At 64.1% G+C, this 56,649-nt stretch carries 51 protein-coding genes, 1 tRNA gene and 2 rRNA genes (2 of these 54 running past the window's edge); 30 read left to right on the top strand and 24 right to left on the bottom strand.

What is annotated here, in order from left to right:
- From EJ069_RS30665 to EJ069_RS30640, 6 genes are all read right to left on the bottom strand, one after another.
- A protein-coding gene (locus EJ069_RS30665) for an ABC transporter ATP-binding protein (RefSeq protein WP_126064304.1) crosses the window boundary here: on the bottom strand, positions 1 to 1,071 show its 5' portion. It extends 33 nt beyond the left edge of the window; only the first 1,071 of its 1,104 coding nucleotides appear in the window; its start codon is at positions 1,069 to 1,071; its stop codon lies off the left edge, out of view.
- Positions 1,068 to 1,289, bottom strand: a complete 222-nt coding sequence (locus EJ069_RS30660) for a hypothetical protein (protein WP_112126300.1) — start codon at positions 1,287 to 1,289, stop codon at positions 1,068 to 1,070. Before EJ069_RS30660 ends, EJ069_RS30665 begins: the two co-directional genes overlap by 4 nt.
- A complete protein-coding gene (locus EJ069_RS30655) occupies positions 1,286 to 2,242 on the bottom strand; it encodes a carbohydrate ABC transporter permease (RefSeq protein ID WP_042640685.1) in 957 nt (318 codons plus the stop codon). Before EJ069_RS30655 ends, EJ069_RS30660 begins: the two co-directional genes overlap by 4 nt.
- A 1-nt stretch (position 2,243) precedes the next feature.
- Positions 2,244 to 3,149: a sugar ABC transporter permease gene (locus EJ069_RS30650; protein WP_042640683.1), complete on the bottom strand. Its 906-nt coding sequence runs from the start codon at positions 3,147 to 3,149 to the stop codon at positions 2,244 to 2,246.
- Positions 3,150 to 3,215: 66 nt separating this feature from the next.
- Complete coding sequence (locus EJ069_RS30645) at positions 3,216 to 4,532, bottom strand: extracellular solute-binding protein (RefSeq protein WP_126064303.1); 1,317 nt, start codon at positions 4,530 to 4,532, stop codon at positions 3,216 to 3,218.
- Between the two features lie 390 nt (positions 4,533 to 4,922).
- On the bottom strand, positions 4,923 to 5,579 hold the full coding sequence (locus tag EJ069_RS30640; RefSeq protein WP_126064302.1) for a TetR/AcrR family transcriptional regulator: 657 nt from the start codon (positions 5,577 to 5,579) through the stop codon (positions 4,923 to 4,925).
- Positions 5,580 to 5,792: 213 nt separating this feature from the next.
- On the opposite strand from EJ069_RS30640, the gene EJ069_RS30635 reads away from it, so the two are divergent.
- The 3 genes from EJ069_RS30635 to EJ069_RS30625 are packed head-to-tail and all read left to right on the top strand — an operon-like array spanning position 5,793 to position 8,256.
- Positions 5,793 to 6,989 (top strand): Tm-1-like ATP-binding domain-containing protein, encoded by a 1,197-nt coding sequence (locus EJ069_RS30635; protein WP_126064301.1) that lies wholly within the window; start codon positions 5,793 to 5,795, stop codon positions 6,987 to 6,989.
- Positions 6,990 to 6,995: 6 nt separating this feature from the next.
- Positions 6,996 to 7,835, top strand: coding sequence for a phosphoenolpyruvate hydrolase family protein (locus EJ069_RS30630; protein ID WP_126064300.1), 840 nt, complete (start codon positions 6,996 to 6,998; stop codon positions 7,833 to 7,835).
- Between the two features lie 4 nt (positions 7,836 to 7,839).
- Entirely contained in the window at positions 7,840 to 8,256 is a 417-nt protein-coding gene (locus tag EJ069_RS30625; protein WP_126064299.1) for a cupin domain-containing protein, read from the top strand.
- A gap of 176 nt (positions 8,257 to 8,432) precedes the next feature.
- On the opposite strand, the gene EJ069_RS30620 is transcribed toward EJ069_RS30625, so the two are convergent.
- Positions 8,433 to 9,626: a Xaa-Pro peptidase family protein gene (locus tag EJ069_RS30620; protein WP_126064298.1), complete on the bottom strand. Its 1,194-nt coding sequence runs from the start codon at positions 9,624 to 9,626 to the stop codon at positions 8,433 to 8,435.
- 335 nt (positions 9,627 to 9,961) lie between these two features.
- On the opposite strand from EJ069_RS30620, the gene EJ069_RS30615 reads away from it, so the two are divergent.
- From EJ069_RS30615 to EJ069_RS30585, 6 genes are all read left to right on the top strand, one after another.
- Positions 9,962 to 11,572, top strand: a complete 1,611-nt coding sequence (locus EJ069_RS30615) for an ABC transporter substrate-binding protein (protein WP_126064297.1) — start codon at positions 9,962 to 9,964, stop codon at positions 11,570 to 11,572.
- Positions 11,573 to 11,833: 261 nt separating this feature from the next.
- Positions 11,834 to 12,820: an ABC transporter permease gene (locus EJ069_RS30605; RefSeq protein ID WP_126064296.1), complete on the top strand. Its 987-nt coding sequence runs from the start codon at positions 11,834 to 11,836 to the stop codon at positions 12,818 to 12,820.
- Positions 12,817 to 13,647 (top strand): ABC transporter permease, encoded by an 831-nt coding sequence (locus tag EJ069_RS30600; RefSeq protein ID WP_126064295.1) that lies wholly within the window; start codon positions 12,817 to 12,819, stop codon positions 13,645 to 13,647. The genes EJ069_RS30605 and EJ069_RS30600 overlap by 4 nt, the downstream gene beginning before the upstream one ends.
- On the top strand, positions 13,644 to 14,654 hold the full coding sequence (locus EJ069_RS30595) for an ABC transporter ATP-binding protein (RefSeq protein ID WP_145965062.1): 1,011 nt from the start codon (positions 13,644 to 13,646) through the stop codon (positions 14,652 to 14,654). The genes EJ069_RS30600 and EJ069_RS30595 overlap by 4 nt, the downstream gene beginning before the upstream one ends.
- Positions 14,651 to 15,427, top strand: a complete 777-nt coding sequence (locus EJ069_RS30590) for an ATP-binding cassette domain-containing protein (RefSeq protein WP_126064294.1) — start codon at positions 14,651 to 14,653, stop codon at positions 15,425 to 15,427. Before EJ069_RS30595 ends, EJ069_RS30590 begins: the two co-directional genes overlap by 4 nt.
- Before the next feature lie 64 nt (positions 15,428 to 15,491).
- Positions 15,492 to 15,995 carry an L-2-amino-thiazoline-4-carboxylic acid hydrolase gene (locus EJ069_RS30585; protein WP_126064293.1) on the top strand — a complete coding sequence of 168 codons (504 nt, stop codon included), beginning with the start codon at positions 15,492 to 15,494 and terminating at the stop codon, positions 15,993 to 15,995.
- Between the two features lie 75 nt (positions 15,996 to 16,070).
- On the opposite strand, the gene EJ069_RS30580 is transcribed toward EJ069_RS30585, so the two are convergent.
- The 4 genes from EJ069_RS30580 to EJ069_RS30565 form a co-directional block, all read right to left on the bottom strand.
- Positions 16,071 to 16,859, bottom strand: a complete 789-nt coding sequence (locus tag EJ069_RS30580; RefSeq protein WP_245456367.1) for a DeoR/GlpR family DNA-binding transcription regulator — start codon at positions 16,857 to 16,859, stop codon at positions 16,071 to 16,073.
- A 70-nt stretch (positions 16,860 to 16,929) separates the two neighbouring features.
- Positions 16,930 to 18,228, bottom strand: coding sequence for an FAD-binding oxidoreductase (locus EJ069_RS30575; protein ID WP_126064292.1), 1,299 nt, complete (start codon positions 18,226 to 18,228; stop codon positions 16,930 to 16,932).
- Between the two features lie 2 nt (positions 18,229 to 18,230).
- A complete protein-coding gene (locus tag EJ069_RS30570; RefSeq protein WP_126064291.1) occupies positions 18,231 to 19,601 on the bottom strand; it encodes a glutamine synthetase family protein in 1,371 nt (456 codons plus the stop codon).
- 432 nt (positions 19,602 to 20,033) lie between these two features.
- A complete protein-coding gene (locus EJ069_RS30565; RefSeq protein ID WP_245456728.1) occupies positions 20,034 to 20,687 on the bottom strand; it encodes a GntR family transcriptional regulator in 654 nt (217 codons plus the stop codon).
- Positions 20,688 to 21,023: 336 nt separating this feature from the next.
- Between EJ069_RS30565 and EJ069_RS30560 the strand changes: the two genes are divergently transcribed.
- The 8 genes from EJ069_RS30560 (at position 21,024) to atzF (ending at position 29,438) form a co-directional block, all read left to right on the top strand.
- On the top strand, positions 21,024 to 22,151 hold the full coding sequence (locus EJ069_RS30560; RefSeq protein ID WP_126064290.1) for a BMP family ABC transporter substrate-binding protein: 1,128 nt from the start codon (positions 21,024 to 21,026) through the stop codon (positions 22,149 to 22,151).
- Between the two features lie 102 nt (positions 22,152 to 22,253).
- A complete protein-coding gene (locus EJ069_RS30555) occupies positions 22,254 to 23,378 on the top strand; it encodes an ABC transporter permease (RefSeq protein WP_126064289.1) in 1,125 nt (374 codons plus the stop codon).
- Complete coding sequence (locus EJ069_RS30550; protein ID WP_126064288.1) at positions 23,378 to 24,304, top strand: ABC transporter permease; 927 nt, start codon at positions 23,378 to 23,380, stop codon at positions 24,302 to 24,304. The genes EJ069_RS30555 and EJ069_RS30550 overlap by 1 nt, the downstream gene beginning before the upstream one ends.
- Positions 24,305 to 24,356: 52 nt before the next feature.
- On the top strand, positions 24,357 to 25,058 hold the full coding sequence (locus EJ069_RS30545) for an isochorismatase family cysteine hydrolase (RefSeq protein WP_126064287.1): 702 nt from the start codon (positions 24,357 to 24,359) through the stop codon (positions 25,056 to 25,058).
- Positions 25,059 to 25,068: 10 nt separating this feature from the next.
- Positions 25,069 to 26,598: an ABC transporter ATP-binding protein gene (locus EJ069_RS30540; protein WP_126064286.1), complete on the top strand. Its 1,530-nt coding sequence runs from the start codon at positions 25,069 to 25,071 to the stop codon at positions 26,596 to 26,598.
- Positions 26,598 to 27,266 carry an isochorismatase family cysteine hydrolase gene (locus EJ069_RS30535; RefSeq protein WP_042640635.1) on the top strand — a complete coding sequence of 223 codons (669 nt, stop codon included), beginning with the start codon at positions 26,598 to 26,600 and terminating at the stop codon, positions 27,264 to 27,266. The genes EJ069_RS30540 and EJ069_RS30535 overlap by 1 nt, the downstream gene beginning before the upstream one ends.
- A complete protein-coding gene (locus EJ069_RS30530; protein WP_126064285.1) occupies positions 27,259 to 27,609 on the top strand; it encodes a cupin domain-containing protein in 351 nt (116 codons plus the stop codon). Before EJ069_RS30535 ends, EJ069_RS30530 begins: the two co-directional genes overlap by 8 nt.
- Entirely contained in the window at positions 27,606 to 29,438 is a 1,833-nt protein-coding gene (gene atzF / locus EJ069_RS30525; protein WP_126064284.1) for an allophanate hydrolase, read from the top strand. The genes EJ069_RS30530 and atzF overlap by 4 nt, the downstream gene beginning before the upstream one ends.
- Positions 29,439 to 29,507: 69 nt before the next feature.
- On the opposite strand, the gene uxuA is transcribed toward atzF, so the two are convergent.
- Entirely contained in the window at positions 29,508 to 30,692 is a 1,185-nt protein-coding gene (gene uxuA / locus EJ069_RS30520) for a mannonate dehydratase (protein WP_126064283.1), read from the bottom strand.
- 228 nt (positions 30,693 to 30,920) lie between these two features.
- On the opposite strand from uxuA, the gene EJ069_RS30515 reads away from it, so the two are divergent.
- The gene (locus EJ069_RS30515) at positions 30,921 to 31,703 is read left to right on the top strand and encodes an SDR family oxidoreductase (protein ID WP_126064282.1); all 783 of its coding nucleotides are present in this window, start codon (positions 30,921 to 30,923) and stop codon (positions 31,701 to 31,703) included.
- Positions 31,704 to 31,859: 156 nt separating this feature from the next.
- Positions 31,860 to 32,558, top strand: coding sequence for a GntR family transcriptional regulator (locus EJ069_RS30510; RefSeq protein ID WP_126064281.1), 699 nt, complete (start codon positions 31,860 to 31,862; stop codon positions 32,556 to 32,558).
- Positions 32,559 to 32,597: 39 nt separating this feature from the next.
- Here the strand turns inward: EJ069_RS30510 and EJ069_RS30505 are convergent, their stop codons facing one another.
- A complete protein-coding gene (locus tag EJ069_RS30505) occupies positions 32,598 to 33,590 on the bottom strand; it encodes a DUF4238 domain-containing protein (RefSeq protein ID WP_189476053.1) in 993 nt (330 codons plus the stop codon).
- A 416-nt stretch (positions 33,591 to 34,006) separates the two neighbouring features.
- Here EJ069_RS30505 and EJ069_RS30500 point away from each other — a divergent pair, with 416 nt between their 5' ends.
- Positions 34,007 to 35,362, top strand: coding sequence for a glutamine synthetase family protein (locus tag EJ069_RS30500; RefSeq protein WP_126064279.1), 1,356 nt, complete (start codon positions 34,007 to 34,009; stop codon positions 35,360 to 35,362).
- A gap of 145 nt (positions 35,363 to 35,507) precedes the next feature.
- On the opposite strand, the gene EJ069_RS33965 is transcribed toward EJ069_RS30500, so the two are convergent.
- From EJ069_RS33965 to EJ069_RS30490, 3 genes are read right to left on the bottom strand one after another with little or no spacing between them, the layout of a single operon-like run.
- Positions 35,508 to 35,846, bottom strand: coding sequence for an FAD-binding protein (locus EJ069_RS33965; RefSeq protein ID WP_348639350.1), 339 nt, complete (start codon positions 35,844 to 35,846; stop codon positions 35,508 to 35,510).
- Complete coding sequence (locus EJ069_RS32950) at positions 35,762 to 36,028, bottom strand: hypothetical protein (RefSeq protein WP_189476046.1); 267 nt, start codon at positions 36,026 to 36,028, stop codon at positions 35,762 to 35,764. The genes EJ069_RS33965 and EJ069_RS32950 overlap by 85 nt, the downstream gene beginning before the upstream one ends.
- Before the next feature lie 47 nt (positions 36,029 to 36,075).
- Positions 36,076 to 36,786 carry a TetR/AcrR family transcriptional regulator gene (locus tag EJ069_RS30490; RefSeq protein ID WP_126064277.1) on the bottom strand — a complete coding sequence of 237 codons (711 nt, stop codon included), beginning with the start codon at positions 36,784 to 36,786 and terminating at the stop codon, positions 36,076 to 36,078.
- A gap of 191 nt (positions 36,787 to 36,977) precedes the next feature.
- Between EJ069_RS30490 and EJ069_RS30485 the strand changes: the two genes are divergently transcribed.
- The 7 genes from EJ069_RS30485 (at position 36,978) to EJ069_RS30455 (ending at position 45,783) form a co-directional block, all read left to right on the top strand.
- A complete protein-coding gene (locus tag EJ069_RS30485; RefSeq protein WP_126064276.1) occupies positions 36,978 to 38,090 on the top strand; it encodes a sugar ABC transporter substrate-binding protein in 1,113 nt (370 codons plus the stop codon).
- A 72-nt stretch (positions 38,091 to 38,162) separates the two neighbouring features.
- On the top strand, positions 38,163 to 39,128 hold the full coding sequence (locus tag EJ069_RS30480; RefSeq protein ID WP_126064275.1) for an ABC transporter permease: 966 nt from the start codon (positions 38,163 to 38,165) through the stop codon (positions 39,126 to 39,128).
- 7 nt (positions 39,129 to 39,135) lie between these two features.
- The gene (locus EJ069_RS30475; protein ID WP_126064274.1) at positions 39,136 to 40,641 is read left to right on the top strand and encodes a sugar ABC transporter ATP-binding protein; all 1,506 of its coding nucleotides are present in this window, start codon (positions 39,136 to 39,138) and stop codon (positions 40,639 to 40,641) included.
- Positions 40,642 to 40,650: 9 nt separating this feature from the next.
- Positions 40,651 to 41,592, top strand: coding sequence for an ABC transporter permease (locus EJ069_RS30470; protein WP_112126082.1), 942 nt, complete (start codon positions 40,651 to 40,653; stop codon positions 41,590 to 41,592).
- A gap of 10 nt (positions 41,593 to 41,602) precedes the next feature.
- Positions 41,603 to 42,625 carry an alcohol dehydrogenase catalytic domain-containing protein gene (locus EJ069_RS30465; RefSeq protein ID WP_245456365.1) on the top strand — a complete coding sequence of 341 codons (1,023 nt, stop codon included), beginning with the start codon at positions 41,603 to 41,605 and terminating at the stop codon, positions 42,623 to 42,625.
- A 57-nt stretch (positions 42,626 to 42,682) separates the two neighbouring features.
- Positions 42,683 to 44,179 (top strand): aldehyde dehydrogenase family protein, encoded by a 1,497-nt coding sequence (locus EJ069_RS30460; RefSeq protein WP_126064272.1) that lies wholly within the window; start codon positions 42,683 to 42,685, stop codon positions 44,177 to 44,179.
- Positions 44,179 to 45,783, top strand: coding sequence for a GMC family oxidoreductase N-terminal domain-containing protein (locus tag EJ069_RS30455; protein WP_126064271.1), 1,605 nt, complete (start codon positions 44,179 to 44,181; stop codon positions 45,781 to 45,783). Before EJ069_RS30460 ends, EJ069_RS30455 begins: the two co-directional genes overlap by 1 nt.
- 19 nt (positions 45,784 to 45,802) lie before the next feature.
- Here EJ069_RS30455 and EJ069_RS30450 read toward each other — a convergent pair whose 3' ends face one another.
- Positions 45,803 to 46,624, bottom strand: a complete 822-nt coding sequence (locus EJ069_RS30450; RefSeq protein WP_126064270.1) for an aldo/keto reductase — start codon at positions 46,622 to 46,624, stop codon at positions 45,803 to 45,805.
- A gap of 114 nt (positions 46,625 to 46,738) precedes the next feature.
- Here EJ069_RS30450 and EJ069_RS30445 point away from each other — a divergent pair, with 114 nt between their 5' ends.
- Both EJ069_RS30445 and EJ069_RS30440 read left to right on the top strand, forming a co-directional pair.
- Positions 46,739 to 48,310, top strand: a complete 1,572-nt coding sequence (locus EJ069_RS30445; protein WP_126064269.1) for an acyl CoA:acetate/3-ketoacid CoA transferase — start codon at positions 46,739 to 46,741, stop codon at positions 48,308 to 48,310.
- Complete coding sequence (locus EJ069_RS30440; protein WP_126064268.1) at positions 48,307 to 49,077, top strand: enoyl-CoA hydratase/isomerase family protein; 771 nt, start codon at positions 48,307 to 48,309, stop codon at positions 49,075 to 49,077. The genes EJ069_RS30445 and EJ069_RS30440 overlap by 4 nt, the downstream gene beginning before the upstream one ends.
- A gap of 126 nt (positions 49,078 to 49,203) precedes the next feature.
- Here EJ069_RS30440 and EJ069_RS30435 read toward each other — a convergent pair whose 3' ends face one another.
- The 4 genes from EJ069_RS30435 to EJ069_RS30420 are packed head-to-tail and all read right to left on the bottom strand — an operon-like array spanning position 49,204 to position 53,173.
- The gene (locus EJ069_RS30435; RefSeq protein WP_126064267.1) at positions 49,204 to 50,064 is read right to left on the bottom strand and encodes a sugar phosphate isomerase/epimerase family protein; all 861 of its coding nucleotides are present in this window, start codon (positions 50,062 to 50,064) and stop codon (positions 49,204 to 49,206) included.
- 8 nt (positions 50,065 to 50,072) lie between these two features.
- Positions 50,073 to 51,221 carry a dihydrodipicolinate synthase family protein gene (locus EJ069_RS30430; protein WP_126064266.1) on the bottom strand — a complete coding sequence of 383 codons (1,149 nt, stop codon included), beginning with the start codon at positions 51,219 to 51,221 and terminating at the stop codon, positions 50,073 to 50,075.
- A 27-nt stretch (positions 51,222 to 51,248) separates the two neighbouring features.
- A complete protein-coding gene (locus tag EJ069_RS30425; protein ID WP_126064265.1) occupies positions 51,249 to 52,031 on the bottom strand; it encodes a 3-ketoacyl-ACP reductase in 783 nt (260 codons plus the stop codon).
- Complete coding sequence (locus tag EJ069_RS30420) at positions 52,028 to 53,173, bottom strand: acyl-CoA dehydrogenase family protein (protein ID WP_126064264.1); 1,146 nt, start codon at positions 53,171 to 53,173, stop codon at positions 52,028 to 52,030. Before EJ069_RS30420 ends, EJ069_RS30425 begins: the two co-directional genes overlap by 4 nt.
- Before the next feature lie 158 nt (positions 53,174 to 53,331).
- On the opposite strand from EJ069_RS30420, the gene EJ069_RS30415 reads away from it, so the two are divergent.
- Positions 53,332 to 54,348, top strand: a complete 1,017-nt coding sequence (locus tag EJ069_RS30415) for an aldo/keto reductase (RefSeq protein ID WP_126064263.1) — start codon at positions 53,332 to 53,334, stop codon at positions 54,346 to 54,348.
- A 163-nt stretch (positions 54,349 to 54,511) separates the two neighbouring features.
- Here the strand turns inward: EJ069_RS30415 and EJ069_RS30410 are convergent.
- The 3 genes from EJ069_RS30410 to EJ069_RS30400 form a co-directional block, all read right to left on the bottom strand.
- Positions 54,512 to 54,588, bottom strand: a tRNA-Met gene (locus EJ069_RS30410).
- Between the two features lie 229 nt (positions 54,589 to 54,817).
- A 5S ribosomal RNA gene (gene rrf, locus EJ069_RS30405) occupies positions 54,818 to 54,932 on the bottom strand.
- Positions 54,933 to 55,077: 145 nt separating this feature from the next.
- Positions 55,078 to 56,649, bottom strand: a 23S ribosomal RNA gene (locus EJ069_RS30400); it runs 1,252 nt beyond the window's last position.

Genomic DNA, 56,649 nt, shown 5'->3' with positions numbered 1-56,649 from the left:
CGTGTCGAAGAAATGCGCCTGCTCCGGATCGATGCGGACATGGACCTTCTCGCCGGGGCCTGAGACGTAGCCGGCCTTGGTGCGCGCGCGCAGCATCGAGGAGCCGACCTTGAGGTCGACGATGTCGAAGGATCCCAGCGGCTCGATGATGCTCGCCTCGACCGGCATGTAGCCGGGCGCCGCATCGTGCCGGACGAGCACGCCCTCCGGCCGGATGCCGAGCGTCAGGCCACCGTTGGAATGCCCGTTGAGCTTGGACAGGAGCCGGTGCGGGAACTCGAAGCCCGCCGGCGCGTCGCCTACCGTCACGGAAACGGCGCCGGGCTGGTCCGCCACGCGGGCCTCGGCGATATTCATCACCGGGCTGCCGACGAACTGCGCCACGAACAGATTAGCCGGATGCGAATAGACCTCGTCCGGCGTGCCGACCTGCTGGATGAAGCCCTCATGCATGATGACGATGCGGTCGGCGAGGCTCATCGCCTCGATCTGGTCGTGGGTGACGTAGATCGTGGTCGATCCCTGCTTGACGTGCAGGCGCTTGATCTCGGCGCGCATCTCCTCGCGCAGCTTGGCGTCCAGCGCGCCGATGGGCTCGTCCATCAGCATGGCCTTCGGCCGCCGCACGAGCGCCCGGCCAATCGCCACGCGCTGCATGTCGCCGCCCGAAAGCGCCGACGGCCGCTTGTCGAGCAGGTCGGTGATACGCAGGACCCGGGCGACCTCGCGCACGGACTTGTCGACCTCGCCGCTGCTCATGCGCGTGGCGCGCAGCGGAAAGGCGACGTTCTCGAACACCGTCATGTGCGGGTAGAGCGAGAAGGACTGGAACACCATGGCGATGTCGCGGTCGGCGGCCTTGAGGTGCTGCACCGGCTTGCCGTCGATCAGGATGTCGCCCTTGTCGATCGTCTCCAGCCCCGCGACCGCGCGCAGCGTCGTGGTCTTGCCGCAGCCGGACTGGCCGAGCAGCACGATGAACTCGTTGTCGGCGATGGCGAGGTTCAAATTGTGGATGACCTGGACGGCACCGAAGAATTTCTCGATGCCGCGAAGTTCGATCTGCGTCACTGCCGGGCTCCCTCATGCGTCGCGGCGCCGGTTTCCTCGCTCTGCTCCGGCGCGATCTTGGACGTGATGTTGAAGCCGATCAGCCCGATCAGGATGATCGTCACGCCGTAGGAATGCAGGTTGAGGCTCCATGGCTGGCAGAGCGCGACGATGCCGAGCACCATCAGGATCTGCGAAGCCGGCAAAAGGTATTTCTCGTTGACGGCGCGGAAACTCATTTGCGGATCGCTCCGAACGTCACGCCGCGAAGCAGATGGTTGCGCAGCAGGAAGGTGAAGATCGCGACCGGCAAAAGGAACAGGAAGGTGCCGGCTGCGATCGTGGTCCAATCCGGCAGGCCGGAGCCGATCTGCGACGGGATGAAGGGCGGCGCCGTCTGGGCGCGCCGGTTGGTCATGATCAGCGCGAAGGCATATTCGTTCCAGGCGGTGATGAAGCAGAACACGGCTGTCGCCGCGATGCCGGTCGCCGCTTCCGGCAGCACGATCTTGAAGAAGGCCTGCATGCGCGTGTAGCCGTCGACGAGCGCTGCCTCCTCATATTCCTTCGGGATCTCGTCCATGAAGCCTTTCATCAGCCAGACCGAGAAGGAGAGGTTGAACGCGACGTAGAGGATGATCAGCCCGATATGCGAGTCGTTGAGGCCGACCATGCGGTACATCAGGAACATCGGGATGGCGACCACCACCGGCGGCAGCATGCGCGTCGACAGGATGAAGAACAAAAGATCCGCCTCGCCCGCGATCTTGAAGCGGGAGAAGCCGTAGGCGGTGAAGGTTCCCATGCCCACCGCCAGCACCGTGCTGATAACCGCCACGATCAGGCTGTTCATGAACCGATCGGGATACTGCGAAAGCTGCACATCCTTGCCGACCTTCAGCACCCGCTCGCCGCCGTCATAGATGCGTTTTTCCCACCATGGCGCGGCTTCGTAGACTTGCGGATCGACGGGCTTCTGCATCTGCACGCGCTTGGTGAACAGACGCACGAACGGCGTCACCTCCGGCTCGAACAGCACGGTCGGCGGCACGCTGACGGCGAGTTCCTTCGGCTTGAACGCCGTCGAGGCGATCCAGTAGATCGGCGCCAGGAAGATCAGGGTCGCGACCAGCACGGCGGCGATTGCCGCGCGGTTGAAAGCGACTTCGGAAGAAGTGCGGACGGCGGCCATCTCAGCGCTCCTTCACCTTGTTGAGATACTTCACGTAGAGGTTGGTGATGGCCAGCACCATGATCAGCACGATGTAGGCCAGCGCGCAGGACTTGCCCGTATCCCACTGCTGGAAGGCCTGCTTGTAGAGCCGGATCGCGATCAGCTCGGCGGTCGGCTGGGTCGTCATCGTGTAGGCGATGTCGAAGGTCTTGAAGGCTTCCATGGTGCGGAAGATCAGCGCGATGAGAAGGATCGGCGAGACCAGCGGCAAGGTGATGCGGGTAAAGGTGTACCACCATCCGGCGCGGTCGATCGCGGCGGCCTCGTAGAGATGCTGCGGCACCGCCGACAGGCCGGCAAGCGACAAAAGCATGACGAAGGGCGACCACATCCAGATGTCGGTGATCGCGACCGCGTAGAGCGCGCTGTCGGGATTGGAGAGCCAGGCGAAATCGCCAAGGCCGAAGACATAGTTGATCGGGCCCCAGGACGGACTGTAGAGCAGTTGCCAGAACAGGCCGACGACCGCCGCCGACATCATCATCGGCAACAAAAGCAGCGTGGTGATCAGGCCCTTCATCGGAAAGGAGCGGTTGAGCAGAAGCGCAAGGCCGAAGCCGACGACCATCTGACCCGCCACCGAAACGATGACATATTTCGCCGTGATGACGAAGTTCGACCAGATGTGGTCGTCACTGAGCAGCTCGCGATAATTCTGCAGGCCGACGAACTGCCATGGCTCGCTGCGGTTCGCAGCGAAGTTCGTGAAGGAATAGCCGAGCGAATAGATCAGCGGAAAAATGTTGAAGACGATCAGGAAAACCAGCGTCGGGATGATGAACAGATTGCGGATGGTCAGGTCCGACCAGCCGCGCGCGGCGGCCCTGGAGGCCGGATCAAGATTGGTGAGGGCTACCGAAGCCAACGAATGTCTCCCTGAAAACAGGAATGCCGGAGGGGAAACCCTCCTCCGGCATTCTGACTGTGGTGCTTACTTGTAGCGGTTGTACTTGGTGAAGGTCGCCTTCCAGTCGGCGGCGGTCTTGTCGAGCGCCTCCTGGGCGGTGCCCTTGCCGCCGACCACGAACGGATAGATGTTCTGGTTCAGCTGATCGAGCACTTCGGCGTATTCAGGCGTTGCCCAGAAGTCCTTGACCATGAACATCGTGTCGTAGAACGCCTTGTTGTAGGGCGTCGCGTTCTGGAAGGCATCCGACTTCAGCACGGCCTGGCTGCAGGTGTAGCCGCCGAGGTCGGCCCATTTCTTCTGGGTCTCGTCCTTGATGAACCATTCGAGGAACTTCATCGCCTGGTCCTTGTTCTTCGAGTACGAGACGACCGAGATTCCCTGGCCGCCGAGAGCGGCGAAGCGCTTGCCGTCAGGACCTGCCGGATTGGCGAAGAAGCCGGTGACGTCGGCATAAGGGTTGGTGGCCTTGTTCACCAGCGGCGGGAAGAAGGCGAAGAAGTTCATGCTCATCGCGGCGAGACCGCCGGTGATCGCCTGATTGTCTTCCACGAAGAAGGTCTTGCCCCAGCCGGGCGGCGTGAATTTGTAGAGTTGCTTGTACATGTCGAGGCCGGCGGCGGCCTCTTTCGAATTGGTGATGCCGTCGACCTTGTAGGTGGCGTAGTCGCCGAGATCGCCGCCATAGCTGAAGATGGCGCTTTCGACGCCCATCGCCATCGCGTCATAGGAATTGTCGGTGTAGATGGCGACGCCGTAGCGCTTCTGGTCCGGACGGTGGAAGAACTCGGCGATGTCGCGCAGCTGCGCATAGGTCGTCGGCACGGCGAGATCGTAGCCATACTTCGCCTTGAAGGCTTCCTTTTCCTTCGGGTCCTCGAACCAGTCCTTGCGATATGACCAGCCGATCGCGTCGCCTTCCAGCGGGATCGCCCAGTATTTGCCGGACCCGCCGGGATATTCGGCATAGTACTTGATGGTGGCGGGCGCCATCACGTCATTGAGCTTGTGCTGGTTGAAGAAGTCGGTGAGGTCGACATAGTGGCCTTGCGTCGAACCGGCGCCGAGCCATTGCGAGTCGCCGACGACCATATCGTAGGCGTCGCCATGCGCGTTGAATTCGGTGAAGGCCTTGGTCTGGAAGTCGGGCCACGGCGTGGTCTGAACCGTGACCTTCACGCCGGTCTCGGCCGTGTAGTCGTTGACGAGTTCCTGCAGGTAGTTCGCCGGATCCCATTCCGCCCAGAAGATGGTGAGTTCCTTGTCCTGCGCGCGGACGGACGTCCCGCAGGCAAGTGCCAGCCCGATACCAGCGATCACGCTGGTCACTATCTTGCGCATAGTTTTCCTCCCTTGTGCGCATTCCACCGTGTCATGCGAGCCGGCGATGAGGCCGACCCTGGTAGTTCCTCCTGTGATGCTCCTCCCCGGTTTCAGGCCTCCTCGCCCTGCCGGAAATGGATCGCAGCCCTGACTTTTGCTCCGCGTTGTCGGTCCTAATCTGGTATTACCAATTTTCGCTTGGCGTCAAGCGCTTTCTTGAGCGGCTGACAGCAGCCGAACAAGCGGATCGTAACGATATCTGGCTGTTTTCCCTTGTTTTTCCTACTCTGCGATACGTGGAGCCCTTGTCACGGGCGGTCCATTACAATTAACATTCGAAACTGGCCCCGCAATCTGGTCGAACCAGATTTAAGCAGCTGTCGCCTTTGACGCTGCAGCCATTCCTGCTCATGTCGCTCCTGATTCCGCCATCGCGGCGCGCACCAGCGCGCTCGCCGCCCATTGCGCCACCGACATCATTTCGGCGCTGTCCAGCCCCCAGATATCCTTCAACACCGTGACCACCTCGACGCCGAACACCAGCGACAGCGCCTGCGCCAGGCGCCTGAACTGACGCGGCTTCAAGCGGCCCTTGAGCGGCGCGATCGCATCCTTCAGCAGGTCGACGCGATGGCCGCGCGTGAAGGCGGGCTCGGATCCGAGCGTGCCGGCCTGGCGCCGCGCCCATTGGTCGAGGGACAGCTTCAGAGCCGCCTTGAACGTCGCCTCGAAGGCTTCGATGCGCGGCATCGCGGTGGCAAACAGATCCGCCACGCGCCGTTCGGCATCATCGGAGGCCGACTTCCAGGTGAGGATCGGGCCGAGCCCTTCATCGACCACGGCCTGCACCAGCGCCGCCTGGCTCGGGAAATACCGGTAGGCGGTTGCGCGCGAGACCTCCGCCGCCTCCGCGATCTCGCTGACCGAGGGTGTCATGCCGGACTGCATCAGCCGTGTCGCCGTCTCCAGCATCAGCCGCCTGGTGCGGGCACGCGCCCCCTTCTCGGTCACCGGCGCCTGGGCGACCTCATCCTTGGCGACGGCTTGTTGACGTGAGACATCCATATCAATACGATACGCGCGTCTCAAAAATTTGCAATGGCGCAACGCCGGGCAAATGACGGGGTCCCCACCAGCGACGAGGCTTTTGCCGCGGAGCTTACGGGTGGGGCAAAAAATGAGATCCCCACCAGCGACGAGGCCTTTGCCGAGGAGCTTAAGGGTGGGGCAAGAAGGCAGGCGGCAAAGCCGACCATGCCGGACGACGGGGAAACGCGCATGAAGCGCATCTATGTGGTCGGCACCGCCGATACCAAAGGCGAGGAGCTTGCCTTCCTGGCCGATGCCGTCGCTGCTGCCGGCGGCGCGGTCGTGCGTGTCGATATCGGCACGCGGGGCGCGACCGTCCCGGTCGATATCCCGGCCAGCGAGGTCGCCGCGCATCATCCCAAGGGAGCCCACGCGGTTCTCGGCCTCGACGACCGCGGCGCGGCCGTCGCCGGCATGGGCGTCGCCTTCCCCGGTTTCATCCGCTCGCGCGACGACATCGCCGGTGTGATCGGCATCGGCGGCGGCGGCGGCACCTCGATCGTCACCGCCGGCATGCGCGCGCTGCCGCTCGGCCTGCCCAAGATCATGGTCTCGACGCTGGCTTCCGGCGACACCGCGCCTTACGTCGACGTGTCAGACATCATCATGATGCCGTCGGTCACCGACATGGCGGGACTGAACAGGCTCTCCCGCGTCGTGTTGCACAATGCCGCCCAGGCGATCGCCGGCATGGCGGCAAAGCCGGCCCCGGCCGCCGCCGGCAAGCCGGCGCTCGGGCTCACCATGTTCGGCGTCACCACGCCTTGCGTGACGGCGATCGTCGAGCGCCTGCGCGCCGACTATGACTGCATGGTCTTCCACGCCACTGGCACCGGCGGCCGCTCGATGGAGAAGCTCGCCGACAGCGGTCTGCTGGCCGGCGTCCTCGACATCACTACGACCGAGGTCTGCGACCTGTTGCTCGGCGGCGTGCTGCCGGCGACGGAGGATCGCTTCGGCGCCATCGCCCGCACGAAATTGCCCTATATCGGCTCGGTCGGCGCGCTCGACATGGTGAACCTCTGGGCGCCGCCGACCATCCCGGAAAAATATCGTGGGCGACTGTTCTACGAGCACAATCCCAACGTCACGCTGATGCGCACCACGGCCGACGAATGCCGCCGGATCGGTGAATGGATTGGCGGCCGCCTCGCCCGATGCGGCGGCCCGGTCCGTTTCCTGATCCCGGAAAAGGGCGTCTCGGCGCTCGATATAGAAGGCGGCGCCTTCTTCGACGCGGAGGCCGACGCGGCGCTGTTCGACGCGATCGAGCGCACGATCGAGCCTACGAAGGACCGCACCGTCACGCGCCTGCCGCTGCACATCAACGATCCCGCTTTCGCCACGGCCGCCGCCGAGGCGTTCCTAGACATCGCCAAGAAGTGAGACAGCATGGCCGCCATTCCGCGCAAAACGATCCTGGAGAAATTCGGCAAGATGATCGCCGACGGCGTGCCGATCGTCGGCGGTGGCGCCGGCACCGGCCTGTCGGCTAAGGCCGAGGAAGCCGGCGGCATCGACCTGATCATCATCTACAATTCCGGCCGCTATCGCATGGCCGGGCGCGGCTCGGCCGCCGGCCTGCTCGCCTATGGCAACGCCAACGAGATCGTCAAGGAGATGGCCTATGAGGTGCTGCCGGTGGTGAAGAAGACGCCGGTGCTGGCCGGCGTCAATGGCACCGATCCCTTCGTCATCATGCCGCTGCTGCTTTCCGAACTGAAGACGATGGGCTTTTCCGGCGTGCAGAACTTTCCGACCGTCGGCCTGTTCGACGGCACCATGCGCCAAAGCTTCGAGGAGACCGGCATGGGCTTTGGGCTCGAGGTCGACATGATCGCCGAGGCGCACAAGCTCGACTTGCTCACCACGCCCTATGTCTTCAATCCCGACGAGGCGCGCGCCATGACCAAAGCCGGCGCCGACATCGTCGTCGCCCATATGGGTGTGACGACCGGCGGCTCGATCGGCGCCACCTCGGCGAAAACGCTCGACGCCTGCGTGAAAGAAATCGACGACATCGCCGATGCCGCGCGCTCGGTGCGCAAGGATGTCATCCTGCTGTGCCATGGCGGGCCGATCTCGATGCCCGACGACGCCCGCTACATCCTCGAGCGCTGCGAGGGTCTGCACGGCTTCTATGGCGCAAGCTCGATGGAACGGCTGCCGGCCGAGGCGGCGATCGCCAAGCAGACGGCGGATTTCAAGACGGTCATGAAAAGGAAGGGATGAGGCGATGGCCGACAAGAGCAAAGTGTTCGTCTACCCGAAGGATGTCAGCGCCTTCGGCTTCGACTGGGGCAGACTGTCGCTGACCGTGGCGCCGGAAGTGAACGGCGCCGAACGCTTTTCAGGCGGCGTCGTCGACTTGCCGCCCGGCCAAGGCCACACCCGCCACAATCATCCCGGCGCGGAAGAGATCATCTTCGTCATCTCCGGCCATGGCGAGCAGATGGTGGAGGACGAGAAGGGCAATCCGGTGGTGGCGAAGGTCGGTCCCGGCTGCACCATCTACGTGCCGGAAAGCCGCTTCCACTCTACGCTCAACACCGGCGACCAGCCGATGCAGCTCTTCGTCGTCTATTCGCCGGCCGGACCGGAATTGGCGCTGCGCGACCTGCCCGACTTCAGGCTGCTGCCGGCGGGCACATAATTTTCAGCGTCGCAGCCCCCTCATCCGGCCGCTTCGCGGCCACCTTCTCCCCGGCGGGGAGAAGAGGCTGGCGGTGGCGCTTACCTGCTCCTCTCCCCTCGGGGAGAGGTCGGATTGCCCCGAATTGCTCTTCGCAACTCGGCTGGCAATCCGGGTGAGGGGGAGCGCCGTCGAAGCTAAGCTGCCGCCCCACCCCTATTCCATCCCCGCCCGCGATCGCCGAACATCACATAACCGCTGTCGGTCACGGCCACCGTGTCCTCCAACTTGATGAAACCGCGCGTCGGGTGAAGCATGGTCGTCTCGACCGAGAGCACCATGTTCTTTTCCAGCGGCTTGGCCGCATAGGTGCCTTCATAGGCGACCGGATGGTTGGTCATCAGGAACGGCGCCTCATGCGTGATCAGGCCCATGCCGTGGGCGAAGAAATCCGTATAGGCCGCGACCCTGGAGGCCTTCAGCACGCCTTCCGCATGCGCGATCATATCGCCGCCAAGCGTGCCGGCCTTGACCTTGGAAAAGGCAGCTTGCTGTACCGCTTCGACTTCGGCCAGCAGATCCTCCAACTCGGCATCCGGCTCGCCGAGCACGCCCATGCGGCAGAGGTCGCCGATATAGCCGTGATAGTTGCCGCCGGAATCGATCGACATCACCTCGCCTTTCTTCCACGCCTGGCTGGACGCCGCGCGGTTGTGGCTTGAGCCCAGCGTCAGCAGGCAATATTCGAAATGCGCGCCGCGATTGGTCTCCTCGCGCCTGAGCCGCTCGATGATGTCGGTCTTGCTCGTGTTCTCGCGCGCCCAGGCGATCGTCGCCAGCATGGAATCGGTGATCAGCTCGGAGGCGATGCGCAGCTGTTCCAGCTCCGCCTCGGTCTTGATGGCGCGCATGGTCTCGAGCATGCCGGTCGCGTCGATCAGCTTCGCGTCCGGCAGCGCCTTGCGGATCAGCATATAGGCGTCGGACGGCAGGAAGCCGGGCTCGATGCCGATGCGCGCCGCAGACTTCCCGATCTGGCGTAGATGCTCCACCGCAAGATTTGCGGCATCGAGCGTGCCCCAGCAGGCGGCATGCAAGGTCGGCGTCCAGAACGGATGGTTCTGATGCTCGCCGCCTTCCATCTTGTTGCCGATATAGGCCGCGTGTTCCGGCCCGCCCTTCTCGTAAAGCACAATCGGCAGGTAACGGCTGTGGCCGATCGCATCCATGGCGGCGAAGAAGATGAACTTGTAGCCGCCGAGCAGGTATTGCGTGTTGTGCTTGGACGTGGCGAACAGCACGTCGATGCCAGCCTCTTCCATCAGCCGGTCCACCCGCGCCTGGTCGAACGGAATGCTGCTGACCTCGGCCTTGCCCGGAGCGATGTTCATCTGCCTCTCCCTGATTTTTCATCGGCCGCAGCAGCGCCGAACATTATGATTTGTGACTGCCGGCCAAATCTGCATCATTTTGGCCACTCTGGTCCAGCCAGAACCGATCACTTTCGCGCCGAAGGCGGTTTATGTCCGACTCTCTATCCCGCCGCGCTATAATCTGGTCCTACCAGATAAAAGCATGAGAGCTTCTTTCGGCCGGCTGGTCCAGCGGACGGAAATTTCAAAGCCAAGCCATGATGCGCCAAATCCGTCTCTGGCGAAACCTTTGCCAAGGCCCATAATCACGCGATTGGCGCGCCTGCCACGGCGCGAAGAGGGGAGTTTGAACGATGTCCGAATTGACGATTTCACGCCGCGGCCTGCTGGCCGGCTCGGCGCTGCTTCTGGCTTCGACCGCGCTGCCGACCATCGGCTTTGCGCAGACGCCGAAGAAAGGCGGCCGCCTGGTGCTGGCCGCCGATTCGGAGCCGCGCAACCTCAACCCGGCGATCGTCGCCTCGAACGGCGTCTTCTTCATCTCCAGCAAGATCGTCGAGACGCTGGCCGAAGCCGCCTTCGACGGCAAGGACGGGCTTCAGCCGCGGCTGGCGCTCTCCTGGGAAGGTGCGGGCGACGGCCTGTCGGTGACCTTCAAGCTGCGCGACGGCGTCAAATGGCATGACGGCAAGCCCTTCACCTCCGCCGACGTCGCCTTCTCGGCGCTGCAGATCTGGAAGCCGCTGCAGAATCTCGGCCGCACCGTGTTCACGGATCTGGTGGCCGTCGACACGCCGGACGAGCTGACCGCAATCTTCAAATTCGCCAAGCCGACGCCGTTCCAGCTCATCCGCAACGCGCTGCCGGCGCTGTCGAGCGTCGTGCCGAAGCACGTTTACGAGGTGGGCAAGATCGAGGACAACCCGGCCAACAACGCGCCGGTCGGCACCGGTCCGTTCAAATTCGCCGAGTACAAGGCCGGCCAATATTACCGGCTGACCCGGAACGACGCCTATTGGGGCAAGGACGAGCCCTATCTCGACGAGATCGTCTACCAGGTGCTCCCCGATCGCACCTCTGCGGCGGCCGCGCTGGAAGCCGAAGAGATCCAGCTCGCCGCCTTCTCCGCCGTGCCGCTCGCCGACCTCGACCGCATCTCCAAGGTGCCGGGCCTGAAGGTCATCACCAAGGGTTATGAGGGGTTGACCTACCAGCTCGTCGTCGAGATCAACCACCGCCGCAAGGAACTGGCCGACCTCAAGGTGCGCCAGGCGATCGCCCATGCCATCGACAAGGATTTCGTTGTCAAGACGGTCTTCCTCGGCTACGCCGCGACCGCAACTGGCCCTGTGCCGAAGAACGACCCGCAATTCTACGCCGCCGACGTGCCGACCTATCCTTTCGACGTCGCCAAGGCCAACGCGCTGCTGGATGAAGCAGGCTACAAGCGCGCCGACGACGGCAAGCGCTTTGCGCTGAAGCTTTTGCCGGCGCCCTACTTCAACGAGACGAAGCAGTTCGGCGATTATTTGCGCCAGGCGCTGGCGGCGATCGGCATCGACGCCCAGATCGTCAACAACGACTCGGCAGCCCACATCAAGGCCGTCTACACCGACCATGCCTTCGACCTCGCCGTCGGCCCGCCGGTGTTCCGCGGCGACCCGGCGATCTCGACCACCATCCTTGTGCAGAGCGGCATTCCCGACGGCGTGCCCTTCTCCAACCAGGGCGGCTACAAGAACGCCGACCTCGACGCCCTGATCGTCAAGGCATCCGAGACGCTCGACACGTCGGCCCGCACCGAGCTCTACAAGGAGTTCCAGAAGAAGGTGGCTGCCGATCTGCCGCTGATCAACGTCGCCGAATGGAGCTTCATCAGCGTGGCCCGCGATACGGTGGGCAACATCGCCAACAACCCGCGCTGGGCTGTGTCGAACTGGGCGGACACTTATTTGGCGGGCTGATCCGGCACTTGCGGATCGGCAGTCGGGGTGCTCAGCTTCGAGAATGAGAGTTCCTTCGCGCCCCCCTCTGTCCTGCCGGACATCTCCCCCACTTGGGGGGAGATTGGCGGTTTCCGCGCCTCACACCTCCCTGCAACGTCGGAAATTGGGGAAAGCCGCGGCGACGGCTGATCTCCCCCCAAGTGGGGGAGATGGCCGGCAGGCCAGAGGGGGGCGCCGTAGAGTGCGACCTCGGAGGGTTGCGAGCAACATTCTTTCGCCATGACCCGCGCCCTCCGCCTCCTCCGCCGCCGTCTCATCGGCAGCGTCTTCGTGCTGCTCATCGTCGTCATCGGCAGCTTCCTCCTCCTCGAATCCGCTCCGGGCGATGCGGTCGACGCCTATATCGTCTCGACCGGCGGCGACGCCGGCATGATCGAACTGCTGCGCCATCGTTGGGGCCTCGACCAGTCGGAGCTCACCCGCCTCGCCAATTACCTCTGGGCCTTGCTGCGTCTCGACCTCGGCCAGTCCGTCACCTTCTCGCGGCCGATCCGCGAGATCATCCTCGAACGCCTGCCGACGACGCTGGTCCTGATGGGCAGCGCCACCGCGCTCTCCTTCGGCCTTGGCTCTGCGCTCGGCATCTATGCCGGCGCGCGGCCCGGCAGTTTCCGCGACCGCTTCCTGTCGATCGGCTCGCTGGCCCTCTATGCCGTGCCCGGCTTTTGGCTCGGCCTCGTGCTCATCGTCGTCTTCGCCGTCGATTTGCGCTGGCTGCCGATCGGCGGCATCGAGACCATAGCCTCCGGCAAAACCGGATTTTCCCGCGCCGCCGACATCGCCATCCATCTCGTGCTGCCGGTCTCGGCGCTCGGCTTCATGTATCTCGCGCTCTATCTGCGCATGATGCGCGCCGGCATGGCTGAGGCCTGGCGGCAGGATTTTGTCCTCGCCGCCCGCGCCAGGGGCCTGCCCCGCCGCCGCGTCGTGCTTGCCCATGTCGCCCGCAACGCCCTTCTGCCATTGGTCACCATGCTCGGCCTGCAATCGGCGCAGATGCTTGGCGGCAGCGTCGTCATCGAAAGCGTCTTCGCCGTGCCCGGCCTCGGCCGGCTGGCGCAGGAGGCCGTCGCCGGACGCGACACGCCGCTGCTGCTCGGCATCATCCTGGTGAGCGCCGTCCTGGTCGTCGTCATCAACCTTCTGATCGATCTCGCCTACGCTGTCCTCGATCCGCGCGTCGGCGCCGGCGAGGCAAGCGCATGAACCGCCTGCGCCGTTTCTTCCAAACGCCGGAAGCGATCGCCGGTGCACTTATCCTCGCCGTGCTGGCCGCGATGGCACTGGCGGCGCCGATGCTCTTTCCCGGCGATCCGCAGGCGATCGCCGGCCCGGCTCTGCTGCCGCCCTTCCAGGGCTGGTCGCTGCCGCTCGGCACCGACCGGCTCGGCCGCGACGTGCTGGCGGAGCTGTTCCATGGCGCCCGTACCTCATTGGCGGTCGGCCTGGCGGCGGCTGCCGCCGCGCTCCTGATCGGCGCCGTGGTCGGCACATTGGCCGGCTTCGCCGGAGGGCTGGTCGACGAAGTGCTGATGCGCGTCACCGACGCTTTCCAGACCGTGCCGAGCTTCCTGCTGGCGCTGGCGTTCGTAAGCATCGTCGGGCCTTCGCTGGGCGTGGTCGACGCGGCGATCGCGCTCAGCGCCTGGACCGGACCGGCGCGCGTCGCCCGCGCGGAAGTGCTGTCGATCCGTGAACGCGACTACGTCGCCGGCGCCCGCGTCATCGGCATGCACCCACTGGAGATCGCCTTTCGCGAGGTGCTGCCCAACGCACTGCCGCCGGTACTGGCGCTATCCTCGGTGATCGTCGCGGCTGCGATCCTCATCGAGGCGGCGCTTTCCTTCCTCGGCCTCGGCGACCCCAACCGCGTCACCTGGGGCGGCATGATCGCCGAAGGCCGCACGGTGCTGCGCACCGCCCCGTTCCTGTCGATCGTTCCGGGCGTGGCGCTGGTGCTGACCGTGCTCGGCGTCTACCTCGCCGGCGAGGGCGTGGTGGAAAGCACCGCGGTGCGCAGGAGCCTGTCGTGACCGCGCTGCTTTCCATTCGCGATCTGAGAGTTGCCTATCGGCGCGACGGCATAGAGGTGCCGGCGCTTAAAGGTGTGAGCCTGGACGTTCTCGAAGGCGAGCGCCTGGCAATCATCGGCGAAAGCGGCTCGGGCAAGAGCACGCTAGCGCTGGCGGTTGCGGGGTTGTTGGCGAAGAGTGTCGAGATTGGCGGGACCATCAGTTGGAAGATACCGAAATCGCAAGCGCCTCATTCCTTCGCACCCCCCTCTGTCCTGCCGGACATCTCCCCCACAAGGGGGGAGATTGGCAGCTCCGTCGCTGGCTCTCTTCTTGCAACCTCGAAAATTGGCGAAGGCGGAGATCACGAGCTAATCTCCCCCCTTGAGGGGGAGATGTCCGGCAGGACAGAGAGGGGGGCGAAGGATCGCCAACCGTCCGCACTTGCCACAAGCCACCCCCTCCTCGGCCGTGACATCGGCTTTGTCTTCCAGGACCCCTCCTCCAGTCTCGACCCGGTCATGCCAGTCGGCAAGCAGATCGCCGAGGTGGCGCGCACCCATCTCGACCTCACTTGGCGCGAAGCCATCGCCAAGGCCAAAACCCTGCTCGAACGCGTCCGCCTCCCCTATCCCGACGCCGCTCTCCACGCCTACCCCCACCAGCTCTCCGGCGGGCAGAAGCAGCGAGTGGCCATCGCTGCGGCAATCGCCGCCGGACCGAAACTCCTGATCGCCGACGAAGCGACCAGCGCGCTCGACACCATCGTCCAGGCCGAGATCGCCGCCCTGATCCGCAGGCTGGTCACGGAGGATGGCATGGCGCTCATCTTCATCAGCCACGACATCGCGCTCGCCGCCTCGCTCGCCAATCGCATCGCGGTGCTGCGCCATGGTGAACTGGTCGAGCTCGGCGAGACCAATCAAATCGTCAACGCGCCGCAGCATGCCTATACGCGCGGCTTGCTCGACGCTCATCTTGGCCTCGACGCCGAGCCGCTGCTTGACCGACAGGGCATCTCGGCATGAGCCTGCTTGCCGTCTCCAATCTCACCAAGCGCTATCATCGCGGCGGCAAGCCTTTCGCGGCAGTCGACGAGGTGTCCTTCGAAGTCGGCCCGGCGGAGACGCTGGCGCTCGCCGGCCCGTCCGGCAGCGGCAAATCGACCATTGCAAGGCTGGTGCTGCGGCTGATCGAGCCCGATGCCGGCCGCATCGACTTCGAAGGCGGCGACTTCCTCGCTTTGTCGGGCGCCGCTTTGCGCACCCGCCGTGCCCGCCTGCAAATGGTATTCCAGGATCCGCTCGCCGCCTTCAATCCCCGCGCGACCGTCGCGCGGGTGCTCGACGATCCGTTGCGCATCCACAACATCGCCCCGCGTGCCGAGCGTCCACGCCGCATCGCGGCGCTTTTGGAGCGCGTCGGCCTCGACGCCAACCTCGCCGCGCGCGCCATCCACGAGATTTCCGGCGGCCAGCGACAGCGCGTCGCGATTGCCCGCGCCATCGCCACGCGGCCGTCGCTGATCGTGCTCGACGAGGCCGTCTCGGCCCTCGACGTCTCGGTGCGCGGCAAGATCCTGGAATTGCTGCTCGACCTGCAAAGACAGGAACGGATCGCCTATCTGTTCATTTCGCATGACCTCGGCGTCATCCGCGCCGTGGCGCATCGCGTCATCATCCTCGATGCTGGCCGGATCGCCGAGAGCGGCGATGCCCGCGCCGTCATCGCCAACCCGCAATCGCCGGTCGGCAAGGCCCTTGTCGAGGCGGCACCGAGATTGAACAGGAACCGGCCATGATCCCGCAAAGTGGCAACCGGTTTGCGGACAAGATCATGGTCAAACAGCAATATCAGGACGTCTCATGACCGACCCCGCAGCCAGAGCCGAGAAACTGTCGCGCGAGCTCGATTCCGCCTTCCGCAACCGCGCCGACCTCTACCGCCTCTTCCTCGAGGAACTGACCGCCGAGCTCGGCGCCGAGCAGGCCGAGGCGGTGATGATCCGCAGCATCGAGAAGCGCGGCCGGGAAGTCGCGGCGGCGGCTTTCGCCAATTTCGGCCCCAATGACGCGCCGGCGATCGGCGAGGCGTTCCTCGCCGTCAGTCCGGATGGTGGGCGCATGTATCCGACCCATGTCGAGCGCGGTCCGGACCACATCGCCTTCAAGGTCAAGCGCTGCCCGTTGAAGGATGCGTGGGTGGAAGCAGGCGTCGGCGAGGAGAAACTCGCCACGCTCTGCCGCATCGCCGGCGCCTTCGACCGCGGCCTGTTCGAGGCCACCGGCGTGCGCTTCGACAATGTCACCTGGACGCCGGGCCACGGCTCCGGCTGCTGCCACATCGCGCTGACCAATCGCGACGCCTAAAGCAATTGCAGGAAAAGTGCGCAGCGGTTTTCCGTCCGGAATTGCGCAAAAACAAAGAGACTAGCCGGTACAGCCCTAACCTTCGGCAAAGACGTGCAGCTCGCCGCCTGCTTCGTCGATCGCGGCGCGCAGTTCCGCTGACGGCTCGCTGTCGGTGACGATGTCCGAGATCTCGCTCAGCGCGCAGACGCGCTCCAGGCCGCTGCGGCCGAACTTGTCGTTGGTGACGACCAACATCGTCGACAGTGACCGCCTCATCATCGCCCGCTTCACCGCCGCCGCGCCCGAGATCATGTCGCTCGGCCCTTCGGCGTTCAGCGCCGAGGCGCCGATGATGGCGACGTCGGCATTGTAGCGGCGCACGAATTCGACCGTGTCCTCGCCGAGCACCGCGGCCTCGCGGCTGTCATAGGTGCCGGGGCAGAGGATGACGCGGAAGCCGGGATTGGCGCCGGCCACAGAGGCGACGCCGATCGAGTTGGTGATGATCGTCAGGTCCCGGCCGTGCTGAGAGAGGCTGCGCGCCACCTCGTAGGTGGTCGATCCACCGTCGATCATCACGATCGAGCCTTTCTCGACCAGTCCCGCCGCACCACGCCCGATGCGGGCCCGCTCCTCGACCATTGTGAGGCCGCGTTCGGCGATCACCGGTTCCGACGTCACCAGCGAAATGGTGGCGCCGCCATAGGTGCGGTTGAGCAGCCCCGCCTCGCCGAGCTCGATGAGATCGCGGCGGATGGTCTCGCCGGCCACGCCGATGCGGCGCGCAAGCTTCGAGATGCGGATCGAGGCGGAGCGCCGGACCTCCGACAGGATCAGCTCATGGCGCTCCTTCTTCGTCAGTCGGCCCGGCTCGATATTCATCCGCTTTTCCTTCTCGGGATTTCCTTCCCGGCGCAGAGACATTAGCTACGCCAGGGAAAGGAAACCAGCGTCAGTGTCTGAGCCGATCGCGCATCGCATACCACAGCATGCCAAGCACATAGAGCGGGCCGCGCAGCGCCGTGCCGCCCGGGAACGGCAGCGGCGTCAGCATCGAGAACAGGTCGAGCCGCGAGGCATCGCCCGTGATCGCTGCCGCCAGGAGCTTGCCCGACAGCGTCGACAGGATGACGCCTTTGCCGGAATAGCCATGCGCGAAATAGACCTCGCCATAATGCCCGACATGCGGCAGGCGCGACGTCGTCACCGACACCAGCCCGCCCCAGGCGTGGTCGATGCGGCAGCCCTTGAGCTGCGGGAAGGTCTTTTCCATATGCGGCCGCACGAAGCCGGCAATGTCGGCCGGCGGCGACGGCGTGTAGCGCTCGCCGCCGCCGAACAGCAGGCGGCCGTCCGCCGACATGCGGTAGTAGTTGACGACAAACGGCGTGTCCGAGACCGCGACATTGGCCGGGATGACATTGCGCTCGCCCAACGGCTCGGTGGCGACGATGTAGTTGCCGACCGGCATGATGCGGCTGTTGACGCGCGGCTCCAACCCCTTGAGCAGTGCATCGCCGGCCAGCACAACATGCCTGGCACGGACCGAACCCTTGTCGGTGAACACCCGGATCGACGGCTCGCGTTCCAGCCGGACGGCAACCGAGTTCTCATGGATGACCACGCCTGCGCTGACTGCCGCACGGGCGAGCCCGAGCGTATAGTTCAGCGGATGCATGTGGCCGCCGAGCGGCTCGAACACCGCGCCCTGATAGGGCGTATCCACCATCTGCCGCGCCTGCGAAGCCGACAGGATCTCGACATCGGTGAACTTCATCACCTTGGCGAGGCATTCGGCCTCTTCCTCGAAGTCGCGCACATCCGAAGCGCTGACCGCGCCGACCAGATGGCCGGTCTGGTGCAAATCACATTCGATGCCGTGGCGCTCGATGATGTCGAGCACCAGCCCGTGTGCCTCGAAGGCCAGGTCGAACAGCGCCTTCGCCCGCTCCGGCCCAAAGGACTTGACCAGCCCCCTGGCGCCCTTGCGCAAGCCGGGGATCATCTGGCCGCCATTGCGGCCCGAGGCGCCCCAACCGATCTTGCCGCCCTCGAGCAGCACCACCTTGAGACCGCGCTCGGCCGCATGCAGCGCCGCCGAAAGACCGGTGCAGCCGCCGCCCACCACCACCAGATCGACCTCGACATCGCCGGCAAGTGCCGGATGGTCGGGCGCCGGATTGGCCGTGGCGACATAGTAGGACTTGCCGATATCGAGACCGGAATTGAAACCTGTCGAACGCGAAGCCATGGTCACACCTTGAGCAGCAGGTGGTCGCGTTCCCAGGACGTCACGACGCTCTGGAACAGGTCTAGCTCGACGCTCTTCACGCGCAGATAGGTCTGGAAGAAATCCTCGCCGAGCAGCGCCCGCACCGGCTCGCAGGCAGCGAAACGATCGAGCGCTTCCTCCATCGTCTTCGGCAGCGTGCTCTTGCTTTTATAGGCATTGCCAAAGGCCTCTTCCGAGCGTGCAAGCTTCTCCTCGATGCCGAGATAGCCGGCGATCAGTGAGCCGGCCATCGCCAGATAAGGATTGGCGTCGGCACCAGGCAGACGGTTCTCGATGCGGCGCGCGGCGCGCCCGCCCAGCGGCACGCGGAGCCCACAGGAGCGATTGTCATGCGACCACTCGAGGTTGGCCGGAGCGCTGTGGCCGGGGCGGATGCGCCGGTACGAATTCGCATGCGGCGCGAACAGCGGCATGATTTCGGGGATGTATTTCTGCAAGCCGCCGATGAAATGCGCGAACATCGCGCTGTCCTCGCCGTCTTCGCCGGCAAACAGGGGCTCGCCCTTCCGGTCGACGATCGACATGTGCAGATGCATGGCGCTGCCGGCCTGCGCGGCGACCGGCTTGGCCATGAAGGTCGCGTGCATGCCGTTCGCCTGAGCGATCTGCCGCGCCAGGCGCTTGAACAGAAGCACCTGGTCGGCGAGCGTCAGCGGATCGCCGTGCAGGAGATTGATCTCGAGCTGCGCCGTGCCGGATTCGTGGATCAGCGTCTCCACCGGCAAGCCCACGACCGCGGCGTATTCATAGAGCCGCCGCGTCACCGCTCCGAACTCCTCCATCGCCTGCATGTCGTAGGGATGCTGCACGCTTTCCGGCCGGCCGTTGCGTCCCACCGGTGCCGTGACTGGACGATCCGGGTCGGGATTTGGCGCCGTCAGGTAGAATTCGAGCTCCGGCGCCACCACCGCGCGCCAGCCGCGCTGCTCATAAAGGTCGAGCACGGATTTCAGCACATGGCGCGGCGAGGCCATCCACGGCCGGTCGTCCATGTGGAACGTATCGGCAAAAACATAGGCTCGGCCGGCGCTGCCGGGCGCAAGGCACAGGCTCGAGACATCGGGCACCATGCGCATGTCCGGATCGGAATAGGCAAAGCCTTCGTCGATGGAGCCGGAATAGCGGCCGTCGATCGCGACCAGGAAGGCGCTGCTCGGCAAATAGAGCGCGCGGTCGTCGAGCGACTTGAGGAATTTGGCGACCGGCAAGGTCTTGCCGCGCAGCACGCCGTTGATGTCCGGCACGAAGCATTCGACTTCGTTGATCGCGTGCGTCTTCAGCCAGCTTTGCGTGTCCGCGCCGGGGAATGAGGTGTTCAGATTGTCAGGCATTGGTCATGTCCGTACGAAGGAGAAATCGCTTCGGCGGGCATGTCCGTTCCCGGTAGGGCGTTATCTAAGCTGCGTTATCCGAGGACGGACGCCCGCCTGATGGCCGGCCGAAGGGCCGGGTGCAACGCGCCTTGCACCCCTTCGGTCCAGCCGTCGCGAACAACATGCGAGCCGACCTTCGTCTCCTCCGCGCGCTGCAGGTTCTCGTGGCGGCAGCAGCGCATGATCAGTGATATCCCGCGCGCGCAAAAGAAATACCGCAGGCAACAAAATGCCTGGCGCGGTATTGCTGTTTTGCAGCTTGCATGACCGATCCTGTCAAAGTGAGCTTATGGTTTGACCGATCATCGCCGCCGGCGCAAGTCCGCTTCGCTGGACCAGATCAGCCGATGCTCTCGCCGCCGTCGACCACCAGCGCCTGTCCGGTCGAGATCATCGACGCGCGGATCGGCTGAGCCTCGGCTCCATTAGATCGACTGTCGCGAACACCGCGCTCGCCTCGCTGACGATCGACACATGATCCCGGGCCGCCTTGCCCGCGGCCGCCGCGTCGCCGCGCATGATCGCGGTGACGATCACATCATGCTCCTGCCAGGACTTGGCCAGCCGGCCCGGCAGCATGAATTGCGCGCGCCGGAACGGCGCCAGCCGGCTGCGGGTCGCCACCGTCAGATCGTGGATATGCGTGTTGTGGGCGCCGCGATAAAGCCTGCTGTGGAACTCGGTGTTGAAATACTCGTAATCCTCCTCGGCGCCGAGCTGCACCATGCGCGCCGACGCCTGATGCTCCATCTCCAGCGAGCGACGCTCGGCGCCGGTCATGCGCTCGGCGGAAAAGCGGGCGCAGATCGCCTCCAGCTCGGCCATGCTCTCGAACATCGAGGCCAGATGCTCCTGCGTGACCACGGCGACGATCGCGCCCCGGTTGGGCCGTCTCTCGACCAGCCCAATGGCGCTCAACTGGCCGAGTGCCTCCCGGACCGGCGTGCGCGAAACGTCGAAGCGGGCGGCGAGCGAGCCCTCGTCGAGCTTTTCGCCAGGACGCAGATAGCCGGTGACGATGCGGTCCGCGATTGCCCGCACCATCTGATCCACGGTCGTGCCCGACCTGACCAAGCGCCTTCCCGACACGTCTCCTCCCGCCCAGTTTAATTGCGGACGGCCCGCTGGGTGGACGACCCACGGGCTGTTTCGACTCAAGATCGCATCCCTGTATGCCTAGATTTTAACCTCGATGTCAAATTGATCACTTCTAAGGCAAAAAGTGCATGCACTTGCCTTTGGTTTATGCAGACGTTCTAAATTCGTCTACTGATTTTATTACAGAAAATCCGAGAAAGGAACTGGCACAGTGATTGCATGCACTTTCTGGACGAGGCGTTAACCGACCCCACCGGGGTCCAAGAAAGGGGAGCATTCGATATGACCGGGAAATTCATGCTTAGCCGCCGCGACCTGCTCAAGACCTCCGCCGCCGGGGCGGCGCTCGGTCTGGCCTCTGCCGCCTTTCCGATTCGCGCGGCGCGCGCCGCCGCCGCGACCGTAGGCTTCATCTATGTCGGCCCGAAGGACGACTATGGCTACAACCAGGCGCATGCCGAAGGCGCTGCATCGCTGAAGGGCATCGAAGGCATCTCCATTGTCGAGGAAGAGAACGTCCCCGAGACGGTCGACGTCCAGAAGACGATGGAATCGATGATCAATCTCGACGGCGCCTCGCTGATCTTCCCTACCTCCTTCGGTTATTTCGATCCGCATATGCTGGCCATGTGCGCCAAGTTCCCCGACGTGCAGTTCCGCCATTGCGGCGGCATGTGGAACAAGGACAAGCACCCGATGAACGCCGGCTCCTATTTCGGCTATATCGGCATGGGCCAGTACCTGAACGGCGTGGTCGCCGGCCACACCACCAAGTCGAAGAAGCTTGGCTTCGTCGCCGCCAAGCCGATCCCGCAGGTCCTGCTCAACATCAACTCCTTCCTGCTCGGCGCGCGCTCGGTCGATCCGGCGATCACCTGCCAGGTGATCTTCACCGGCGAGTGGTCGCTGGCGGTGAAGGAGGCCGAGGCCACCAATGCGCTGATCGATCAAGGCGCCGATGTCGTCACCTGCCATGTCGACAGCCCCAAGGTGGTGGTCGAGACAGCCGCCGGCCGCGGCGCCTTCATCTGCGGCTACCACGCCAACCAGAGCCCGCTGGCGCCGGAAAAATACCTGACCGGCGCGGAATGGAACTGGGCCAAGGTCTACAAGATGTTCGTCGACGACCTCATCGCCGGCAAGCCGCTGCCCAATTTCACCCGCGGCGGACTGGCCGACGGCTTCGTCAAGATGAGCCCGCTCGGCCCCGCCGTCGGCGAAGCGGCGCGCAAGCAGTTCGACGCCACGCTGGCCGAAATGATGAAGGGCGGCTTCTCCGTCATCAAGGGACCGTTGAAGAGCAACAAGGGCGCCGTCGTCGCGACCGAAGGCCAGGCCTTCGTCGAGACCGCCATCGAGCTCGAAAGCATGGACTATCTCGTCGAGGGCGTCGTCGGCTCGACAGCCTGAGGCATTGCGTGTCGCCCAAAACTGTGCGGCGGTTTTGGGATGACGACATGCATCCGAGCAAGAGCTTGAGGCACGCTTCAAGCAGGCCGAGGGAGACGGGATATGGCGGACACTGTGAGCAGCCCGGACGTGCGGACCATCCTCGACGCCGGAGGATACCGGGCGGCGCTCGAATGGACCGCCAGGCGGGCGGAGGCGTTCGTCATTCCGCTTGCGGCGCTGGTCGTCGGCATGGTGCTGTTCAGCCTGTTCATCCTGGCTGTCGGCAAGTCGCCGGTGCAGCTCTATGAGACGATGTGGCGGGGCGGCTTCGGCTCCTGGTTCTCGATCCAGAACTCGCTGTCGCGCGGCGCGCCGCTCCTGCTTGCGGCGCTGTGCGTGGCGCTGCCGGCGCGCCTTGGCCTGGTCGTCATCGGCGGCGAAGGCGCGATCGTGCTGGGCGGCGTCGCCGCGGCCGCCATCGGCGTCGCGCTGAACGGCGCGCCGTCCTTCCTCGTAATCCTCCTCATGGGCGTGGGGGGCGCAGCCGCCGGCGGCATCTGGATAGGTGTCGTCGGCGCGCTCCGCCACTACCGCGCCGTCAACGAGACCATCTCCAGCCTGCTGATGGCCTATATAGCCATCGCCCTGATGAACCATCTGGTGGAAGGGCCGCTCCGCGACCCGGCCTCGCTGAACAAGCCCTCGACCCAGCCGCTGGCCGACATCTATCGCGTCGGCAACATACCGGGCATGGAGGTGCATTGGGGCCTCGTCGTCGGCATCCTCGCCTGCGTGCTCTCCTGGTTGCTGGTCGAGAAGACCCGCTGGGGTTTTGCCGCCCGCATCGCCGGCGGCAATGTCAGGGCCGCACAAGTCCAGGGGCTGGCCGTCGGTCCGCTGATTGTCGGCTTCACCGCGCTGGCGGGCGGCTTCGCCGGCCTTGCCGGCATGCTGGAAGTCGCGGCCGTGCAGGGCAGCGCCAACGGATCGCTTGCCGCCGGCTACGGCTATACCGGCATCCTCGTCGCCTTCCTCGCCCGCCACAATCCGCTTGCGATCATCCCTGTCGCCATCCTGCTTGGCGGCATCGACGCGTCCGGCGGCCTGATCCAGCGCCGCATGGACCTGCCCGACGCAACTGTCCTGGTGCTGCAGGGCATGCTTTTCATCGTCATCCTGTTCAGCGAAACCTTCTACGGCCGCTTCAAGCTCTTCAACCCGGACCTCTGGCGGAGGAGCACCTGATGGAAACGACCGACATCGGACTGTGGGGCGTGCCGCTCGCCATGCTGGGCGGGGCCATCCGCGTCTCCACCCCCTTCATCTTCGTCTCGCTCGGCGAGGCCATCACCGAGCGTTCCGGCCGCATCAATCTCGGCCTCGAAGGCACGCTGGTGTTCGGCGCCATGAGCGCCTACGCGGTCGCGGTAATGACCGGCTCGCCATGGCTCGGCCTTCTGGCCGCGGCGCTCGCCGGCCTCTGCTTCGGCCTCTTCCACGGCTGGATCTGCAAATTCCCGAAGGTCAACGACATCGCCATCGGCATCGCCCTGATGCTGTTCGGCACCGGGCTCGCCTTCTTCTTCGGCAAGCCCTTCATCCAGCCTTCGGCGCCCGACCTGCCGGCGATCCCGTTCGGCAACTGGTCCGACATCCCGCAGGTGCAGGCGGCGCTCAACGTCAACGTGCTGTTCCTGATCGGTGCCGCACTTGCCGTCTTCCTCTGGTGGGCCTTCCGCAACACGCGCATCGGCCTGATCGTGCGCGTGGTCGGCGACAGCGCCGATGCGGCGCGCGCCATGGGCCTCAACCCGAACACGGTGCGCCTTTTGGCGACGGGCGTCGGCGGCGCGCTGGCCGGCATCGGCGGCGCCTACCTGTCGCTCTACTATCCCGGCAGCTGGACCGAGCGCATCTCGTCCGGCCAAGGACTGATGGCGGTGGCGCTGGTCATCTTCGCGCGCTGGAACCCGCTCGGCTGCTTTGCCGCAGCGCTCCTGTTCGGCGGCGCCGGCGCGCTCGGCCCGGCACTGCAGTCGGTGGGCGTCACGCAGGGCTACTACCTCTTCTACGCCGCGCCCTACATCCTCACCCTCATCATCATGATCGCCACCTCGTCGCCGAGCCGCACGCTCGCCGGCGCGCCCGGCGAACTGTCGATCACCAAATGACCGCGCATCACGCACCGCCCCTGGAATCGCTTGAGAGACCGGAGTTTTCGCCATGAACGCCAGAGCCGAGATCACCCAGCGCTACATCGACGCCGATCCCTATCCCTGGCCCTACAATGGCGATCTCAGGCCCGACAACACGGCGCTCATCATCATCGACATGCAGACCGACTTCTGCGGGCCTGGCGGCTATGTCGACCATATGGGCTACGACCTGTCGCTGGTCCGCGCGCCGATCGAGCCGATCAAATCGGTGCTCTCCGCCATGCGGGCCAAGGGCTACACCATCATCCACACCCGCGAGGGCCACCGCCCCGACCTCGCCGACCTGCCGGCGAACAAGCGCTGGCGCTCGCGCCGCATCAATGCCGGCATCGGCGATCCGGGTCCGTGCGGGCGCATCCTGGTGCGCGGCGAGCCGGGCTGGGACATCATCCCCGACCTCTATCCGGCCGAGGGCGAGCCGATCATCGACAAGCCCGGCAAGGGCTCCTTCTGCGCCACCGATCTCGAGCTGATCCTCAACCAGCGCGGCATCGACAACATCGTGCTCACCGGCATCACCACCGATGTCTGCGTGCACACCACCATGCGCGAGGCCAACGACCGCGGCTTCGAATGCGTGATGCTGGAGGACTGCTGCGGGGCGACCGACTACGGCAACCATTTGGCGGCGATCAAGATGATCAAGATGCAGGGCGGCGTGTTCGGCGCGGTGTCGAATTCCGCCGCGCTCGTCGCGCAGTTGCCGTGAGGGGCCGGCGATGAGTGGAACGCAAGGAAAGGCGATCGGCGTCGAGACCATCGGCATGACCATGCGCTTCGGCGCCTTCACGGCGCTGGACGATGTCTCCATCAAGGTGCCGGCAGGCTCCTTCCATGCCCTGCTCGGCGAGAACGGCGCCGGCAAGTCGACGCTGGTCAAATGCATGATGGGTTTCTACCACCCGACATCGGGCGACATGCTGGTCGACGGACGCCAGGTCGCGATCGTCAGCCCCAGGGATGCTTCGGCGCTCGGCCTCGGCATGGTCTACCAGCATTTCACGCTGGTGCCGTCGCTGACGGGCGCCGAGAACCTGGTCATCTCGCGCGAGAAGGTGCCCGGCGTCATCGACTGGCGCAAGGAGCGCGCAGCGCTTGCCCAATTCATGGAACGCATGCCCTTCAAGCTGCCGCTCGACGTCAAGGTGGCCGAACTCGCCGCCGGCGAGAAGCAGAAGCTGGAGATCATCAAACAGCTTTATCTCGGCCGCAATTTCCTGGTGCTGGACGAGCCGACATCCGTGCTCACTCCAGGCGAGGCGCAGGAAGTGCTTGGCCTGGTGCGCGGCATGACCAAGGCCGGCAACCTCACCGTGCTGATGATCTCGCACAAATTCCACGAGGTCACCGCATTCGCCGACGACATCACCGTGCTGCGCAAGGGCAGGCTCACCGGAACCGGCAAGGTCTCGGATCTAACCCACAGAGAGATGGCCGCGATGATGATCGGCGACCAGCCGATCGCCGCGCTCGACAGCCGCGCGGCGCCGAAGCTGGACGCCGAGATCGTGCTGAAGGTGAAGGCGCTGAAGGCGCCGGACCGCACCGGGCTGAAGTCGATCGACATCGCCGATCTCGGCGTGCGTTCGGGAGAGATCGTCGGCATCGCCGGTATTTCCGGCAACGGCCAGAAGGAGTTCCTGGAGGTGCTGGCTGGCCAGCGTCCGCGCAATGGCGGCGAGGTGATGGTGCGCGGCAGCGCCTATGCGGCGACGCGCGCCGAGGCTCGCGCGCTCAATGTCCGCCTCATCCCGGAGGAGCCGCTGAAGAATGCCTGCGCGCCGAGGATGACGGTCGCCGAGAACATCGCCTTCCGCACCTTCGACGTGGACGGCAACGGCAAGCCGGTGAGTTGGATCAGCGCCGGCGCGATCAAATCCTTCAGCGCCCGTCTGGTCGAGCAGTTCAAGGTCAAGACCGCATCGCTGTCTTCGCCGATCGCCTCGCTTTCGGGCGGCAATGTGCAGCGCGCCGTTCTCGCCCGCGAGCTCACCGGCGAGGTCGACCTTTTGATCGTCTCCAACCCGTGTTTCGGCCTCGATTTCTCCGCCGTCGCCGAGATCCGCGCCCGCATCATGAAGGCGCGCAACGCCGGAGCCGCGGTGCTGCTGATGTCGGAAGACCTGGACGAGCTGCTGGAACTCTCGGACCGTATCCTCGTCATGTCCGACGGCGCGCTGGTCTATGAGACGCCGATCGCGCAGGCGAGCGTGCAGACCATCGGCGAGCACATGGCGGGGCACCACTGATGGCGGAAATCGCAGCGCAGCCCTTCGCCTTTGCCTTCAGGCCCGAAACGACGGCGCTCATCGTCATCGACATGCAGCGCGACTTCGCCGAGCCCGGCGGCTTCGGCGCCAGCCTCGGCAACGACGTCAGCCGGGTCACGGCGATCGTGCCGACGGTGAAGCGGCTGATCGAGGGCTTTCGCGCCGCGGGCCTGCCGGTGATCCATACCATGGAGTGCCACAGGCCTGACCTTTCAGACCTGCCTCCCGCCAAACGCGACCGCGGCAATCCCTCGATCCGGATCGGCGATGTCGGCCCGATGGGCCGCGTCCTGATCGCCGGCGAGCCTGGCACCGCGATCCTCGACGAGCTCGCGCCCCTGCCCGGCGAGATCGTCATCGAGAAGCCCGGCAAGGGCGCCTTCTACGCGACCGGCCTCGGCGACGACCTGAAACGACTCGGCGCGCGGCAACTGGTGTTCGCCGGCGTGACGACCGAAGTCTGCGTCCAGACGACGATGCGCGAGGCGAACGACCGCGGCTATGAGTGCCTGGTCGCCGAGGATGCGACGGAAAGCTACTTTCCCGAATTCAAGGCGGCCGCGCTCGCCATGATTAGGGCGCAGGGCGCCATCGTCGGCTGGACGGCGACCACAGATCAGGTCCTCGAGGGAATTGCGAATGCCTAATCTTGCCTTTGCCGGCCTCCTTGACGGTGGCTGGCGCGATCTGGCGTTCGAGCCTTTCCGCAACGGCGTCACCGTGCACTGGCTGCTCAAGGGCGGCCCGGTCGAACCGTCGGTCGCGCTGCTCAAATATCAGCCGGGCGCCGGCGTGCCGCGCCACCGCCATGCCGGGCTGGAAACCATCATCGTGCTGGAAGGCACCCAGAGCGACGAGAACGGCGACTATCCAGCGGGCAGCGTGATCCTCAATCCGGTCGGCAGCGAGCATTCTGTGTGGACGAAGGACGGCTGCGTCGTGCTGATCCAGTGGGACCTGCCGGTGATCATTCTGGGGGAGACGAAATGAGCGACATCCGCTTCGACATCGCCAGCCTGCGCGCCGCCTACCAAAGCGGGCTTGGCATCGCCGAGGTGATCGATGCGGTCCTTGCCCGCATCGATGCGGCCGGCGACCCCGGCATCTTCATCCACCTTGCGACGAAAGAAGAGTTGCTGGCCGAGGCCGAGGCGCTCGGTCCTTTCGATGCCGTGGCCAAGCCGCTCTGGGGCATCCCCTTCGCCGTCAAGGACAATATCGATGTCGCCGGCATGCCGACCACGGCGGCCTGCGCCGAATATGCCTACACGCCGGACAAAGATGCGACGGTCGTGGCGAGGCTCAAGGCAGCGGGCGCTTTTGTCGTCGGCAAGACCAATCTCGATCAGTTCGCCACCGGCCTTGTCGGCGTGCGTACACCCTGGCCGATCCCAAGGAACGCGATCGATCCGAAACTCGTGCCGGGCGGCTCCTCCTCCGGCTCGGCGGTTGCGACGGCGCGCGGCATCGTCTCCTTCGCGCTCGGCACCGACACCGCCGGCTCTGGCCGCATCCCGGCCGGCCTCAACAACATTGTCGGGCTGAAGCCGACGGTCGGCGCGCTGTCGACGACGGGCGTCGTGCCGGCCTGCCGGACACTCGACTGCGTCTCGGTCTTCGCGCTGACGGTCGATGACGCCAATGCCGTGTTCTCGGCCGCTGCCGCACACGACGCCGCCGATCCCTATTCGCGAGCGGTTGCTGTCCAGCCTCTCGCCGCCCGTCCACCGGTGCTGACCATCGGCATCCCGGCAAAGGCCGATCTGAAGTTCTTTGGCGACGCGTCGATGCAGGCAGGCTTCGAGACCTCGCTCGCCGCCCTGGAAACGCTCGGCGCCCGGCTTGTCGAAATCCCGTTCGGCGACTTCTACGCCACCGCCAACCTTCTCTACGAAGGCGCCTGGGTCGCCGAGCGCTATGCGGCGATCCGCGATTTCTTCGAAGCGAATGAAGCAGCCCTCCATCCGGTGACGCGCAAGATTGTCGGTGGCGCCAGGAACCTGTCCGCCGCCGACGCTTTCCGCGGGCTCTATGCCTTGCAGGCCTACAAGTCCCGCCTCGCCCCGGTCATAGCTTCCGTCGATCTCTTCTGCGTGCCGACCGCGCCTACGCACTATACCGTCGATGCCGTGCTCGCCGATCCGATCGCCACCAACAGCCGGCTGGGCACCTACACCAATTTCGTCAATCTGCTCGACATGTGCGGCATCGCCGTGCCGACCGGCACGCGCGACGACGGCCTGCCGATGAGCGTGACCCTGCTTGCCGCCGCAGGACGCGACGGCCTCGTCGCGGCGGTAGCGCGCGATCTCCATGCCGCGAGCGGCCTCGCTCTCGGCGCGACGGGATGGCCGCAGTCGAGCGCGCAGCCTGTCGGCGCGCCGGCCGATGACGGCACGATCGAGCTGGTGGTGGTCGGCGCTCATCTTTCGGGAATGCCGCTCAATAGCCAACTGAAGGAGGCCGGCGCAAGCTTCAGCAGGTCGGCGCGGACGGCGCCGTCCTACAAGCTCTATGAGCTCGCCGGCCAGACCCCGCCCAAGCCCGGGCTTGTCCGGGTCTGCCACGGCGGCACCGCCATCGAGATCGAGGTCTGGCGCCTTTGCGCCGACGCCTTCGGCCGTTTCGTCGCGGCCATTCCGCCGCCGCTCGGCATCGGCACCATCGAGCTCGACGATGGCACCTCGGCGAAGGGTTTCCTGGCCGAGAGCGTCGGCCTGGCGGCGGCGACGGACATCTCGGCCTATGGCGGCTGGCGCAGCTACGTCGCCAGGACGAACGAGATTCAACGCCGATTTGAGAGCCTTCCCTCCAACTGAGCGGCGGCCCGGCTCAGCGGCGACCTCATCGGGTCAGGCCGCCATGCCAAACGCTTCGGCGTCCGCCTCTCAGGCCAGCTCGAACCGCTCCACAGCGCGCATGATGCCGCGCAGCTCGGCAAGGCCTTTCAGCCTGCCGATCAGCGAATAGCCGGGATTGATCCTGGTCTTGCCGATATCGTCGGCGAGCAGATGACCATGGTCCGGCCGCATCGGGATGCGCCAGTCGGACCGGCCTTCCTTGCGCCGGCGCGCCTCCTCCTTCATCAGCGCCAGGATGACTTCGGCCATGTCGGTCGAGCCTTCCAGATGCTCGGCCTCGTAGAACGAGCCATCCGCCTCGCGCGTCACGTTGCGCAGATGCGCGAAATGGATCCTCGGTCCGAACTCTTCGATCATCGCGATGAGATCGTTGTCGGCGCGCACGCCGTAGGAGCCGGTGCAGAAGGTCAGTCCGTTGGACGGGCTGTCGACCCTTCCCACGATGAAGCGCGCGTCGTCCGCCGTGGAAACCACGCGCGGCAGGCCGTAGAGTGAGAACGGCGGATCGTCGGGATGGATGCACATGCGCGCGCCGACTTCCTCGGCAGCCGGAATGATCTCCTTCAGGAACCAGGCGAGGTTGGCGCGCAGTTCGGCCGGACCGATCGCGGCGTAATCGGCAAGCGCCAGACGCATCGTCTCGCGATTGTAGGTGCGCTCGGTGGCCGGCAGGCCGGCGATCAGGTTGCGTTCTATCCTGTCGATGTCCTCGGCGCTCAAAATCTTGAGCCGCGCTTCCGCTTCCTGCAACCGCACCGGGCTATAGCTCGCCTCGGCATTCGGCCGCTTCAGCACGAAGACGTCGTAGGCGGCGAAGTCGAGCGCATCGAAGCGCAGCGCATAGCCGGTGGTCGGCAGCCGGTACATGAGATCGGTGCGCGTCCAGTCCACCACCGGCATGAAATTGTAGCAGATCGTGGAGATGCCGGCCTTCGCCAGCGCCCGGATCGTGTCCCTGTACCAGCCCGCGTAACGCTGCCGTTCCGGCGTGCCGGTCTTGATGGAGTTGTGGACAGGAATGCTTTCGACCACCGACCATGTCAGCCCCGCCACCTCGATGATGCGCTTGCGTTCGAGAATGGCATCGAGCGGCCAGGCGCTGCCGTCATAGATGTCGTGCAGCGCCGTGACGATACCAGTCGCCCCGGCCTGCTTGATGTGGTCGAGCGTGACCGGGTCGTTCGGGCCGTACCAGCGCCAGCATTGTTCCATGATTGCCTCCCAAAGCATGCGTTTTCATCGATGTCGTTCCGAATGGCCGCCATGCATCAAAACAAAGACGTAAAGCCGCATCGACCGAACCCTTTTCGGCGCGAGCGCTTCAGCGTGGTTGCGATCGACCATATTGTCGGATGACAATGGCAGTCAAATAAGGTGATTTCGGCACCGCCGACGAACCATCGACTGGCGCTTTCGTCCATTATTGCAGGAGTTTTGTCCATGAACGATTTCGACGGCAAGGTCGCCCTGGTGACGGGAACGACCGGCATCGCCGAGGCAACCGCGCGCCGTCTCGCCGAGGGCGGCGCCGCGATCATCGCGCTGGGCATCGATCAAGCCGCCAACGCGATGCTGCAGGCCGAGCTCAACCGCGCGGGTGCGGCCGCGCTGGTACTGGCCACGGACGTTGCCGTGCCCGACCAGGTGGAGAAGGCGATCGCTTCCGGCGTCGAGAAATTCGGCGGGCTGGACGTCATCGTCAATTCGGCCGCTGTGCATCCCTACGGCACGGCCACGACGACGGGTTTCGAGACCTGGAACCGGGCGATGTCGGTCAATGTCGGATCGATCTATCTCACCGCCCGTTTCGGCATACCCGAGATGATCAAGCGCGGCGGCGGCGCCATCGTCAACGTCGCCTCGGTGCAAGGCACCGCCTGCCAGGAGAATGTCGCCGCCTACGCCACCACCAAGGGCGCGATCCACACGCTGACGCGCTCGCTGGCGCTCGACTATGCCCGAAAAGGCATCCGCGTGAACTCCGTCAGTCCGGGATCCGTCCGCACTCCGATCCTCGAACGCGCCGCCCGCGCCGACGATCCCAATGCGGATGTCGAAGCTGCCTTCAAACGCTTCGGCGAGGCGCATCCGCTCGGCCGCATCGGCGAGCCGGAGGAAGTGGCGGAACTGATCGCGTTCCTATGCTCGTCCAAGGCAAGCTTCTGCACCGGGGCCGATTACAGGATAGATGGCGGTCTTTTGGCGGGCATCGGGGTCCGATAACGCCGCAGTCGCAATGACGCGGTTGGGGACGGACGCGCGCTCCCTTGCGGCGGCGCGCGTTAACCGTCTATCGTGCGTCCCAATGCCATCGGAACCTGTCCCCGCGGCGGATAGAGCGACGAAGCAGCTTTCAGGACGACGAAGCAACGAGAGCCAATGGCCGACAAATCGCGAATCGGACTGACCGCTGTCGATACCGTTCCCCTGCATGAGAAAGTCTATCTGGAGCTGGTTCGGGCCCTTATGTCGGGCCAGTTGCAGCCCGGCCAGAAGCTGACCTCGCGCAAGCTCGCCAAGGAGCTTGGCACCAGCGACATGCCGGTGCGCAGCGCCTTCACCCGGCTGCAGGCGCTGAGGGCGCTGAGCCCGATGCCGAACGGCAGCGTCGAGGTGCCCCTGATCTCCGCCGATCGATTCTCGCAATTGACTGCGGTGCGCATCATCCTGGAGGGCACCGCGACCGAGCTCGCGACGAAACGCATCAACGGCAACAATCTGCGCGCGATCCGGCGCCACTGCGCCGAGCTCACTGAGGCCGCCCGCAATGGCGGGATCGAAAACTATCTGCGCAAGAACCACGACTTCAAATTCGGGGTCTACCGCCATTGCGGCAACGAACAGATGATCTTCCTCATCGAGACGGTGTGGATGCAGGTCGGGCCTTTCCTGCGAAACCTGCATATCGGTTTCGAGGATGATCTCGCCGGCATTCTGGGCATCGACTACCATGAGGAGGTCGTGGCGGCGATCGAGGCCGGCGACGGCGAGCGGGCGCGTCGTGCGATCGTGCGCGACATCGAGGAGGGCGCCACGCATATCCTCGGCCAGGTGAAGTTTCCGGAGATGCGCCACTAGAGTAAGCAGGCGGGTTGTTCGATGAGTCTCGGCACTTCCTCAACTCGGCCGATTTGCTCGACCTCGCCGTAAAGTCGTCGCAGCAAACTTCTTAGGTCCGAAGCCCTCAGTCGTCATACGTGGACGCGAGCCTTTGGTCGCGACTGCCATACGCCTGATGACCTCGTGATCGAGATGAGCATAAAGGTACTCATCCGCCTGCAATGCACGCAGTCTATTCAGCCTATCTACGCCTTGCCTACCCGCGAAGGCATTGGCGCCTTCGTCCTCCCAGCTCATTGCCAGCATGACCTTCGGTGTGAGTGGAAAGGTCACAACGGCTGTCTTGTTCAGATAGCCGTGGTCGCCGTAAATCGGGTGCCAAGTCTTAGGTTCTACCCAACGAACAACCGGGTCGTCGCTGGTGATAAAGAAACCCTGAGCGGCCCCGATGGTCCGCCAACGCATCTGGAAAAGTACGGGTGTCAGCTTGTCGGCAGCAGTGAGGTGCTGCAACGCCCACTCCTTCCCCAGTTCGAGCCGGTAGCCGCTAGGGTCAATCAGGCTCCTCCGAAGGGAAGTTCTGCTCTCTTCGGTAAGCTGCCTGCCTTCGCCCTGCTCGATCCGATGCACCAGCGAATTGAAGGCCCGGTCGTGTACACCAGTCGCATAGTTCCGAATCTGAATCATGCGGCCAACCATCTCGGCCGCGTCTTTCCTGGAACCAGGTGTACGCACCACCATCACGGCTAGGAACTGCGCCATGTCCATCTTGTCCTGGTGCTCCGGAATCTTGCCGTTGATCAGCCGCATGTAGATTGGAGCGGCCGTGCTTTCGATCCGAGCCAGCATTTCTTCGATGCGAAGGTCATAACTGCCATCCGGCGCTTCAACGGAATAGAAATGAGTTTGCTTGGCCGTCTCTTCGGGCATGCGGGAAAATTTCTTGCCGTCGGCCTTCGTATATGTCCAGACGTGACCTTTCGGCTGCACCCCAGCAAAGTGCTGGAGATGCAAGCGCGGAATAAAGTGTTGACCTTTTGGGTTACTCATTGTGAACGAAATCACGCGAGGCCGAATCATTATTTCAGACCGAGTATACCATGAGCGCTCTATTAACCAGCGATCAAGACTAGACCCAGGTGCTCACGGGGACCCGGGGGCAGTGGAATATTGAGCCAATTTGCTCGATAGCATGAGGTCGCTGCTATCAGCGTAACTGCGCGATCAATCGCGGGTAGCTAAGATGACGACACGCCGCATCGGGCTTGGCTTTCACCGGCCATGTCGCTATGCTGCGATCGCAGATCGCGATAATGGACCTGAAATGCCGCCCGATATCCCAGCTAGTGACTTGAAAAAATGAAGAAAAGCCATTCGGCGCCAGCCGATGCGGCCTTCATAAACTCACAAGCTGAAAATTGGATATCGTAGCCTGAAAGGGCTACAGCGCCTAAAGGGGCTGGAAATTGAGCGACGCGATCACGGACGTTTTGAACTGGCTTGAAAGCAGGAAGGACATCCAGAGCCTGAGGGCGGCGGTGTGCGACCTGAACGGCATCATGCGCGGCAAGCGCATTCCGGTCGAGCAGGCGCGCAAGGCGCTCGAAGGCAAGCTGCGCATGCCCTATTCGGCCATCGGCCTCGACATCTGGGGCGAGGACATCGAGGGCAATGCCCAGGTGTTCTCGACCGGCGACGCCGACGGGCTTTGCCACTGGACCGGGCGGGGCATACTGCCCGTCAACTGGACGGCCCATCCGACCGCGCTGCTGCCGCTCTGGCTGGCGGACGACAGCGGCGCGCCCTATCTCGGCGATCCGCGCCGCGCGCTCGCCCGCATCCTCGACCGCTACGCCGCGCTCGGCCTGACGCCCGTCACCGCGACCGAGCTCGAATTCTACCTCGTCGACCCGACCTCGCAGCGCCCTGTCGGCCCCGTCTCGCCGGTCACCGGCCGGCGTCTCGATTCCGACGCGGCGCTCTCGATCGACGAGGTCGACGATTTCGAGGCCTTCATCCACGATATCTACGAAGCCTGCCGCATGCAGGACATTCCGGTCGACACCGCGATCGCCGAGAACGGCGTCGGCCAGTTCGAGATCAATTTGAACCATGTGCCCGATGCCTTGCGCGCCGCCGACGATGCGGTGCTTTTCAAGCGTACCGTGAAGGGCATCGCCCGCAAGCATGGCTTCGCCGCCTGCTTCATGGCCAAGCCTTATGGCGAACGCGCCGGCAACGGTTTCCATGTCCATTTCAGCGTGCTCGACAGGCAAGGCCGCAACATCTTCGACGACGGTTCCGACCAGGGCTCCGACACCATGCGCCACGCCGTCGGCGGCCTGCTTGCCGCGATGGCGCAAAGCACGCTGGTGTTCGCCCCGCATTTCAATTCCTACCGCCGGCTGCGGCCGAGATCCTACGCGCCGACCGCCGTCGCCTGGGGCTACGAGAACCGCATGGTGGCGATCCGCATTCCGGGCGGACCTTCGGCTGCGCGCCGCATCGAGCATCGCGTCTCCGGCGCCGACGCCAATCCCTATCTGGTGCTGGCGGCGATCCTCGGCGCGGCGTTGATCGGCATCGAGCGCCAGCTCTCGCCCGGCGAGCCGACCGGCGGCGAAGGCCTGGGGCTGACGCTCGCCAAGCTGCCGCCGGACTGGGCCTCGGCCATCGCCGCCTTCGAGTCCGGTCCGCGCGTCGCCGAGATCTTCCCGGACGTGCTGCGCGACGCCTTTGTCGCCTGCAAGCGCCAGGAGTTGAACACTTTCGCGCTGAATGTCAGCGACTTCGAGATCGAGACCTATCTCGAGAGCGTTTGAGGTCGGCGACGCTGAAGTGGGAGCAGGAGAGCGGCCGGGCTCGACTGCACCGGTCATGAACCACTCGCGAGGAATCGGCTTTCCCGAGCCGGCCGTCGACCGGAACGCTCTCAGGCCGGCCGTATGCGTATTCGCCCTGGAGAGATCATCGGTTCTGGTGAAGGATGGTTTCGGCGGCGATGAAGCCCCAGGTCATGTTCGGACCGAGGGTCGTGCCGGCTCCCACGGCGCGCGTGCCGATCGGATTGGCCATGGCCAGCCCCGCCGCGTAGAGCCCGGGAATGATCGAACCGTCCGGCCTCAGCACCTGCGCCCGCTCGTTGGTGCGGGCGCCGCCCTTGGTGCCGAGGACCGAGCGGTTCATCGTCATGCCGATGTAGGGCGGCTTGTCGATCGGCTTCAGGCGGTTCCCGGACCGTGCGCCTTGTAATCCTCCCAGCCGTTCTCGCCGCGGCGGAAATCCTCGTCGCGTCCCTTGGCACAAAAGCCGTTCCAGCGGGCGATCGTGTCTTCGAGCGCCGCCGCCGGCAGTCCGAGCTTTGCGGCGAGGCCACCGATTGTATCGGCCTTCTTGAGCCATTGACGTTCGTAGGAGGCATACCAGCGGAACGGCAGCGACGTTTTCAGGAAACGGTGGTCGCCGAAAAGGATGACGCGGTCGGCCAAAATGCAGGTGACACACCCGTGGGGACCTCAGCATTCCGAGGCAAGCATCATGCGCTCACAAGCCTCATAATGGTGTCGATATTGAATTCCAGACGCTCATTTAGAGCGTCTTTCTCCATGAGGTCGCGCTCGAAAATAATCGAGCCTGTGAACCTGTTGGTCAGATAGTAGTATCCGATTGCGGCGATCGTGATGTTGAGCTGCACAGGGTCGATACCGGCGCGGAAGTCGCCGCTGCTGACGCCCCGCTCAAGTATGCCCGACACCATGGCGACGAATTTGCGGCTGGCGGTCTTGATCAGCTCGGACTTCTTCACATGCTTGCCGCGGTGAAGGTTCTCGCTGTTGACCAGGGTAATGAACTCCGGATTCTTCAGATAATACTGCCATGTAAACCGCACGAGGCGTTCAAGGGCATCCCTCGGTTCCAGGTCGTCGAGATGAAGTTTCTGCTCGGCCGTGCGGATGTCCAGATAGGCATTTTCCACCACAGTCTGGAAGAGACCGTCCTTACTGCCGAAGTAATGATAAATCATACGCTTGTTGGCGTTGGCCTTGGCCGCGATAACATCGACACGCGCGCCGCCGAGGCCGTTCTTGGCGAAATCGCTCTTCGCCGCTTCCAGAATACGAAGCTTGGTCGCTTCGGCATCCCGAAGCCGCTTCTTCTTGGCGACATTGCCTGATTTTCCGGACGTTGCGTCCACCTTGGCCGCTCCCTTGGTTCCAGTTCCAGCGTGCTGTCGACGATCGGTCATGCGCTGAAAGTCATTTCAATTGTCCAAGAAGTCAACAGGCCGCGCACCGTGCCGCCGCTTGACTCTCGCACATTCAGGAAGTAACTAGATGGTGCATTCAGCGACCAAGAGAGCGGTTTGGACGGCCTGGCTTCTCGAGGTTGCTCAATAGACGGCCCGCCCTTGCGGGCTGTCGCCAAATGGGAGGTAACATGTCGACTTTCATCAAGGATTTCATCGAGCGCGAGACCGTCAATCGGCGCAATTTCCTGCTCGCCACGGCTACCGGCATGGGGGCGATGGCCGTGCCATTCGCCTTCGGCGGCAGCGCTGCCCGGGCGGCGATCAGCGACCCGGCGATCGCCTGGTCGTACCGCGACCGCGCCTCGGCTTACTGGAACTCGATCGTGTCGGGCGGCGAGGCATTCGTGGAATCCCTGGGCAAGCCCAAGGATTCCCTCGTCTCGCTGATCAACGAAGGCTCCTCCGAAAAGTCGCTGGCCGACATCAAGGCGTTCCTGGCCAAGACCGGGGGCAAGTGCGCTATCGCCTGCGACGCCAATGACAGCCCGAACGCGCGTCCGGTGGTCGAGGCTGTGCGTGAGGCCGGCGCCTACATTTCCACCATCTGGAACAAGACCGACGACCTGCACCCGTGGGACATCGGCGACAATTACGTCTCGCACATGACCTGGTCGGACGAGAAGCCGGCCGAGCAGACGGCGCGGATCCTGTTCGACGCCATGGGCGGCAAGGGCGGCGTCGTGCATCTGGGTGGCATTGCCGCCAACAACCCGGCAATCGAGCGTCTGAACGGCTTGAAGAACGCCTTGAAGGACTTTCCCGATATCGAGCTTCTGGATGCTCAGCCCGCCGACTGGGACACGACCAAGGGCACGGAGCTGATGGCGTCTTTCCTGACGCGCTTCGGCGACAAGATCACCGGCGTGCATTGCGCCAACGACAACATCGCCTATGGCGTGATCGAGGCGCTACGCGCCGAGGGAATCGAGAATATGCCGATCGTCGCCTATGACGGAAATCCGGAAGCCGTGAAGCTGGTGATGGAGGGCAAGCTCCTGGCAACCGTCTTCACCAATCCGCACTGGGGCGGCGGCATCACGGCGGCGCTCGCCTATTACGCCGCGACCGGCGCCTTCAAGCCTTCGGAAGAACCGAAGGAGCACCGCGAATTCTACGGCCCGACGGTCCTCGTCACCAAGAAGGACGCCGCGGATTTCAAGGCCAAATATCTCGACGCCGTTCCTTCCTACAATTGGAAGGATTTCTGGGGACCGAGCAACGGCCAGATCAAGTACAAGTGATACGAAGCTCGATCGAGCGGCCCTGAAACGGGCCGCTCCCCCTACACGGCACGCTTGGACGGGAGGCCGGAGTTGCCACGCATCCTCACGCGGGAGAACGCGATCCGCTGGGCGCCCTTCATGGTGCTTCTCGCGCTCATAGTGCTGTTCACGGCGATAAACCCCTCATTCCTGTCGCAACGCAACTTCGCGCGCATCGCGATCGCGGCGGCGCCCGCGCTCATGGTGGCGGTCGGGGTGACTTTCATCATCGTGATGGGTTCCATCGACCTTTCCATGGAGGGCGTCGTTTCCCTGACCGCCGTTCTTTTTTGCTTCCTGATGCTGGCGCTCGGCGGAACCCTCGCGTCGGGCGGCTGGATCGCAATCCCGCTCATTCTCGCCGTCGGGGCCGCGATCGGCCTGGTGAACGGTTTCATCCACGTCAAGCTGAAGATACCATCCTTCATGGCGAGCCTCGCGCTCGGATTCGTCGGCACGGGCGCCGCGATCCTGCTGACCGGCGGCGACATCGTCAAATTCAACGATCCGACGTTCCGCGCCCTGCTGACCTGGCGCATTCTCGGCTTTCCGCTGATGATCTATGTCGCGGGGCTCTGCCTCGTCCTCGCCTGGTTCATCCAGTCCCAGACCCGCCTTGGGCGTTACTTTTATGCGGTCGGCGGCGGCGAGGAACTCGCCCATGCCTCGGGCGTGCGGGTGCAGCATGTCAGGATGGCCGGCTTCTCGCTTGCCGGCTTCTTTTACGCGATCGCGGCGATCCTGCAGGTGGCGAAGCTCGGCCAAGCGGAATCCGTTACCGGATCCAACTTCATGTTCATGTCCATCACTTCGGTGGTGGTCGGCGGCGTGGCGCTCTGGGGTGGCATCGGCGGCGTTTGGAACACGCTCGTCGGCGTCCTGATCGTCGCCGTCATCAACAACGGCATGGTGGTCATCGGCCTGCCCGATTTCCTGCAGGCCGCCGTTCTCGGGCTGCTGGTCATCATCGCGGTCATCCTGTCGACGGACCGGCGCGCGGTCGCGTTCGTCAAGTGAGGCCGCAATGTATGAATTGAAAGCCGTCGAAAAGAAGTTTCCGGGCGTCCATGCGCTGAAATCGGTCGACTTTTCCATCAGCCGGGGCGAGATCGTCGGGCTGGTGGGCGAGAATGGCGCTGGCAAATCCACGCTCATGAAGGTGATCTACGGCGCCTACCAGCCCGACGGCGGCGAGATGCTCATCGATGGCAAGCCTGTCCGGTTCGGCGGCCCGCGCGACGCCATGGAGCGAGGCATCGGCATGGTGTTTCAGGAGCAATCGCTGATCACCAACCTGTCCGTGATGGAAAACGTCTTCCTGGGCTATGAAGACCAGTTCTCGCGCTTCGGCGTTGTCAACTGGAGGGCGATGGCCAAAGCCGCCGGGAAGCAGCTTGCAAAGGTCAAGCTCGACATCGATCCGCGCACCATCACCTCGAGCCTTTCCTTCGCGCAGCGCCAGCTTGTGGAACTGGCCAAGGTGCTGACCTTGGAGGAACGGGTGCAGGGTCATCTGGTCGTCCTGCTCGACGAGCCGACCTCGGTGCTGGCCGAGGAAGAGGTGAAGCTGTTGTTCAAGCTCGTGCGGGAACTGACGACGCGCGCTTCCTTCATCTTCGTGTCCCACCGCATGGACGAGGTGATGGAGCTCTCCGACCGGATCTATGTGATGAAGGACGGCCAGGTGGTCGATGTAGTCTCGCGCGGCGCGGCGACGCCGGAGGCGATTCAGCACAAGATGGTCGGCCGCCATGTCGACAAGGAATATTACCGTGAGCAGCGGCAAAAGCCCTACGACGCGACGAGGCCGCTGGTCGAGCTGTCGGGCGTGGACCTGCCAGGACGGGTTCACGATATCTCGCTGACGCTGCATGCCGGCGAGGTCCTGTGCCTGGTCGGCACCGAGGGCTCCGGCCGCGAAGCGATCCTTCGAACAATCTACGGCATGCGCACGCCCACCAAGGGCACACTGAAGATCAAGGGCGAGACCGTCTCCAGGCTGACCGCCCGCGCAGCGGTGGAGCGCGGCGTCGGCTATGTGCCGCGCGAGCGCAAGATCGAGGGCATCGTGGCCGGCATGAATGTCTACGAGAACATGACGCTCTCGCAAATGCCGCACTACGCGCGGATGGGCTGGCTCGACGTGGCCGACGAGCGTGCCCTTGCCAGGAAATGGATCGGCAAGCTCGCCATCAAGGCAAGCTCCGAATATGCCGACTGCGGCAACCTTTCCGGCGGCAACCAGCAGAAGGTCGTGCTTGCCAAATGGCGGTCGGGCGGCTCCGACATCATGCTGCTCGATCATCCGACCCGAGGCCTGGACATCGGTGCCAAGGAGGATGTGTACGACATGATCAGGGAGATGTCCGACGACGGGGTCGGCGTTGTCCTGGTCGCCGACACGCTCGAAGAGGCGATCGGCCTCTCCCACACCATCGTCGTCATCAAGGACGGTGAGATCCAGAAGCGCTTCGACTGCGTGCCCGGTTCCAAGCCGACGCTCTACGACCTTCTGCACTACATGATCTGAGGGGCCTCCATGGACATCCAACGCCTTAAGCCGCACTTCCCCTGGATTACCCTCCTGGTCCTGGTCACGATCGTCGGCATCGCCGATCCGAGCTTCCTCAAGCCCGCCAATCTGCTGAGCCTTGCAGGCGATATCGTGCCGCTGTTCATCATGGCGCTGGGACTGACCTTCGCGATCTACATCGGCGGCATCGACCTGTCGGCACAGTCGATGGCGAACATGATCACCGTCGTCGCCTCGGTCTATCTGGCGCCGTTGGGGATCTGGGTGGCGGCCCTCTGCATCCTTGCTGGGTTCACACTGGGAACGCTCTCCGGCTACCTGACCACCCGCATGTATGTCCCGTCCTTCATCTCCACGCTGGCCGTCGGCGGCATCTGCTTTTCGGTGGCGCAATGGCTTTCCGGCAACCGCGCCCTGAACATGGACGCCACCCAGCGCAACGAGACGTTCGGCTGGATGATCGGTCGAACCGGCATCGTGCCGCACGAGCTCTTCATCGCCATCGGCCTGCTGGCGATCTGCCTGCTCATAGAACGGCGCACCGTCCTTGGACGCGCGCTGAAGGCCGTGGGCGCCGGCGAACTCGCCGCGGCCGCGTCCGGTCTCAACGTCGCCCGCTACAAAATCCTCGCCTTTGCGATATCCGGAGGGCTGGCCGCGGTGGCCGGGCTGCTGTTCTCCGTCAAGCTGTCGGGCGGCGCGCCGACGATCGCCAACGGCTTCCTGCTGCCGGCCATCGTCGCGGTGCTTGTCGGCGGAACGCCGCTGACGGGCGGCGTCGGCGGTGTTCTCAATACCGCGATTGGCACGCTGATCGTGGCGGTCATCCGCGCGTCGATGCTCTATTTCGGCATCGCGGCGACGCAGCAACAGATGGTTTTCGGCCTGGTGCTGATCGCGGCCATCGCCCTGACCATCGACCGCTCCAAGCTTCGCACGGTGAAGTGAGATGGCAACAATGCGCGCCGCCGTCCTGACCGCTCCGCATCGTTTCGATCTGCGCGAGGTCGCCGTTCCGGAGGTGGGACCTGACGACGCCTTGATCCGTGTCCAGCGGACCGGCATATGCGGCACGGACATCCATATGTTCAACGGTCACTATGCGGCCGACCGGCTGCCGTTGGTGCCGGGCCACGAGTTTGCCGGGACGGTCGCAGCGACAGGCGAGCGTGTGAAGCATATCAAGCCGGGCACGACCTGCGTCGCGGACATCAATATCGGCTGCGGCCAATGCTATTGGTGTCGCCGCAACGAGATCCTCAACTGCCCGTCGATGACGCAGGTGGGCATCGGGCGCGAAGGCGCCTTCGCCGAATATGTGTGCGTGCCGGCCAGGCTTGTCATACCGGCTCCAGACGATGTGCCGGGTGAGGTGCTTGCCCTGACGGAGCCGGTGTCCTGCGTGGTGCGCGCCGCGCGCAAGGCGCAGGCGAGTTTCGGCCAGGCCGTGGTGGTCCTCGGAGCCGGACCAATCGGCAATCTGCATGTCCAGATGATGCGCCTGTGCGGCGCCGCGCCAATCATCGTCGCCGACCTGTCGGAAGACCGTTGCCGCCTTGCCCTTGAAGCCGGAGCGGACGCAGCGGTCGCCGATCCCGCCCAGCTTAAGGCGGAGATCCTGAAAAGGACCGGCGGTCGCGGCGCGGATCTCGTGATCGAGAGCGTCGGTTCGCCGCGGCTTTACGCGCTCGCTTTCGAGCTCATCCGCAAGGGCGGTCATGTCGCTTTCTTCGGCCTCACCGGACCCAACGACACGGTGCCGGTCGATATCCTTCGCACCATCCTCGAGGAGAACAGTCTCAAGGGCTCGGTCGCCGGCATGGGCGAGGACATGCACGATGCGCTCACACTCTTGTCGCATGGCCGCTTCCGAACCGAGGCGTTCACACGCGCGACCTTCCCGCTCGACGACATCCAGCGCGCCTTCGAGACCCTGGCCGAGCGGCCCCGGGATCTCAAGACGCAAATCATATTGAACTAGGCGCCGGCGACCCGCCTGCCGCGAGCGGCGGGCGCACCGCCAGAACGGAGGCATTCCATGCTCGATTTCACCGACCGCGCACCCCTGCCGGATGCACCACGCGAATTCGGTTTCTGGTCGGACGGATCCTGGCGCCAGGGCGGCGCATTGTTCGAGCGCCGGTCGCCGGGCCACGGCGTGCCGGTGACGCTCACGCCCAGATGCACGGTGGACGACCTCAATGCCGCCGTCGCGGCGGCGCGCCGCGCATTCGAAGATCGCCGGTGGGCCGGACTGCCAGGCGCGGACCGTGCCGGCGTGCTGCTGCGGGCGGCCGAGATCGTGCGCCGCCGCCGCGACGAAATCGCCTATTGGGAAGTCCTCGAGAATGGCAAGCCGATCTCCCAGGCGCGCGGCGAGATCGATCACTGCATTGCCTGCTTCGAGGTCGGCGCGGGCGCCGCGAGGCTGTTGCATGGCGACAGCTTCAACAGTCTCGGCGACGGCCTTTTCGGCATGGTGCTGCGCGAGCCGGTCGGCGTGGTCGGGCTGATCACGCCCTGGAATTTCCCATTCCTGATCCTGTGCGAGCGCATTCCCTTCATCCTTGCCAGCGGATGCACCGTGGTCGTCAAGCCTTCGGAGGTCACGTCGGCGACCACGCTGCTGCTCGGCGAGATCCTTTCCGAAGCCGGCGCGCCGGACGGCGTCTATAACGTCGTCACCGGATCGGGCCGGACGATTGGCCAGGCCCTGAGCGAGCATCCCGATGTCGACATGCTGTCCTTTACCGGTTCGACATCCGTCGGACGCTCATGCGTCCATGCGGCGGCCGATTCGAACTTCAAGAAACTCGGCCTGGAACTGGGCGGCAAGAATCCGATCATCGTCTTTGCGGACAGCGACCTCGAGGACGCGGCGGACGGCGCGGCCTTCGGCATAAGCTTCAACACGGGCCAGTGCTGCGTGTCGTCGAGCCGCGTCATCGTGGAGCGCTCGGTCGCTCGCGAGTTCGAGGAAATCCTTGCCGCCAAGATGGCCAGGATCGTCGTCGGCGATCCGCTGCAGACGAAGACGCAGGTTGGAGCCATCACCACCGATGCGCAGAATTCGACCATCCTGAGCTATATCGACAAGGGCAAGGCAGAAGGGGCAACGCTTGTCGCCGGGGGGCACGCCCTGGATCTCGGCGGCGGTCAGTATATCGCGCCGACACTGTTTTCCGGAGTCACGCCCGAAATGTCGATTGCCCGCGATGAAATCTTCGGGCCCGTCCTGTCGTCCTTCCATTTCGATACGGTCGAGGAGGCCATCGGCCTCGCCAACGACACGGTGTATGGCCTGGCTGCCAGTGTGTGGACAAAGAACATAGACAAGGCGCTGGTGGTGACGCGGCGCGTGCGCGCCGGCCGGTTCTGGGTGAACACGATCATGGCCGGGGGGCCGGAAATGCCGCTCGGCGGGTTCAAGCAGTCCGGCTGGGGAAGAGAGGCCGGAATGTACGGCGTGGAGGAATACACACAGGTGAAGTCCGTCCACATCGAGGTCGGCAAGCGTACGCACTGGATCAAGTGATGACGACAGGTTTCGACTATGTGATCGTCGGCGCAGGCTCTTCGGGCTGCGTTCTTGCCGCGCGTCTGTCCGAGAATCCGGCAGTCCGCGTCTGCATAATCGAGGCTGGCGGCAAGGACAGCCACCCGCTGATCCATATGCCGGTCGGCTTCGCCAAAATGACCACCGGACCGCTCACCTGGGGCCTGGTGACGGCTCCGCAGAAGCACGCAGACAATCGCGAGATCCTCTACGCGCAGGCAAAGGTGCTGGGCGGCGGCTCGTCGATCAATGCCGAGGTCTATACACGCGGGCACGAGACCGACTACGACCGGTGGGCGAGCGAGGAAGGCGCGGACGGCTGGGCGTTCAAGGACGTGCGCAAGTACTTCCTTCGTTCCGAGGGCAACAGCATATTCTCCGGCAGCCTCCACGGCACCGACGGACCGCTCGGCGTATCGAACATACCCGATCCGAACGTCGTCTCGCGCGCCTTCGTCCAGAGCTGCCAGGAATACGGGCTGCCCTATAATCCGGATTTCAACGGCGCGAAGCAGGAAGGCACGGGCATCTACCAGACCACGACGCGCAACGCCCGCCGCTGCTCGGCCGCCGTGGGTTACCTCAAGCCTGCCCTGGCTCGCCCGAACCTAACGCTGATCACGGGGGCGCTGGTCCACCGCCTCGTCTTCAAAGGCCGCCGGGCCGTTGGCGTCGAATGCTCGGTCGGCGGCTCGCTGAAGGTCATAAATGCCGACAGCGAAGTGCTGGTCACCTCGGGAGCGATCGGAACGCCGAAGCTGATGATGCTGTCCGGCGTCGGCCCCGTCCAGCACCTGCGCCATCATGGTATCGAGACGATCCAGGATCTCCCGGGCGTCGGGCAGAACCTCCAGGATCATTTCGGCATCGACATCGTGGCCGAGCTGAAAGGCCACGATTCACTCGACAAGTTCAACAAGACCCACTGGATGCTGTGGGCCGGCATTCAGTACATGCTGTTCAAGACCGGACCGATAACGTCGAATGTGGTCGAGGGCGGCGCCTTCTGGCATTCCTCGAGCAACCATGCCGGAGCGGTTCCGGATCTGCAGTTCCACTTCCTGGCGGGAGCCGGCGCGGAAGCGGGCGTGCCGTCGGTTCCGAAGGGATCGTCCGGCATCACGTTGAACAGCTACACGCTGCGCCCGAAATCGCGTGGGAGCGTGATGCTCCGTTCGCCGGATCCGCGCGACAATCCGGTCGTCGATCCCAATTTCCTCGCGGACCCGGACGACCTCAGAGTGTCGGTCGAAGGCATCAAGATCAGCCGGGAGATATTCAATCAGCCTTCGCTGCGAAAATTCATCAAGGAACTGCGTTTCCCTGACACAAATGTGCGCTCGCAGTCAGACTATGAAGCCTATGCGCGACGCTACGGCCGCACCTCGTATCACCCGACCTGCACCTGCAAGATGGGGAAGGACGCGTTGTCCGTGGTGGACCCTCAACTGCGCGTGCATGGGCTCGACGGCATTCGCATATGCGACAGCTCGGTGATGCCGTCGCTGGTGGGGTCAAACACCAACGCGGCGACTATCATGATCGGCGAGCATGCGTCGGACCTGATCCGAGGCAACCGCTAGCATCTTCCTGTTCGCGCGCTCAGGCGTCGAAATCCGGCGCATAGGGGATCAGCCACTTGCCGACAACGCGATAACCGACGGCATTCATGGCGTCGATGCGGTCCATGTCGATACTCGACAAGGTGAAGTCCATCACGTCGAAATTGGAGCGGATGTTGTCCGGCTTGGTGGACATCGTGTTGATCGGCAAACCCTTCTGCAGGATCCAGCGCAGCACGACCTGGGCAGCTGACTTGCCGTATGTGGCGCCGATGTCGGCGAAAAGCGGGTGCTTGAAGACCTCGCCGCGCGCGACCGAGCAGTAGGACGAAAGCGGGATACCCGTTTCACTCGCGGCCGCCAGCAGCTTGCGCTGGTCAAGCAGCGGATGGAATTCCACCTGATTGGTCACGAGCGGCACGCCGGTGATCTGCCTCGCCTGGCGCATCATCGCCGCTGTGTAATTCGAAACGCCGATGGTGCCGGCGAAACCCCGCTCCTGAGCTTCCTGAAGCAGTTCCAGGGAAAGCTCGATGTCGCCTCCCGGCGTCGGCCAGTGAAGCAAAAGGATATCGACGCGATCCAACCTCAGATCCCGCAAGGACTGTTCTACCGATGGGATGAACCGTTCCCGCGAGAAGTTCTCAACCGTGACCTTTGTCGTGATGCAGAGCTCGTCCCTGGCTATGCCGCTCTCGGCCAAGGCCAGGCCCGTGTCGGCTTCATTGCCATAGGCCTGAGCCGTGTCGAACGCGCGGTAACCCGCATCGATCGCAGCCGCGATCGCAGCGCGCAGCGTATCCCCCTTAAGAGGGAAAGTTCCAAACATCCGCTGGTTCGTCTTTTGGAACATGATGTTCATAAAAATCCTCCCACTGGTTGCCGTCGGCGCGGAGCTTGCCTTGCAAGCCGCAGGCGGCTATATCACGTTTATAACTATCTAGTTACTTATTGCCAAGCCTTATGGAGAGGTAGCGTGAGCAAGGTCAGGTCCGCAGCGGAGGCTGTCGCCGCGATAGGCGACGGAGCGGTGGTAGCGGTCAATTCGTCGTCCGGTCTGCTTTGCCCGGATGCCGTGCTGGAAGCCCTTGGCAAAAGTTTCGCGGCCGAAGGGGCGCCGCGCAACATCACCACCATCCATCCGATTGCCGCCGGCGACATGTTCGGCACCAAGGGGGTCGATCACATTGCCCTGCCGGGCTTGATCAGTCGCATAATCGGCGGCTCATATCCCTCAGGACCGACCAACGCCGAGCCGCCGCTGATCTGGCAGCGTATCCTGGCCGAGGACGTGGCGGCCTGGAACTTCCCCTCCGGAATCGTGTTCGACATGCTGCGCGAGGGCGCGGCGCAGCGTCCGGGTGTGTTGACCAAGGTCGGCATGGGCACATTTGTCGATCCGATGCTCGAGGGCGGAGCCATGAACGCTTCGGCCCGGAAGGCGCCAATCGTGCGGCGCGTCGAATTCAACGGCGAGACCTGGCTTCACTTCCCTCCGCTCCGGCCGGATGTGGCGATCATCCGCGCGACTACCGCCGACGAGAAGGGAAACCTCACCTTCGAGCAGGAAGGCGCGACGCTCGGCGCCATGGAAATGGCGCTTGCGGCGCGCAACTGCGGCGGCATCGTCATTGCCCAGGTCAAGCGCGTCGCGGCTCAGGGCACGCTGCGGCCGCATGATGTGCATGTGCCCGGTATCCTGGTGGATTTCATCGTCGAGGCGCCGGACCAGCTGCAGACCACGGCGACCGCTTATGATCCGGCCATATCGGGAGAACTGTTCCGGCCGCTGCACACGTTCCGCACCCCGGAATACAATGTCTCCAAGGTCATAGCGCGCCGCGTCGCGCAGGAGCTTCGAGCGGGCTGGGCGGTCAATATCGGCTTCGGAATCTCGGCCAACGTGCCTCGCATCCTGATCGAAGAGGGCCTGCACGGCGCCGTTACCTGGGTGATCGAGCAAGGGCCGGTGGGCGGCGTGCCATTGCTCGACTTCAAGTTCGGCTGCGCTTCCAACGCGGAGGCCTTCGTCGCCTCGCCGCACCTTTTCACCTACTTCCAGGCCGGAGGCTTCGACTGCTCCTTGCTGTCGTTCCTCGAAATCGGCTCCGACGGATCCGTCAACGTCTCGCGACTTTCCTCGACGCCGCATCGCACCGCCGGCGCCGGCGGCTTCGTGGACATCACCTCGCGAGCGCGCAAGATCGTGTTCTCCGGCAACTTCAACGCCGGCGCGAAGATGCGGCTGGAGAACGGCAAGCTGGTCATCGACAAGGAAGGCAAGGTCGCAAAGATCGTCCCGAAGGTGGACCAGGTCAGCTTCTCAGGCGCGCGCGCCGTCAGCCAGGGCCAGGACGTCACCTATGTGACGGAAAGGTGCGTCATCCGCCTGACCGCCGAGGGCCTGGTCGTCACCGAAATAGCCCCCGGGCTCGACCTCGAGCGCGATGTCCTGCGGCAGGCGGCGGCTCCCCTCGCGGTCTCGCCGGCACTGAAGCTGATGGACGCGGCGTTGTTCCTCGACCAGCCGATCGGGTTGCGTCTGTGAGCGATCCCCGTCTCGACCTCAGCTTCGACGGAGCGGTCGCGCGTATGACCATCCGCCGGCCTCAGAAGCTCAATGCGCTCGATGCCGCGATGGTCGATGCGCTCGTGCCGCTGTGCAGGGCGGTGGAGCGTTCCGCGGCGAAGGTGCTGATCCTGACCGGCGAGGGCGAGAAATCCTTCTGCGCGGGCGGCGACGTCGCCGCCTGGAGCGCGCTCGACCCGGCGGAGTTCGCGCGCCACTGGATCCGCGACGGCCATGCCGGCTTAGACGCTCTCGCCAGGCTTTCGCAACCGGTCATTGCCGTCCTCAACGGCCATTGCCTCGGCGGAGGCCTGGAACTTGCGGCCTGCGCCGACTATCGGATCGCCGAGAGCCACGCCCGCATCGGTCTGCCTGAAACCGGCCTCGGGATCATACCGGGCTGGTCGGGCACCCAGCGCACGGCTCGCCGTTTCGGCGCCCAGTTGATCCGGCGCATGTCGCTCTTCGGCGAGGTCTATTCCGCCGACGAGGCCTTGAGATTGTCGCTTGTCGACAAGGTCGTCGGCAAGGGTGACGGCCTCGCGGCGGCCGAGGAACTTGCAGCTATCGTTGCAAGCCGGTCCGCTACCGCGACGGAGCTCGCCAAGATGCTCATCAACGCTGCCGAGGGCGAGGAACGGGAGCGTGTCCTGGATGCGTTTGCCGGACGTATCGCCGCCGGCAGCGACGACCTTCGGGCGGGCCTGGCAGCCTTCCGGGAAAAGGGCCGCCGGTCGGGAGGCTGATCTCAGGCCCAATCTGAACGCGGTAGGAGTCTGTTTCGCGAGGCGGCGGCTGACTGCTGAACAGTCCCTCGAACCTGGGATACCCGCAGGGGCTTCGAGCGCTGCCCGGCTATCCAGCCTCTGTCTTCAACAAACGGAGCGGAAGCGCTCCACGCAGGCGTCCAGCACGTCCCCGGGGTCGCGCTTCCACCAGTTCTGCGCCGAGAACACCTCCACCTCGCACGGCCCGTCGTAGCCGGCCGCTTCCACCGCCGCGCGGATCGCCTTTAGGTCGGCCACGCCGTCTCCCATCATGCCGCGGTCGAGCAGCACGTCGCGTGTCTGCGCCAGCCAATCGCACAGGTGATAGCCGAAAATGCGTTTCGGCCCGGCCCGCAGCAATTCGCCGGCGAGCGCACGATCCCACCAGACGTGGTAGACGTCGACCGCGACGCCAACGTTGGGCGCATCAATGGCAAGGCAAAGATCGACCGCGTCGCGCATCGTCACCAGGCAGGAGCGGTCGCCACCATAAACCGGATGCAGCGGCTCCAGAGCCAGGCGAACGCTTCTGACTGCCGCGTAGGCTGCAGCTTCGGCGACACGGTCAGCGACCAGCTTGAGGCTCTCGCCGATGCCTTTCGTTCCTGGCTCGACCCCACCGCAAACGATGGTCAGGACAGGCGCGCCGAGACCGGCGGCCATGTCGATCGCGGCGCGGAAATCGACCATGATCGCCGCGCGGCCGGGCAGCGCAAGCGGGCCGGTGAGGTAAGGCGCGCGGCACAGGCCGACGACACTCAGGCCGGCCGCGCGAACCCGCTCGCCGATTTCGACGGCACGGCCGCCGATTTCGCGACGCCAGAAGACAATGCCGCGTATGCCGCGCTCCGCGCATGCATCGACGACTCGCTCGACCGACCAGCCCGCGCCGTGACCGTCGAGATTGTGGCCGAGCGTCGCCGTATTGAGCGCCAGCGCGGAATGGTTCCTCGTCAAGTCGCGCATGGTTCCGCTCAAAGACCATAAAGGGCAAGCAGCTTGCGCATACGTGCGGCAGCCAGCTCGGGATCCGCCAGGAGGCCGCATCCGTCGGCCAGCGTGAACACCTCCACGAAATAGGGCAGCGGCCGCATCGACTGGGCGCCTCCCAGCATGATGAAATGATCCTGGAACCCGTTCAGCCAGGCAAGGAACACGACCCCCGTCTTGTAGTATTGGGTGGGCGGTCGAAAGATCAGGCGCGCGAGCGGCACGGTCGGGTCCAGCGCGGCGTGGAACCCTTGGGTGTCGCCCTGGCCGAGCCGGTCGATGGCGTAGGCGGCGGCCGGCGCCAAGGGATCGAAGATACCAAGCAGGGCATGCGAGAACCCCTGTTCGTCACCCGCGATCAGCTCCGGATAATTGAAGTCGTCGCCGGTATACATCTTCACGCCGGCGGGCAGACGACGGCGCATCGCGATTTCCTTCTCCTTGTCGAGGAGGGAAATCTTGATGCCGTCGATCCTGGCGGTGTTGTTTCCGCTGATCGCCAAGACCGTCTCGAGCGCGTCCTCGAAGCGGGCGGCTCCCCAATAACCCTTGAGGGCCGGATCGAACATCTCTCCCAGCCAGTGCAGGATCACCGGCCTGTCGCAGCGCGCGAGCACATCGCCATAGATCGAAACATAATCCTCGGGCGAACGCGCCACGGTCGCCAATGCCCGGCTGGCCATGACGATCAATCTGCCGCCGACCTTCTGGATGGCCTCGAGCTGCTCGAAATAGGCTCGGCGAACATCGTCGAGCGTGCGTGCATCGGCCGGTCCGAGCTGATCGGTGCCGGCGCCGTTGAAGACGAGCGCGTCGGGCAGCTCGCTCCTGGTCCTGCGGATCAGCTCCAAGGCCGAAGGCCAATCGAGGCCCATGCCACGCTGCGCGGTGTCCATCGCCTCGGCGATGCCGAGGCCGAGGCCGTGAAGATGGCGCCTGAATGCCATCGTGGCCTTCCAGTCGATGGCGGCGGGACCGCCGGGATCGCTGAAGCCGAAAGGATCCGCCACAACGTGGGCCGCCGACAGCACGGTACGTGGCGCATCGGAGGGCAATCGCGCGGCCGGAATCGTCCTGCCCTGAAGCCGGTAGTCGGAAAGTCTGCCTGTGTTATCCGGCAGTTGGATGATCATGGCGTTCTCCCTGACGATACGCCGCAGTCAGAACCGCGGCACCAGCATGCCCGCGTCGACGGCAATGACATGGCCGGTCGTATAGGGCAGCTCGCCCGTGGCGAGCGTCGCCATGACGCGACCGACATCTTCCGGCTTGCCGAGGCGGCGGATCAATGTCAGCCCCTCCTGGTCGATGCGGCGCTGGTAAGTCTCGCTGACCGCCTTGGTCATGGCTGTTTCGATCAGGCCAGGCCTGATGTCGTAGACGGCGATGTTCTCGCGGCCGAGGCGGACGGCGAAGATCTGGCTGACCATCGCGGACCCGGCCTTGGACACGCAATATTCGGCGCGCGGCTCCGCCACCGCCGTGGCATTGGAGGAAGAGACGTTGATCAGGCTGTAGAAGCGGTCGTCATCGCGCTCGCGGGCAAGCAGCCGCCTGGCCCAACGCTGCGACAGGAAGAACTGCGCCTTGGTGTTGATTGCCTGGCAGCGGTCGTAGCTCTCCTCCGTGACGTCGAGCGGGTCGCCGCGCGAAATGACCGACACGCCGGCATTGTTGATCAGCGTCGACAGGGGACCGATTGCGGCCTCGGCGGCTTCGAGCATGCTTTCGTGGCCGCCGAGATCGGCAACGTCGCCCGCGACACGCGCGACCGGGCCGCCGAGCGCAGCGACGGCGGCTTCGGCGGCTTTCAATTCCTCGTCATCGGACGGACCGTTGAGCGCCACGCCGAACCCGCGCCGGGCGAGCTCCAATGCCGCCGCAAGCCCGATGCCGCGGCTCGATCCCGTGACGAAGGCTGCATGACGCGATCCGGCACTCACGCCCGGGCTCCATGCTTGAGGAGCTCGCGGGCGATGATCATGCGCTGGATCTGGTTGGTGCCTTCATAGATCTGGGTGATCTTGGCATCCCGATAGAGGCGCTCGACCTCGAAGCCGCGTATGTAGCCGGAGCCGCCGAAGACCTGCACGGCATCGGCGGTGCGCGCCACGGCTATGTCTCCCGCGAAACATTTGGCGATCGAGCAGGCCTTGGTTGCGTTCTCCCCCGCATCGATCTTCTCGGCGGCGCTGCGCACGAGCAGACGGGCCGCCTCGATGTCCTTCGCCATATCGGCAAGCAGCCACTGCACGCCCTGGAAATCGGCAATCGGCTTGCCGAACTGACGCCGCTGCTGGGCATAGTCGACCGCCGCCTCCAGCCCGGCCTGCGCTATGCCGACGGCGAGCGAAGCGATGCCGACACGCCCCTTGTCCAGCACGCTCATCATCATGTGGAAACCGCGACCTTCTTCGCCCAGCAGCGCTTCGGGACCCAGGACGACATCGTTGAAATTGAGCGCGCCGACCTGACTGGCCCGCTGACCCATCTTATGTTCCTTCGGACCGCGCTCTATTCCCTTGGCGTGCAGGTCGACGATGAAGATCGACATGCCGCGATGGCCCGCATCCTTGTCGGTGCGCGCCAGCACGAAACCGACGTCGGCGACCGGCGCGTTGTGGATCCAGATCTTGCCGCCGTTCAGCCGCCATCCATCCCCGTCGCGCGTCGCGGTGGTGCGTATCCCGGAAACATCGGTCCCGGCTTCCGGCTCAGTGATGCAGTAGGCAGCCTTCTTCTCGGCGCGCATGGCAGGCCCCAGCCACTGCTGCCGCTGCGCCTCGCTGCCATGCTGGACAAGCAAGGTGCTGATCAGCTCGACGAGGCCGCATTGATCGGCGACTGACGCATAGCCGCGCGACAGTTCTTCCATCACCAGCGCATAGGTAAGCGTGTCGAAGCCGGGACCGCCCATGGTCTCCGGAACGCCGATACCGAAGAGACCGAGCTCGCCCATCTGCTCATATATCTCGCCAGGAAAGCGCTCATCCCGATCAAGCGCCTCGGCAACTGGACGAATGACATCCTCGGCAAACTGGCGCGCCATCTCGCGCACCTGCTGCTGCGTTTCGCTCAGCGGCACGGCCGACCTCCCTATGTAACTATCTGGTTACTCCTACGCTGGAATCGTCGGCGGCGTCAAGCGGCGGACTTCGCAGCGCTATGCCTTGCCGTTACAAGTGCTTGCCGCATCACGTGATCTTAAATATAAATAACCAGTTGGTTACTCAGGGAGGATACATGAAGCCGTCTGACAAGCGCGTATTCGGCCGGTCCGGCCTCAACGTTACGGCCTTCGCGTTCGGAACCGCTCCTATCGGCAATTTCCTTCAGCCCATAGACGAGCAGACCGCGGATGCCATGATTCAGACCGCGTGGGATGCGGGCATACGTTTCTACGACACGGCGCCGATGTACGGCCACGGCCTTTCGGAACTGCGGGCCGGGCATTCGTTGCGCTGGAAGAAGCGCGACGAGTTCGTCCTCGCCAGCAAGGTGGGCCGGGTGCTGAAGCCCGCGAAACGCTCCGAGATCGACTTCGCGCCGTGGTCGAATGCCGCGCCGAACACCATGAGTTTCGATTATTCCTACGACGGCACCATGCGGTCGTTCGAAGATTCGCTGCAGCGCCTGGCGCTTGAACACATCGACATGCTGTTCATCCATGACATCGATCGATTCACCCGTGGCGACGAGCAGCCGGAAGTTTTCCGGCAGGCGATGGATGGCTGCTGGCGGGCATTGGAGAAACTGCGCTCCGAAGGCGTCGTGAAGGCGATCGGCGTTGGGGTCAACGAATGGCAGGTTTGCCACGAGGCGCTGAAGCAGCGCGACTTCGACTGCTTCCTGCTGGCGGGCCGCTATACGCTGCTCGAACAGGAAGCCCTCGACGAGTTCCTGCCGCTTTGCGTCGAGCGCGGTGCGGCGGTGCTGGTCGGCGGGGGCTTCAATTCCGGCATCCTGGCCACGGGCGCCGTTCCCGGCGCCAAGTACAATTATTCACCGGCGCCAAAGCCCGTCATGGAGAAAGTGGCGAAGATCGAGGAGGTCTGCCGCGCGCATGGCGTGCCGCTGCCGGCCGCCGCCTTGCAGTTCGTGGTGGCGCATCCGGCCATCCCGTCCTTCTGCGCCGGCACTCGCACCGTCCAGCAACTCGAGCAGAACCTTGCCTGGTTCAGTTACCCGATCCCCGGCGAGTTCTGGCAAGACCTGAAGAAGAACGGGCTGTTGCGGGAAGACGCGCCGGTGCCGGCATGAGTGTCGACGTGCGAGGGAAATCGCTCACAGGCCTTGGGCTGAGCTACGAGGACGTGGAGATCGGCGACCATTTCGAAACGCCTTCCACAGAAGCGACCGCGGCCCGCCCTTAAACGCAAAAACCGCCCCGGTTAGACCGGGACGGTTATTGATTTGATAAAATTGGTTGCGGGGACAGGATTTGAACCTGTGACCTTCAGGTTATGAGCCTGACGAGCTACCGGGCTGCTCCACCCCGCGTCACTACGAGCAAGCGTTTGCTTGCGACTACGAGCAAGCGTTTGCTTGCGTTGTTGGGCGTAAGCGCAAGCCTGGGAATAGGCTGGCCTACAGATAGGTAGATGGCTCACCAAATGAAAGGGCCGCTTTCGCGGCCCGTGGTCCCGTTGGCGGGCCTTTATCGTAGAGAGAAGATTTAGCTCCATCCGGGTTTTTGATCCGGATGTGAGGGTGAACATGCGCTTGGCAGACCTGGCAGCGACCTACTCTCCCGCGTCTTGAGACGAAGTACCATCAGCGCTGGAGCGTTTCACGGCCGAGTTCGGAATGGGATCGGGTGCAGCCGCTCCGCCATAACCACCAGGTCGGCAAAACGCATGTTCAATCGAGAAGCTGTTGAAGCACGATCCGAAGGATCGTCGCAACGCGATCCAAAGGATCGTCGTTTTTGTGCAATTCGTGCCGGCGACAATCCTTTGGATTGCGCCTTGATGGATATAAGTAATGAGAACGATCAAGCCTATCGAACTATTAGTACCGGTAAGCTTCAAGCGTTGCCGCTCTTCCACACCCGGCCTATCAACGTGGTCGTCTTCCACGGTTCTCAGGGAATACTCGTTTCAAGGTGGGTTTCCCGCTTAGATGCCTTCAGCGGTTATCCCGTCCGGATATAGCTACCCTGCAATGCGGCTGGCGCCACAACAGGTCCACCAGAGATCCGTCCATCCCGGTCCTCTCGTACTAGGGACAGATCCTTTCAATATTCCTACACCCACGGCAGATAGGGACCGAACTGTCTCACGACGTTCTGAACCCAACTCACGTACCGCTTTAAATGGCGAACAGCCATACCCTTGGGACCTGCTCCAGCCCCAGGATGCGATGAGTCGACATCGAGGTGCCAAACAACCCCGTCGATATGGACTCTTGGGGGTCATCAGCCTGTTATCCCCGGCGTACCTTTTATCCGTTGAGCGATGGCCCTTCCACGCGGGACCACCGGATCACTATGACCGACTTTCGTCTCTGCTCGACTTGTCAGTCTCGCAGTCAGGCAGGCTTATGCCATTGCACTCAGCGAACGATTTCCGACCGTTCTGAGCCCACCATCGCGCGCCTCCGTTACTCTTTAGGAGGCGACCGCCCCAGTCAAACTACCCACCATACATTGTCCCGGACCCGGATAACGGGCCGCGGTTAGACATCCATAGTAATAAGGGTGGTATTTCAAGGGTGGCTCCACCTGAGCTGGCGCCCAGGCTTCAAAGCCTACCACCTATCCTACACATGCCACTACGAATGCCAATGTAAAGCTATAGTAAAGGTGCACGGGGTCTTTCCGTCTAACCGCAGGAACCCCGCATCTTCACGGGGAATTCAATTTCACTGAGTCTATGCTGGAGACAGCGGGGAAGTCGTTACGCCATTCGTGCAGGTCGGAACTTACCCGACAAGGAATTTCGCTACCTTAGGACCGTTATAGTTACGGCCGCCGTTTACTGGGGCTTCGATTCAGAGCTTGCACCCCTCCTCTTAACCTTCCAGCACCGGGCAGGCGTCAGACCCTATACGTCGCCTTGCGGCTTCGCAGAGCCCTGTGTTTTTGATAAACAGTCGCTACCCCCTGGTCTGTGCCACCCTCCTCCACTTGCGTAGAAAAGGGTCACGCTTCTTCCGAAGTTACGCGTGCAATTTGCCGAGTTCCTTCAGCATAGTTCTCTCAAGCGCCTTGGTATACTCTACCTGACCACCAGTGTCGGTTTCGGGTACGGTCTATAAGGAGGAGCTATTTCCTGGAACCACTCCGCTGCCCGTTCAATCCGATAAGATTGGACAACTTGTGTGATCCGTCACTACCTCCAGGCCCACGAATATTAACGTGGTTCCCATCGACTACGCGTTTCCGCCTCGTCTTAGGGGCCGGCTAACCCTGCTCAGATTAACTTTAAGCAGGAACCCTTGGTCTTTCGGCGGGGAGTCTCTCACTCCCCTTACGTTACTCATGTCAGCATTCGCACTTCTGATACCTCCACCGCCCCTCACGGGTACGGCTTCATCAGCTTACAGAACGCTCCGCTACCG

This window comes from Mesorhizobium sp. M2A.F.Ca.ET.043.05.1.1, assembly GCF_003952445.1.
Lineage (GTDB): Bacteria > Pseudomonadota > Alphaproteobacteria > Rhizobiales > Rhizobiaceae > Mesorhizobium.
This window is presented reverse-complemented; position numbering and strand designations above follow the sequence as displayed.

What these genes read in the sequence shown, in the direction of transcription:
- EJ069_RS30660 (WP_112126300.1), bottom strand. Translation starts at nt 1,289, where the DNA reads ATGAGTTTCCGCGCCGTCAACGAGAAATACCTTTTGCCGGCTTCGCAG.
- EJ069_RS30655 (WP_042640685.1), bottom strand. Translation starts at nt 2,242, where the DNA reads ATGGCCGCCGTCCGCACTTCTTCCGAAGTCGCTTTCAACCGCGCGGCA.
- EJ069_RS30645 (WP_126064303.1), bottom strand. Translation starts at nt 4,532, where the DNA reads ATGCGCAAGATAGTGACCAGCGTGATCGCTGGTATCGGGCTGGCACTT.
- EJ069_RS30640 (WP_126064302.1), bottom strand. Translation starts at nt 5,579, where the DNA reads ATGGATGTCTCACGTCAACAAGCCGTCGCCAAGGATGAGGTCGCCCAG.
- EJ069_RS30635 (WP_126064301.1), top strand. Translation starts at nt 5,793, where the DNA reads ATGAAGCGCATCTATGTGGTCGGCACCGCCGATACCAAAGGCGAGGAG.
- EJ069_RS30630 (WP_126064300.1), top strand. Translation starts at nt 6,996, where the DNA reads ATGGCCGCCATTCCGCGCAAAACGATCCTGGAGAAATTCGGCAAGATG.
- EJ069_RS30625 (WP_126064299.1), top strand. Translation starts at nt 7,840, where the DNA reads ATGGCCGACAAGAGCAAAGTGTTCGTCTACCCGAAGGATGTCAGCGCC.
- EJ069_RS30620 (WP_126064298.1), bottom strand. Translation starts at nt 9,626, where the DNA reads ATGAACATCGCTCCGGGCAAGGCCGAGGTCAGCAGCATTCCGTTCGAC.
- EJ069_RS30615 (WP_126064297.1), top strand. Translation starts at nt 9,962, where the DNA reads ATGTCCGAATTGACGATTTCACGCCGCGGCCTGCTGGCCGGCTCGGCG.
- EJ069_RS30605 (WP_126064296.1), top strand. Translation starts at nt 11,834, where the DNA reads ATGACCCGCGCCCTCCGCCTCCTCCGCCGCCGTCTCATCGGCAGCGTC.
- EJ069_RS30600 (WP_126064295.1), top strand. Translation starts at nt 12,817, where the DNA reads ATGAACCGCCTGCGCCGTTTCTTCCAAACGCCGGAAGCGATCGCCGGT.
- EJ069_RS30590 (WP_126064294.1), top strand. Translation starts at nt 14,651, where the DNA reads ATGAGCCTGCTTGCCGTCTCCAATCTCACCAAGCGCTATCATCGCGGC.
- EJ069_RS30585 (WP_126064293.1), top strand. Translation starts at nt 15,492, where the DNA reads ATGACCGACCCCGCAGCCAGAGCCGAGAAACTGTCGCGCGAGCTCGAT.
- EJ069_RS30580 (WP_245456367.1), bottom strand. Translation starts at nt 16,859, where the DNA reads ATGAATATCGAGCCGGGCCGACTGACGAAGAAGGAGCGCCATGAGCTG.
- EJ069_RS30575 (WP_126064292.1), bottom strand. Translation starts at nt 18,228, where the DNA reads ATGGCTTCGCGTTCGACAGGTTTCAATTCCGGTCTCGATATCGGCAAG.
- EJ069_RS30570 (WP_126064291.1), bottom strand. Translation starts at nt 19,601, where the DNA reads ATGCCTGACAATCTGAACACCTCATTCCCCGGCGCGGACACGCAAAGC.
- EJ069_RS30565 (WP_245456728.1), bottom strand. Translation starts at nt 20,687, where the DNA reads ATGGTGCGGGCAATCGCGGACCGCATCGTCACCGGCTATCTGCGTCCT.
- EJ069_RS30560 (WP_126064290.1), top strand. Translation starts at nt 21,024, where the DNA reads ATGACCGGGAAATTCATGCTTAGCCGCCGCGACCTGCTCAAGACCTCC.
- EJ069_RS30555 (WP_126064289.1), top strand. Translation starts at nt 22,254, where the DNA reads ATGGCGGACACTGTGAGCAGCCCGGACGTGCGGACCATCCTCGACGCC.
- EJ069_RS30550 (WP_126064288.1), top strand. Translation starts at nt 23,378, where the DNA reads ATGGAAACGACCGACATCGGACTGTGGGGCGTGCCGCTCGCCATGCTG.
- EJ069_RS30545 (WP_126064287.1), top strand. Translation starts at nt 24,357, where the DNA reads ATGAACGCCAGAGCCGAGATCACCCAGCGCTACATCGACGCCGATCCC.
- EJ069_RS30540 (WP_126064286.1), top strand. Translation starts at nt 25,069, where the DNA reads ATGAGTGGAACGCAAGGAAAGGCGATCGGCGTCGAGACCATCGGCATG.
- EJ069_RS30535 (WP_042640635.1), top strand. Translation starts at nt 26,598, where the DNA reads ATGGCGGAAATCGCAGCGCAGCCCTTCGCCTTTGCCTTCAGGCCCGAA.
- EJ069_RS30530 (WP_126064285.1), top strand. Translation starts at nt 27,259, where the DNA reads ATGCCTAATCTTGCCTTTGCCGGCCTCCTTGACGGTGGCTGGCGCGAT.
- atzF (WP_126064284.1), top strand. Translation starts at nt 27,606, where the DNA reads ATGAGCGACATCCGCTTCGACATCGCCAGCCTGCGCGCCGCCTACCAA.
- uxuA (WP_126064283.1), bottom strand. Translation starts at nt 30,692, where the DNA reads ATGGAACAATGCTGGCGCTGGTACGGCCCGAACGACCCGGTCACGCTC.
- EJ069_RS30515 (WP_126064282.1), top strand. Translation starts at nt 30,921, where the DNA reads ATGAACGATTTCGACGGCAAGGTCGCCCTGGTGACGGGAACGACCGGC.
- EJ069_RS30510 (WP_126064281.1), top strand. Translation starts at nt 31,860, where the DNA reads ATGGCCGACAAATCGCGAATCGGACTGACCGCTGTCGATACCGTTCCC.
- EJ069_RS30505 (WP_189476053.1), bottom strand. Translation starts at nt 33,590, where the DNA reads ATGAGTAACCCAAAAGGTCAACACTTTATTCCGCGCTTGCATCTCCAG.
- EJ069_RS30490 (WP_126064277.1), bottom strand. Translation starts at nt 36,786, where the DNA reads ATGACCGATCGTCGACAGCACGCTGGAACTGGAACCAAGGGAGCGGCC.
- EJ069_RS30485 (WP_126064276.1), top strand. Translation starts at nt 36,978, where the DNA reads ATGTCGACTTTCATCAAGGATTTCATCGAGCGCGAGACCGTCAATCGG.
- EJ069_RS30475 (WP_126064274.1), top strand. Translation starts at nt 39,136, where the DNA reads ATGTATGAATTGAAAGCCGTCGAAAAGAAGTTTCCGGGCGTCCATGCG.
- EJ069_RS30470 (WP_112126082.1), top strand. Translation starts at nt 40,651, where the DNA reads ATGGACATCCAACGCCTTAAGCCGCACTTCCCCTGGATTACCCTCCTG.
- EJ069_RS30465 (WP_245456365.1), top strand. Translation starts at nt 41,603, where the DNA reads ATGCGCGCCGCCGTCCTGACCGCTCCGCATCGTTTCGATCTGCGCGAG.
- EJ069_RS30460 (WP_126064272.1), top strand. Translation starts at nt 42,683, where the DNA reads ATGCTCGATTTCACCGACCGCGCACCCCTGCCGGATGCACCACGCGAA.
- EJ069_RS30455 (WP_126064271.1), top strand. Translation starts at nt 44,179, where the DNA reads ATGACGACAGGTTTCGACTATGTGATCGTCGGCGCAGGCTCTTCGGGC.
- EJ069_RS30450 (WP_126064270.1), bottom strand. Translation starts at nt 46,624, where the DNA reads ATGAACATCATGTTCCAAAAGACGAACCAGCGGATGTTTGGAACTTTC.
- EJ069_RS30435 (WP_126064267.1), bottom strand. Translation starts at nt 50,064, where the DNA reads ATGCGCGACTTGACGAGGAACCATTCCGCGCTGGCGCTCAATACGGCG.
- EJ069_RS30430 (WP_126064266.1), bottom strand. Translation starts at nt 51,221, where the DNA reads ATGATCATCCAACTGCCGGATAACACAGGCAGACTTTCCGACTACCGG.
- EJ069_RS30415 (WP_126064263.1), top strand. Translation starts at nt 53,332, where the DNA reads ATGAAGCCGTCTGACAAGCGCGTATTCGGCCGGTCCGGCCTCAACGTT.